We start from the raw sequence: 57135 nt of genomic DNA, 5'->3' as shown, positions 1-57135 counted from the left end.
GGCGAACGCCCGGAGCGAGGGGTGCGGGCGCGGAGCGGTGGCCGGCCGCCGCCAGGGACCACCCGGTTGCCGGGTGGACGCGGGCCGTGCGGAGGATGACATCCATGGAACACACGTCTGGCGCCCCCGTCGTACGGCCCGCGCGCCCCGGGGACCTCCCCCGCCTGGTCGAGCTCATGCGCGAGCACATGGTGTACGAGAAGTCCGAGCCCCGCTCGGCCGGTCTCGCCGACCGGCTCGGCGCGCGGCTGTTCGCCGACGGGTCCCGGCTCCGGGTGCTGCTGGCCGAGACCCCGCGGGGCGAGGTCGCCGGGTACGCCGCCTGCTCGGCCGAGTTCTCCTTCTGGGAGGCCCGCGACTACCTCCACATGGACTGCCTCTACCTGGCCGAGGAGGCCCGCGGCCACGGCCTCGGCGCCGCCCTGATGGACGGGGTGGCCGCGCTCGCCCGCGAGCTGGGCCTCGGCCACGTCGAGTGGCAGACGCCCGACTGGAACGAGGGCGCGATCCGCTTCTACGACCGGCTCGGGGCCACCGCCAAGCCGAAGCTCCGGTACGCCCTGCCGGTGGAGTAGCCCCGCCGGCGGTTCCCTCCCGGCGCCCCTCCCACCGTCCCGTCCCGTTCCGCCGCTCCGTCTACCGGCCCGCCGCCACGAGCCGGTCGTAGGCGGCCAGGACGACCCGGGACTGGTGCTCCACCTGCGTGGCCACCGGGACCCAGCGCGCCTGGAAGCGGTTCGAGAACTCCTCGCACCACCCCGTGACGAGCCGGTCCGCGGCCGGCGCCGTCGGCTGCCCCTGGGCGCGCAACACCCGGAGCAGCATCGCCGCGGCGCGCAGCGACAGCCGTCGGCCGAAGGCGTCGATGCTCCCGATGTACGCCGCGGTCGCCTCGGCGGGAGCCCCCGGGCCCGTCCACTCGGCGGTGATCCGGGGGATCAGCGCGAGCGTCCAGTCCACCGCGCGCAGCAGGGCCGCGGCGGCCGGGTCCGTACCGTCGGCCGCGTCCTCCCGCAGGGCCGCCACCTGCGCGGCGTCGGCGGTGAGCCGGCCGGCCAGGATGCGCAGGGCGGTGCGGGGGTCGGGGTGCGGGGCCGGATCGTCCACCAGGTCCGAGGCCCACATGGGGACTTCGACGATCGCGGTGGTGCCGGCGTGGCGGTGGGCGTGGTACCAGGTGCTGAGCCGGGTGTCCTCGGGGTGGAACGGCCCGTCGGCCGTGGTCCCGGGCTCGGGCATCACGAAGATCCCCGCCCCCGGCGAGGGCCAGCCCGAGGCGTCGGAGGCGCTGGTCTCGACCGGGATGTGCAGTGCGGCGGCCGATTTGCCGAAGGGCTCCGCGAGACCGGGTATGTCCCGGGTCAGTTGCACCCAGGAGCCGCCGAGATCGGTGCCGTGCAGGGAGACCTGGAGGGCGGGCCGGAGCTCGTCGATGAGCCGGGTCAGGGCGAGGGTCTCGGGCGGGAGGCGGTCCGGGGGCAGTAAAGACGGCGCCCACTCGGGCTGTTCCGGGCCGGGCGGCCGGAAGAAGTTCCGGTGGTAGTCGAGCAGGGAGTACGGGCGGGGAGTGCGGTGCAGGGCCGCGCCGTCGGGGTCGGCGCAGAGCAGGAAGTGCCAGGCGGCCGCGGCGGAGGGCTCGCGGATCAGGTGCCGCGCGAGGGCGAGGGCGGTGGCGCCGCCGACGGGCTCGTTGGCGTGGGCACCCGCGACGACGAGCACGTTCGGAGCCTTCGTGGCACCGGTCGCTGCCGTTGCGGCCGCCGTGGCGGAGCCCACGGAGAGCAGCCACAGGGGTTCCCCCGCCCGGGACGCGCCGATCCGGCGGAGCCGGGCCAGGGCAGGGTGTTCGTCGACCAGGGCGCGTGCGGCCAGGGCCAGTTCGCGGGGGGTGGGGTAGCACATGTCACGGATGAGGGTCACAGGTGATCCCATGCCCGCCGGGCGTACGCCCTAGGCCCAGCCGGAGGGCACCGACGGCTCTCACGAAGGTGTGCGCCACTTCACCAGGGCGGGGATATTGAGGGTATTGAGGTGGTTCGATCCCCTTCGTCCCTCGCAGAGGGTGTGTCTTTCCTTGCTCAGAGGGAGCGAGAGGGGCGCCCGGCGGGCCGGGAGCGCTTCCCCATGATCGCCGTCACAGTCGCCGTCTTTAAATTCCATGAGAACATGTGCCGCACACAAGTTCCCCACAGGTAACACCGGGCTTGCGTCCGTGGACCGGTGGGGGCTTCTCTCTCACGTCAGGGTGCCGCCGGTGGTGGCACGGAGGGTTTCACCATGCCCCAGCCTGGGCTCAAGACCAGACTCGCCGCCCTCGACGGGCTCCGCCTGGTCGCCGCGCTGATGGTGGTCCTGTACCACTACGCAGCTTTGAGTCGCCCCTGGGGCCACAACCCGACCACGATATTTCCGACCCTCCATCATTTCGCCCAGTTCGGGTGGCTCGGGGTCGAAATATTCTTCGTGGTCAGCGGCTTCGTCATATGCATGAGCGTCTGGGGGCGCACGCTGGGCGACTTCGCCATATCGCGGGTCTCCCGGCTCTTCCCGGCCTACTGGGTCGCCGTGCCCCTCACCGCGCTGGTCGTGAAGCTGTGGCCGGAGGTGCACTCCATACGCGGCTGGGACGACGTCATCATCAACATGACGATGCTGCAGGCGGGCAACAACACCCGGAACGTCGACGACGTCTACTGGACGCTCTTCGTCGAGCTCAAGTTCTACGTGCTGATGGCGATCGTCGTCCTCTGCGGGGTCACCTACCGCAACATGGTCGTCTTCTGCGGGATCTGGACCGTGGCCGCGGCGCTTGCGCCCTCGCTCGGCACCCCCCTGCTCGCGGCTCTCGCGATGCCCGTGTACGCGCCGTTCTTCATCGCCGGCATCGCCTTCTACCTCATGCGCCGCTACGGGTCGAACCCCATGCTGTGGGGGATCGTCGTGATGCAGTTGCTGCTGTCCCAGCGCTACGTGCACTACCGGATGGAGAGCAATCTGGGCAAGGTCGCGGCCGCCCTGCTGCCGACCTGGCCGGTCCGGCTGATCATCATCGCCGGGTTCGGCATCATCGCCGCGATCGCGCTGGGCGCCTTCGACAAGGTGCAGTGGAAGTGGCTGTCGACCGCCGGGGCGATCACGTACCCGTTGTACCTCATCCACATGTTCGTCGGGATGACCGTGATCCACCACTTCCGCAACCAGGTGCCCGCCGCGGTCCTGCTGGTCTCGGTGACCGTGCTGATGATGGTCACCGCCTGGCTGATCCACCGGCTCGTGGAACGCCCGGTCGGCAAGTGGCTCCGCGACGCGATGCGGCGCGGGGTGGACGACGTGCGCCGCAACACCCCCGCCCGCAAGCAGGCCCGCAACGGACCCGACCTCGAACTCCAGGCCCCGGCCGCCTGGAGATCGCAGGAGCTCGAGGTCCCCACCGCCCGTCCCCGGGGCTAGAACGTCTCCTTCGGATCCGCGACGAGGCCGCGGGGGATCACGGGTGCGGGTCCGCCCGTAGCAGGACGGCCACCGGCGAGGTCCCGCCGAGGAGCTCCGTGAGCCGCACCTCACCTTCGTACGAGCCTTCGTGCGAGCCTTCGTACGGGCCTTCGTGCGCGGCCCCCGCCCCGAGGAGCGGCAGGTGCCGCCAGCGTCCCGGTGGCAGCGGCAGGGCCGTGTCCCGCCAGCCCCCGGCCCCGGCCAGTCCGTGCGACAGGCGGGTGGCCGCCGCCACCAGGCCGGCCGAGCGGGCGAAGGCCACGCAGTGCTCCGCCGCCGGGCCCCGGGCGGGCAGCGGCGCGTAGCCGGCGAACAGCCCGGGGCGGCTCCGGCGCAGCCGCAGCAGGGCGGCGGTGAGGGCGAGCTTCTCCTCGGCCGTCCCCGACGGCGCGGCTCCCGCGTCCAGCCGGGCCAGGGCCTCCCGGGGGAAGCGGGCGGGCCGCCGGTTGTCCGGGTCGACCAGGGCCCGGTACTCCGTCTCCGCGCCCTGGTAGACCTCCGGGACCCCGGGCATGGCCAGGTGCAGCAGCGCCGCGCCGAGCAGGTTGGCGCGGGCGGCCGCCGCCAGGGGCCCGGCCGGCCCGACCGCGGACGCGGGGACGTACTCCGGGACCGTGGCCTCGTACGCGCGGTTCTGCTCGGTCCACGTGGTGTGCAGGGCGGCTTCGCGGACGGCCTTCAGCAGGGTTTGCCCGAGGCGGTCGCGGCGCACCACGGGGCCGCCTCCGGCCCCGAGCCCGAACGCCGTCTGCCAGGCCACCCAGGCGAGCTGGGGATCCTCCCCGGCCGGCGCCGGTACGGCATCGGGGTCCTGCGAGAGCACCGAGATCCGCGCCCGGACGTCCGCGCTGCGCTTCGTGTCGTGCGTGGTCAGCACGGTGCCGGCGCCGGGCCACAGCCTGGCCTGCTCGGCGCAGTAGGCGTGGAACTCCGCGACCGTGACCGCCGGAGCCCCCGGATCCCCGCCGACCTCCGTGGCCGACAGCAGCGGGGCGTACCGGTAGAACGCCCTGTCCTCGAGGGACTTGGCGCGCAGGGCCGCCGAGGTCTGGGAGAAGCGGGCCGCGAAGGCCGGGTCCCGCAGCAGCAGTTCGCGTACGCCGGCCACCGGGCCCGCGCCGGCCCGCGCGGCGGCCCGCTCCAGGGCCTCGGGCGCGAGCTGCGGATCGCCGGGGTAGGGCCGGTAGACGGGATAGGCGATGAGCAACTCGCGCACGGCGGCAGCGAGTTCCTCGCCCGCCAGTCGTTCCAGGGTGGCCAGCTCGGCGGCCAGGTCGCCGGTCAGGACCTCCCGTGCGCCCGCAGCCGCCGTCGTCTCCCAGCGGGGTTGCCCGGTCGCCTCGCGGAACCGGGCGTCGAGCCGTGCGGCCCCGGCCGGGTCGGTCAGCACCCCGTCCACCCGGTACAGCGCGTCGTACCCGGTGGTCCCGGCCACCGGCCAGTCGGGAGCCAGCCGCTCCTCCCGGGCGAGGATCTTCTCGACCACCACCCAGCAGTCCCCGCCGACGGCGTCGCGCAGCCGCCGCAGGTAGCCCCCGGGGTCGGCCAGGCCGTCCACGTGGTCGATCCGCAGCCCCTCGGCGACCCCGTCGCGGACCAGCTCCAGCACCTTGGCGTGGGTGGCGGCGAAGACCTCCGGGTCCTCGACGCGGACCCCGATCAATTCCGAAATGGTGAAGAAGCGCCGGTAGTTGAGCCCGGTGCGGGCCTCCCTCCAGTGAGCCGGCCGGTACCACTGGGCGGCGAGCAGCGCCGCCGGCTCCAGCCCGGCCGTGCCCTCCCGGAGCGGGAACTCCAGCTCCCCGATCCGCAGGGCGGCGCGGTCGCCGGCCCCGTCGACGACCTCGACGGATCCCGGATCCAGCGGCTCCGCGAGCACGGGCAGCAGCAGCTGCCCCCCGCCCGCCTCCCAGTCGATGTCGAACCAGCGCGCGTACGGCGAGCCGGGGCCCTCCCGGGCCACCTCCCACAAGGGCCGGTTGAGGCCGAGCGGCGCCGGCAGCGCCATGTGGTTCGGCACGATGTCGAGCACCAGTGCGAGCCCGTGCGCCCGGGCCTCGGCGGCCAGGGCCCGCAGTCCGTCCTCCCCGCCCAGCTCCACCCGGACCCGGGTGTGGTCGGTGACGTCGTACCCGTGGGCCGAGCCGGGCACCGCCTCCAGGACGGGGGACAGGTGCAGGTGCGATACGCCGAGGGAGGCGAGGTACGGTACGACGGCCCGCGCGTGGCCGAAGGTGAACTCGGGGCGCAGCTGGAGGCGGTAGGTCGACGCCGGGGTGACGGCTGGTGGTCCATCGGTTTCCGGCCGGTTGAACTCGGTACGGGTGCGACCGGTGCGCGGGAGCAGGCTCATGAGAACGTACGTACCCAGGATGCGGGATTCCGTGCCATTACCCAATGCATCCGGGTGACTGCACCGGGTTAACGTTGCTCAGGTGTTTGGAACCGTCAACACCTATCGAAGAGTCATCGCCCTGACCGGGCCCCTACTCCCGCTCATCTCCTTCCTCGCCCGACTGCCCGTCGCGATGTCGCAGTTCGGCAGCGTCCTCCTGGTCGCCGAGACCAGCGGCTCCCTCGCCACCGCGGGCATAGTCGGTGGCACGCTCTCCGCCGGACAGGTGGTCTTCGGACCCGTCCTGGGCCGGCTCGCCGACCGTCACGGGCAGCGTTCCGTCGTCCTGACGGCCGCCGCGGTCAACGCGGTGGCGACCGCCGCCCTGGTGACCGGGGCGCTCGCCGGCCTCGCCACCCTCCCGCTCGCCGCGATCGGCTTCGTCACCGGGGCCTCCGTCCCGCTGATCGGACCGCTCGCCCGTACCCGCTCCGTGGCCCTGGCGCACCGCGCAACGTCCGACGAGAGCGTCGTGGGCGCCATCCACTCCCTCGAAGGCACCCTGGACGAGGTCTCCTTCGTCTTCGGGCCCGCCCTCGTGGGCCTGGCCACCCTCGCGTTGCACCCGGCCGTCGCGCTGGGCGGCGCGGCCGCCCTCGTCGCCGTCTTCGGCACCCTCTACGCACTCCACCCGACCGCCGCCGTCACGGCCGGAGTGCCCGCGGGAGTGCGCCGGGAGAAGGAGCGCTCCCGGGTCCGCCCGCCGCGGGTGGTCTTCGCGGTACGGGGCTCCCTCGCCCTGCAGGGCGCCATGTTCGGTGCCTGCCAGGCCGGAATCGCCGCCCTGACCGCACAGTTGGGCGTCCCCGGCCAGGCCGGCATCGTGTACGCGGCCATGGGCGTCGTCAGCGCCGCCGTCGGGCTCTCGCTCGGCGCGCTGCCCGCCCGCTTCGGACTGCGGCTGCGCTGGCGGGTGGCCACGGCCGCCGCGCTCGTGCTCTCCGTACCGCTGCTCTTCACGGACACCCTGTGGCCGCTGTACGTGGTCGTCACCGTGCTCGGAGCCGCCTACGCCCCGCACCTGATCACCGCCTTCGCGCTCACCGAGCGGGCGGTGGAGCCGGGCCGGCTCGCCGAGTCGATGGCCTTCGCCGCCAGCTCGCTCGTCGCCGGCCAGGCCGCCTCGCTCGCCGTCTCCGGGCGGCTCGCCGAGTGGTACGGGCCCTCCGCCGCCTTCGCGGTGGCCGTGGGCGCGGCCGCCCTGTGCCTGGTCCTGGCCCTCGCCACCAAGGTGCCGGCGGCCCGTACGCACGCGTCGGCGGCCTCCGGCGGGGGCGCCCGTCCGGACGCCCTCCTGGAAGGCGCCGCCTACGCCGGGCGCTGAAGCACCACCAGACACCGTCCTGTCAGTGTCACCCGGTCCCCGGCCGCGTACTGCGGCCCGGTGCCGGGTGCCAGTACCTCCGGCCGAGCCGTGTCCACGACCAGCCGCCACTGCGCTCCGTGCCCGGCCGGGACCGTGAAGTCCTGCGCCTCGGCGCCCGCGTTGAACATCAGCAGGAACGAGTCGTCGGTGATCCGCTCCCCACGGGTGCCGGGCTCCGAGATGGCCTCTCCGTTCAGGAACACCGCCAGCGCCCGCGCGTGCTGGGCCTGCCAGTCACGGGCCCGCATCTCCTCGCCGTGCGGGGTGAACCAGGCGATGTCCGAGAGCTCGTCGTGCGTCCCCTCCACCGGCCGTCCGTGGAAGAACCGGCGCCGCCGGAACACCGGGTGCTCCCGCCGCAGCCACACCATCCGCCGGGTGAACTCCAGGAGCGCGGGCTCCGGTTTGCCCGGTTCGGGCCAGTTCACCCACGCCAGCTCGTTGTCCTGGCAGTAGGCGTTGTTGTTGCCGCCCTGGGTGCGGGCGAACTCGTCGCCGTGGCTGATCATCGGCACGCCCTGCGAAAGCATCAGCGTGGCGATGAAGTTGCGCATCTGGCGCTCGCGCAGTGCCCCGATCTCCGGGTCCTCCGTCGGCCCCTCCACCCCGCAGTTCCAGGAGCGGTTGTGGGTCTCGCCGTCCCGATTGCCCTCGCGGTTGGCCTCGTTGTGCTTCTCGTTGTACGAGACCAGGTCGTTCAGGGTGAAACCGTCGTGGCAGGTCGTGAAGTTGATCGAGGCCAGCGGACGCCGGCCGTCGTCCTGGTAGAGATCGGAGGAGCCCGTCAGCCGCCCCGCGAACTCCGCGAGCGTGCGCGGCTGCCCGCGCCACAGGTCCCGTACGGTGTCCCGGTACTTGCCGTTCCATTCGGTCCACAGCGGAGGGAAGTTGCCCACCTGGTAGCCGCCCTCGCCCAGGTCCCACGGCTCCGCGATCAGCTTGACCTGGCTGACCACCGGATCCTGCTGGACCAGGTCGAAGAACGAGGACAGCCGGTCCACCTCGTGGAACTGGCGGGCCAGCGTGGCCGCCAGGTCGAAGCGGAAGCCGTCCACGTGCATCTCGGTGACCCAGTAGCGCAGCGAGTCCATGATCAGCTGGAGCACGTGCGGGGAGCGCATGAGCAGCGAGTTCCCGGTGCCCGTGGTGTCCATGTAGTGCCGGGGGTCGTCCGCGAGCCGGTAGTACGAGGCGTTGTCCAGCCCCCGGAAGGACAGCGTCGGACCCAGGTGGTTGCCCTCGGCGGTGTGGTTGTAGACCACGTCGAGGATCACCTCGATGCCGGCCTCGTGCAGGGCCCGGACGGCCGACTTGAACTCCAGCACCTGCTGGCCGCGGTCGCCCGAGGCGTAGCCGTTGTGAGGGGCGAAGAAACCGATGGTGTTGTAGCCCCAGTAGTTGCTGAGCCCGTCGTCGACGAGGCGGTGGTCGTTGACGAACTGGTGGACCGGCATCAGCTCCAGCGCCGTCACCCCCAGCTTGGTCAGGTGCCCGATGACCGCCGGGTGCGCGAGGGCCCCGTAGGTGCCGCGCAGCTCCTCGGGGAGGTCCGGGTGACGCATGGTCAGGCCCTTGACGTGGGCCTCGTAGAGCACGGTGTGGTGGTACTCGTGGCGCGGCGGCCGGTCGTTGGCCCAGTCGAAGTACGGGTTGACCACGACCGAACTCATGCTCTTCGGTGCGGAGTCCAGATCGTTGCGGGAGTCGGGGCGGCCGAAGTGGTAGCCGTACACCTCCTCGCCCCAGTCGACGCTCCCCGCGACGGCCCGCGCGTACGGGTCCAGGAGCAGCTTCGCGGCGTTGCACCGCCGGCCGCGCTCGGGCTCGTAGGGGCCGTGCACCCGGAATCCGTAGCGCTGGCCGGGCATGATGCCCGGCAGGTAGGCGTGCCGGACGAACGCGTCGGTCTCGCGCAGTTCGATCGCGGTCTCCGAACCGTCGTCGTGCAGCAGGCACAGCTCGATGCGTCGGGCGGCCTCCGAATAGACCGCGAAATTGGTGCCGGCGCCGTCGTACGTGGCACCGAGCGGATACGCCTGTCCCGGCCAGACCTGCATAGAAAACGACTCTTCCCCTCTGTGTTAGGGCTGATCCGGCGTGGACCACGTCACTGCCAGATCTTCCCCGAAAGAGAGCTTCCACGCGGGGACTTGCGAGGGTCCTACCGGGTGACCCGGAGAGCTGATAAGAGGGTCGCCGGACGATGGGGATGTCGGATGGTCACCAGAGCGGATAATGGGCCAACGGACGGACCGGGTACGGACCGTGGGCCCGCGCCCGGCCGCAGGGCCGCGGATCGGGCTGCAGGGGGCCGTACGCGCGGAGTACCCTTCCGTGATCACTGGAGACGGGCGTCCAGACGCAGGAGGCGGTGCACGGGTGAGCTCGGGAGGTCTGGAGCTGCCCCCTGGTGACAGCGGTCACGAGGGCGGCCCGGCGGACGCCGCGGGCGGTGCGGCCGGCGGGATTCCCGCCGGGGCCGTATCGCTGGCCCCGGCGGAAACCGGTGGGACCGGGAAGGCACAGGCGGGAGCCGGTGCCGAGCTGGACTGGGGCGCGGAGGCGTGGAGCGAGGTCCGGACCCGGGCCCAGCGCGCCGGCCGTGCGTACATCTGGCTGAACCTGATCGAGCAGCGGCTGCGGTCCGTGGTCGGGGCGGTCCTGCGGCCGGTGTACGAGCCCGTGCACGGCGGGGACGACTGGGTGGTGGCGGCCGCGGGCCCCGCCGGCCAGGAGTGGGTGCAGCGCGCGGTCGCCGTGCGTGAGGTCAGCCGCCGCAAGGGCTACCTGCTGGACTCCGCCGACGACAACGTGCTGAGCTTCCTCACCCTGCCGCAGCTGCGCGAGCTGATGGTCCAGCACTGGCCCTGCTTCGAGCCGTACTTCGACGACCGGCGCGAGATCGAGCAGGCGCTGGACGAGCTGGAGGTCACCCGCAACGTCGTCTCGCGCAACCGGGCCCTGTCGCGGGCGGTCCTGGAACAGGCCGAGCGGGCGTCGGCGCGGCTGCTGGAGGTACTGGGCGGCGGCGCGGGCTCGCCGGCCGCGGACCGGCTGCCCATCGACGCCGTCGAGGACCTGGTCGGAGACCGGTACGCGGACGTCATCTCCGTCCACCCGGACCGGGTGCGCCTGCAGCGCCAGCTCCCGGCGGAGGACCTCTTCGGCGGCGCGCGGCGGCTCGACGCCATCGGCATAGGGCTCAACCTGCTGGTCCAGAACTTCTCGGGCCGAAGACTCGTACGCCTCGCCGAGGCCGGCTGCCGGGTACGGCTGCTGTTCCTGAACCCGGCCAGCAGCGCGGTCAAGCGGCGCGAGCGGGAGCTGGGCCTGCGCAAGGGCGAGCTGAGCCGCTCGGTGGAGATGAACATCCTGCACGTGCGGCGGGTCCGGGCGGGACTGCGCGACGCCTCGGGCTTCGAGATCCACGTCTTCGACGAGACCCCGCGCTTCACCGCGTACCTGGTGGAGGGCGAGTCCTCGGGCATCGCGGTGGTCCAGTCGTACCTGCGCCGGGCCCGGGGCATGGAGGCGCCGGTCCTGGTCCTGCGGGGCGGCGGGCGGGCCGCACGGGATGCGGAGCACGGGCTGTTCCCGACGTACCGCGAGGAATTCGAGTCGATCTGGCAGGACTCCCGCCCCGTGTCGTGAGCGGCGCCGGCCGCCCCGGCTCCAGGGCTGTCAGTGGGCCGTGGCAGGCTGAAAGCCGTTGACGTAAAGGGACGGGTACGGGGGGGCACGCGGTGGGGGACTGGGCGGGGGACTGGATGGGGGACTGGCACGGCGGGCCGATGGTGGCCTTCGATCTGGAGACCACGGGGACCGACATCGAGTCCGACCGGATCGTGACGGCGGCCGTCGTGGCCGTCGGCCCGGACGGGCAGGTGGCGCGGGAGCGTACGTGGCTGGTGGACCCGGGCGTACCCATCCCGGAGCAGGCTTCGGCCATCCACGGCATCTCCACGGACCACGCCCGCTCGCGGGGGCTGGCGGCGGCTGCGGCGATCGAGGAGATCACCGGGGCGCTGGTGGAGGCGCTGAGCTCGGGGACCCCGCTGGTGGTGATGAACGCGCGGTACGACCTGACCCTGCTGGACCGCGAGTGCCGCCGCCACGGGATCCGTCCGCTCGGCGAGCGCTGGCCGGGGAAGTCCGCGCCGCCCGTCATCGACCCGCTGGTGCTGGACAAGCACGCGGACCGGTACCGCAAGGGCAGGCGGACCCTCCAGGCCCTCTGCGAGCACTACGGCGTGACCCTGGAGGCGGCGCACGACGCGGGCGCGGACGCGCTGGCGGCGGCCCGCGCCGCGCGGCGGATGGGGGCCGTGCACGCGGCGATAGGGACGGTCGCCCTGGCGGACCTGCACGAGCTCCAGATCCGCGCGGCGGCCGAGCAGGCGGCCTCGCTGCAGAGCTACCTGCGGCGCACCTCCGACCCCGAGGCGATAGTCGAGCGGGCCTGGCCCGTCGTGCCGTACCGGGTCTGACGCACTGACGCACTGACGCACTGACGCGGGACGGGGCTCTACCGCAGCAGCCAGTCGCGGGTCAGCTCCATGACCTCGGCGCGGCTGCGGCCCCCGTGGTCCGCGGCGATGAAATGGTCGCCGATCCGCAGGGAGTAGACGATCATGCAGCGGACCTCGACCTCGTCCTCGTCGGGGCAGAACGCGCCGAACAGCGAACGCAGGTAGTCCATGCGGCGGTTGTCCACGCGCCGCAGCCGCTCCGCGACGGACTCCTCGCGCCGGGCCCAGTCGCGGATCGCGAGCTCGGCCGCCACGCCCTGCGCCGGCCCGTCGGCGACCGAGACGATCGCGAACAGCCGCTTCAGCCTGGCCCTGGCGTCTCCGCCCGCGCCCTCGACCTGTTCGATCACGGTCTCGGCGGCCTCGCGCTCCCAGGTGTCGAGCATTTCGGTGAGCAGCGCGTCGCGGTTGCCGAAGTGCCCGTAGAACCCGCCCTTCGTGACGCCGAGGGCCTGTGCGAGCGATTCGATCCGGACCGCATCGGGGCCCCCGGCGGCCAGCGCCCGCAGGCCCTCTTCGATCCAGCCGCGCCGCGGCGTGCGGGTCGCTCCCACGATGTCCCTCCGTCCTGCACGCGCCCGATCTATACGGTGCCGTATAGATCGGGGTAGCCTTCTTCTATACGGCATCGTATAGATAGGGGCTTGCACATGAGACTCCCCAGAACCGCGCACACCGACCGCCCCTGGCGGATCCACGAGATCGCCGGCGACTTCCACGTCGAGGACGTGTGGGAGCTGCCGACGCCGGGCGGCCCCGACGACCTCGATCGGCTCGTGCGCCAGTTCGCGAGCGGCGGGGGAGACCCGGTCCCCACCGTCCTGGGCCGGGCCCTCTTCGCGATCCGCTGGAAGCTCGGGGCCCTGTTCGGCTGGGACGAGCCCGCCGACGGCGTCGGGGGCCGGGTGGCGACGCTGCGCGACCGGCTGCCGGCGGACCTGCGCGAGGGTCCCCGCGGGCCCGACTGCGGCTCGGTTCCGTTCAGCTCGGTCTACCAGACGCACGACGAGTGGGCGGCGGAGACGGCCAACCGGACCGTGCACGGAGTGATGCACATCAGCTGGGTCCCGGACGGGGCCGGCGGCTACCGCGGCCAGATGGCCGTCCTCGTCAAGCCCAACGGCCTGCTCGGCGCCGTCTACATGGCGGGCATCAAGCCCTTCCGGTACCTGGGGGTGTACCCGGCGCTGATTCGCGGCATCGGCCGCGAATGGCAGGCCGGTTCGGTCTCCGGCGCCGCCTGATCCGGCGCCGCCGCCCCTGGAAGGGGTGCCGGCCTAGAAGGGGTGCCAGCGGACTTCCGGGTCGCCCTCGCGCAGGGAGGCCACACGGCGGCGGAACTCGGCCAGGGCCTTCGGGTTCGCCGGGGCGTGCTGGGAGACCCAGGCGCAGCTGGCCGTCTCGCGGGCGCCGCGCAGGACCGCGCAGCCCTCCCAGTCGCGCACGTCCCAGCCGTAGGCCGCCGTGAACTCCTCGTACGACGCGCCGGGCAGCCCGTAGCGGTCGCGGGAGAGGGCCATCACCACCAGGTCGTGCTCGCGCAGGTCGGCGGAGACCGTCTCCAGGTCGACGAGTACCGGCCCGTCCGGCCCCACGTGGACGTTGCGGGGCAGCGCGTCGCCGTGGATCGGGCCCGGCGCGAGGTGCGGGGTGAGGGCGGCGACCTGGTCGGCGTACCCGTCGCGGCGGGCCCGCAGGTACGCCGCGTCCGCCGGATCGATCGCCGCGCCCGCCAGCCGCAGCCAGCGCTCGACCCCGCCCAGCAGGTCGCGCGGGGGCAGCGCGAAGGGCGGCGCGGGCAGGGCGTGGATCCGGCGCAGCAGTGCGGCGAGGTCCGCCGGGCCGGCCGGGCGGACCGCGTCGGGGAGCCGGTGCCACAACGTCACCGGATGCCCGTCGACCAGCCGGGGCTCCGGTTCGGCCGCGCGGACGGCGGGGACCCCGAGGTCCGCGAGCCAGGCCGCGACCGCGAGTTCCAGCTCGGCGCGGGGCAACAGTGCCGCCTCCCGGCCGACCTTGGCGACGAGGCCGTCGTCGAGAGCGAAGACGGCGTTCTCGCCGAGGGCCAGCAGCCGGGCCTCGGCCGTCCCCGCCCGTGCCAGGCCCGCCGCCGTCAGGGCTTCCCGGGCGCGCGCCTCGTCCATGCCGTCTCCGCTGTCCGTCCGATTCCCCGGTGTCCCGGGCGGCACCGGGGCGTACCCGGGTGCTCATGGCGGGACAAGTTTCGCATCCGGTCCGTCTTTCGAGATTCTCGGCTCCTTTAGGTTGCACGAGACGTCTCGTCTCGTTATGTTCTCCTCATGACCACGACCCCGAAGCCCGCCCACATCGCCATGTTCTCCATCGCCGCCGCAGGCCACGTGAACCCGAGCATCGAAGTGATCCGCGAACTGGTCGCCCGCGGCCACCGCGTCAGCTACGCCATCCCCGCCGCGTACGCCGACAAGATCGCCGAGACCGGCGCCACCCCGGTGGTCTGGAACTCCACCCTCCCCACCGAGGACGACCCCGAGGCGTGGGGCAGCGAACTCATCGACAACATCGAGCCCTTCCTCGCCGACGCCGTCCAGGCACTCCCGCAGCTCGCGGCCGCCTTCGAGGGCGACGAACCGGACCTCGTCCTCCACGACATCACCGCATACCCGGCCATGGTCCTCGCCCACCGCTGGGGCGTCCCCGCCGTCTCCCTCTCCCCGAACCTGGTCGCCTGGACCGGCTACGAGGAGGAGGTCGCCGAGCCGATGTTCGCCGAACTGCGCGCCTCCGAGCGCGGGAAGGCGTACTACGCCCGGTTCCGGGCCTGGCTCGACGAGAACGGCATCGAGGAGGACAGCGACCGGTTCGTCGGCCGCCCCCGCCGCAGCGTCGTCCTCATCCCGCGAGCCCTGCAGCCGCACGCCGATCGGGTCGACGAGGCCGTGTACACGTTCGTCGGCGCCTGCCAGGGCGACCGCAGCGCCACCCAGGGCACCTGGACGCGCCCGGCCACCGCCGCCGGGAAGAAGGTCCTCCTGGTCTCCCTCGGCTCCACCTTCACCAAGCAGCCGGCCTTCTACCGCGCCTGCGCGGAGGCCTTCGCGGACCTGCCCGACTGGCACGTGGTGCTCCAGATCGGCAAGTTCACCGACGAGGCCGAGCTCGGCGAGATCCCCGCCAACGTCGAAGTCCACCGCTGGGTGCCCCAGTTGGACATCCTGCGGCAGGCCGACGCCTTCATCACCCACGCCGGCGCCGGTGGCAGCCAGGAGGGCCTGGCCACCAGCACCCCGATGGTCGCCGTCCCCCAGGCCGTCGACCAGTTCGGCAACGCCGACATGCTGGCCGCCCTCGGCGTCGCCCGGCACGTCCCGATGGCCGGAGCCGACGCCGCGACCCTGCGCGAAGCCGTCCTCGCCCTGGTCGCCGACCCCGAGGTGGCCGCCCGCGCGGACCGGATCCGCCGCGAGATGGCGACCGAGGGCGGCACCCGGCAGGCCGCCGACCTGATCGAGGCCGAACTGCCCGCGTCACGGGCACTGTCAGGGGCGCGCCCTATCGTGCAGGCATGACGAAGACGACCAAGGCGACGAAGACGACGAAGACGACCAAGGCGAAGTACGCGGCGCTGCTCCGGGGCATCAATGTCGGCGGGAACAAGAAGGTCCCCATGGCCGAGCTGCGCCAGATCCTGGACGGCCTCGGCCACGAGGACGCCCAGACGTACCTGCAGAGCGGCAACGCCGTCTTCACCAGTACGACGGACAGGACCCCGGCCGCCCTCGCCCGCGACCTGGAGGACGCCATCGAAGCCCACTTCGGCTTCCGGGTCCCCTGCCTGGTGCTCGACGGCGCCTACCTGCGCGCCGTCGCCGACGCCTGCCCCTTCCCGGCCGCCGACCTCGAAGGCAAGCAGCTCCACGCCACCTTCTGCTCCGAGCAGCCCGCCGAGTCCCGATTCGCCTCGATCGACGCCCCCGCACACCTCCCGGAGGAATACCGCGTGGGCGACCGCGTCATCTACCTCTACGCCCCGAACGGCCTGGGCCGCTCCAAACTCGCCGAGGCCCTCGCGAAGCCGGCCGTGGTCAAGGGCCTGGACGTGACCACCCGCAACTGGAACACGGTCGCCAAGCTGGTGGAGCTCACGCGGGACTGACCCCGGACCGGGGCGCGGCGCGGGCACGGCGCCCTGGGCGGGGAGGGCTCACTGCGCCAGCGCGTCCAGCAGGGCCACCTCGCGCGGGGTCAGGTGGACCGTCGCCGCGTCCAGGTTCTCCGCCAGGTGGTCCGGGGAACCCGTCCCGGGAGTGGGGCAGAGGACGGGAGAGTGTTGGAGGAGCCAGGCCAGGGCGATCTGGCCGGTGGACGCGCCGTGTTCGGTGGCGACCGCCGTCAGCGCGGCGGCGCTCTCGCGGGTCAGGGCGCCGCTGCCCAGCGGGTAGTAGGGGAGGAAGGCGATGCCGCGGGCCTCGCACAGGGCGAGGAGCTCCGCGGAGGAGCGGTCCAGGAGGTTGTACGGGTTCTGGACCGAGGCCACCGGGACCAGCGTCAGAGCCTCCCTGAGCTGGTCCGCCGTCACCGTGTTCAGCCCGATGTGGCGGATCTTGCCCTCGGCCCGGAGCTCGGCCAGCGTGCCCAGTTGCTCCGCCGGCGGGACCGCCGGGTCGAAGCGGTGCAACTGGTAGAGGTCGATACGGTCCAGGCGGAGCCTGCGCAGACTCGCCTCGCACATGGAGCGCAGGTCCTTGGGGCGGCCCGCCGCGTGCCACTGGTCGGGGCCGGTGCGCACCACCCCGCCCTTGGTGGAGACCACCAGCCGCTCCCCGTACGGGTGGAGGGCCTCGGCGACCAGTTCCTCGGCCAGGTGGGGGCCGTAGTTGTCGGCGGTGTCGATCAGGGTGACCCCGCGTGCGACGGCGGTGCGCAGCAGCGCGAGTGACGCGGTGCGGGCGTCGCGCGGGCCCCAGTAGCCGGCGCCGACCAGGCCGCCCGTGCCGAGTCCGAGGCGGCGTACGGGCAGGTCCCCGCCGAGGGCGAACATCTCATCCACGTCAACAGACATGGCCCGACCGTAACCCAGGCCCGCGGATGTGCCAGGCTCGTGGGCATGCGTTACATCATCATCGGCGCCGGAGCGATCGGCGCGACCATCGGGGGACGGCTCGCGGAGTCGGGCAACCAGGTCGTCCTCGTCGCGCGCGGCCCCCACGCTGAGGCCCTGCGGACCAACGGGCTGCGGCTCACCACGGCGGACGGGGAGCGGGTACACCGGCTGCCCGTCGTCACGGGGCCGGCCGAACTGGGTGAACTGCGCCCGGACGACGTGCTGGTGCTGACCGTGAAGACCCAGGACGCACTCGCCGCGCTCGACGCGTGGGCCGACGCGGAGGTCGAGGGCGGCGGTACGGCCGCGCAGCGGCTGCCGGTGCTGTGCGCGCAGAACGGCGTGGAGAGCGAACGCCTCGCCCTACGGCGCTTCGCGCGCACGTACGGGGTCTGCGTATGGCTGCCGGCGACCTTCCTGGAGCCGGGAGTGGTCTCCGCGCTCTGCGCGCCGCTGACCGGGATCCTGCACCTGGGGAAGGCCGCCGGAGGCGCCGACGGGGCCGTCCGGCGGGTCGCGGCCGACCTGGAGAAGGCCGGTTTCGGGGCGCCGGTCGTCGAGGACGTGATGCGGTGGAAGTACGCGAAGCTGCTGGGCAATCTGGGCAACGCGATCCAGGCGACGACCGGCCCCGAGCCGGAGCCCGCGAAGGCGGCGCTGCTGCTGCGGGCCGTACGCGAGGCGAAGACCGCCTTCGCGGCGGCGGGGATCGACTGGGCCTCGGACGCCGAGCAGTCGGCGGCGCGCGACGGCAAGGTGGAGGCGCCGGCCGGAGTGGTGCGCGGCGGGTCGTCCTGGCAGAGCCTGGCGCGGGGGACGGGGTCGGTGGAGGCGGACTACCTCAACGGGGAGATCGTGCTGCTGGGGCGGCTGCACGGGGTGGCCACGCCGGTCAACGACACGCTGCGCCGCGCGGCGAACATCTTCGCGCGGGAGGGCTTGCCGCCCGGTGCGATGTCCGTCGGGGACCTGACGGCCCTGGCCGACGAGGCCGCCGCCCGGGCGTGAGCCGCCGCGCGGGGCGGAGTCCCCTACCCGCCCTTCGCCCGTTCCCCGGGCTCCGCCCGGACCCGGTCCTCGAACGCCGGACGGGCTGAAGGATGAACGCGCAGCCGGTGGGTCAGGCCGCCAGGGCCGGGATGCGGGACGCAGCCCGCAGGGCGCCGTCGAACCTGCGGAGCAGCAGGCGGGCCAGTTCCGGGGAGGGGCCGAGCACGGCGGAGACCACGTCGGCGCCCGCGGCTTCGGCGCCCGCCGCGATGCGGTCGGGGAGCCGGCCGGGGGCGATGACGTAGGGGGCCACCGCGATCCGGCGGACGCCCTCGGCGCGCAGCGCCCGTACGGCGTCCTCCGTCCGGGGGAGAGCAGCGGAGGCGAACGCAGGCCGCACGGCGCACCAACCGGTGTGCCGCCACTCCCGCGCGATTTCAGCGATCACTGCGATCGCCTCCGGGTCCGAGGAACCGGCGGACGCGAGCACCACACCGGTGGTGGCGCGGTCCGCCGGGGTGAGGCCGGCTTCCCACAGCCGGCGCTCCAGGGTCGCCAGCAGCAGCGGCGACGGGCCGAGCACATCCGCGATCCGGACCGAGAGGTCCGGCAGGTGGGACGTGGCGCCGGCGAGCACCGCCGGGATGTCGGACTTCGCGTGGAACGCCCGCGTCAGCAGGAGCGGGAGCGCCACGACCTCGCGTACGCCCGACAGGTAGAGCGAGGCCACCGCCTGGTCGACGGTCGGGGCGTCGAAGTCCAGGAAGGCGGTCTCCACACGCAGCCCCGGCCGCAGCGCCCGTACCCGCCGGGTGAGGGCGTGCACGGTCGCCGCGTGCCGCGGGTCACGGCTGCCGTGGGCTATGACCAGCAGGGCCGGGGAGTGCGTGGAGTGGTGCGCCGGCACGGTGATCAGCTCTTGACCAGCAGGCCGCGGGTGCGCAGCACCCACCGCTCGACCGGGCTGAAGATCAGCAGGTCGATCGCGATGCCGACGACCAGGATCAGGATGATCGCGAGGAACACTCCCGGCAGGTCGATGTTGTTGCGGCCGTTCTCGAGGAGCTGGCCCAGGCCCAGGCCCAGGTCCGGGGAGCTGGCGATGATCTCGGCGGCCATCAGGGAGCGCCAGGAGAAGGCCCAGCCCTGCTTGAGGCCGGCCAGGTAGCCGGGCAGCGCGGCCGGCATGACCACGTGCCGGGCGCCGCGCAGGCCGGTGGCGCCCAGGGTGCGGCCGGCCCGCAGGAACAGCGGCGGGATCTGGTCGATGCCGGAGACGAGGCCGTTGGCGATCGACGGGACGGCGCCGAGCAGGATGACCGTGTACATCATCGCGTCGTTGAGACCGAACCAGAGCACGGCCGGCGGCACCCAGGCGACCGAGGGCAGCGACTGCAGACCCTGCAGGATCGGGCCGATCGCGGCACGGACGAACTTCACCCGGGCGACGAGCAGACCGAGCGGGGTGCCGATGGCCAGGGCCAGCAGGAAGCCGAGCAGACCGCGCGAGACGCTGGTCCAGATGACCTCGAGCAGGGTGCCCTTCATCCACATGTCGGACAGGCTGTCCCAGACGGAGGACAGGGCAGGGAGCTTGGTCTCGTCGGTGATCTTCGCTGCGACCAGGATCTGCCAGACGAGGAGGACCAGGCCCACGGCGATGACCGGCGGCAGGACCTTCTTGACGAGGACTTCGCGGACCGGGGTGCGGTGGGTCTGGACGGCGTCGAGCGCGTCGAGACCCGCCTCCAGTCCGGCGAGGTCTTCGGCCTTGGCCTTGGACTGGGCCCCGGCAGTGGTGTCAGTGCTGGCCATGGCGGCGGATCTCCCCACGCAGGTGTTCAGTGATCTCAAGGGACAGTTCCGCGACGTCCGCGTCCTCGATGCGACGCGGCTGCGGGATGCCCACGGTCCACTCCTTCGCGATCCGGCCGGGGCGCGAGGACAGCAGGACCACACGCTGCGCGAGGCGTACGGCCTCGCGGACGTTGTGCGTGACGAACAGGACGGACAGGTTCGTCTCTTCCCAGATGCGGGTGAGTTCGCCGTGCAGCACGTCGCGGGTGATGGCGTCGAGCGCCGCGAACGGCTCGTCCATCAGCAGCAGCTGGCTGTCCTGGGCGAGCGCGCGGGCCAGGGCCACGCGCTGGCGCATGCCGCCGGACAGCTCGTGGACCCGCTTGCCGTACGAGCCGCCGAGCCGGACCAGCTCCAGCAGCCGCTCGGCCTCCGGCTTGCGGTCGGCCTTGGCCACCCCGCGCAGGCGCAGGGCGAGTTCGATGTTCTTGCCCGCGGTCAGCCACGGGAACAGGGCGTGCTCCTGGAACATGAGCGACGGACGGCCGCCGGGGGTCTCGATGGAACCCGCGGTCGGCTTGTCCAGACCCGCGACCAGGTTGAGCAGGGTGGACTTTCCACACCCCGAGGCACCCAGGATGGTGACGAACTCGCCGGGAGCGACATCGAGGCTGATGTCGTCCAGGACGAGCTGCGATCCAGCCGGGCCGGAGAAAGACTTCGAGACGTGCTCGATGCGTGCGGCGTGCGTGTGCTCCGCTACGGCGCCTTCGGCAGCCTTGGCAAGCATGGTGGCCATGGTCGTCACCTCCTGGGTTGCTGGATTACGGGTTACTTGGTGGCGCCGAGGCCGGCGTCGGAGACCTCGGGCTTGCCGGCGGTCTTGAGGACCTTGTTCAGCAGGGTGAGGTCGTAGATGCCGTTGAGGTCGGGCTGCTGGATGAGCTTGGCCTTGACGGCCCATTCGGACTGGGTCTTCAGCGTCGCTGCGAGGGGGTCGTCGGTGATGAGGATGCTGGGCCATGCCGGGTCGATGACCTTGGCGTCGAGGGGCTTGCCGCTTTCGGCGGCGAGCTTCGCGTTCGCGGAGGCCTTGGCCTTGTCGGGGTTGGCGTTGATCCACTCGTTGGTCTTGACGGTGCCCTTGAGGACGGCCTCGACGACGTCGGGGTGCTCCTTGAGGAACTTCTGGGACACGATGATGTTCGTGATCACGAACTTCTTGTCGGGCCAGAGGGCGGTTTCGTCGAGGAGGACGGCGGCGCCGTCGGAGACGAGCTTGGAGGCCGTGGGTTCGGGTACCCAGGCGCCGTCGATGGAGCCCTGCTTGAAGGCGTCGGGGGTGACCTTGTTGTCGGTGCGGACGACGGAGACGTCGCCCTTGCCGGACTCGGGGTCGACCTTCCAGCCCTTTTCGGCGATCCAGTTGAGGAAGGCGACGTCCTGGGTGTTCCCCTTCTGGGGGGTGGCGATCTTCTTGCCCTTGAGGTCGTCCAGGGTCTTGATCTTGGCGGGGTTGACGACCAGTTTGACGCCGCCGGAGGCGGAGCCGGAGATGATCCGCAGGTTGGATCCCTTGGACTTGACGTAGGCGTTGATCGACGGGGAGGGGCCGATGAAGCCGATGTCGAGAGAGCCGCCGTTGAGGGCTTCGATCTCGGAGGGGCCGGCGTTGAAGGACTGCGGCTTGATCGTGGTGGCGCCGAGTTCCTTGGCGATCAGGCCTTCCTGGAGACCGACCAGCGCGGTGGCGTGGGTCAGGTTCGGGAAGTAGCCGATGCGGACCTCGGAGGCCGACAGCTTCGTGCCGGCGTCGGCGGCGGTGTTCGCCTTCGGAGCGTCGTCCTTCTCGGCCTCGGAGCCGTAGCCGCACGAGGCGAGGGCGCCTACCAGGAGCGGCAGGGCGGCAGCGGCGGCGATGCCGCGGCGCAGGCCGTGACGGGAAAGTGCGGAGCGCGGGGTACCGGTGGCAGGCACGGGAGGACTTCCTCTCGAAGCGCCGTGAGGTTACGACGCAGGTCTTCGTCTGTGGAGCGGGGGCAGGTACGGCTCGTGGGGGGCGTGGGCGCGCATGCGGTGCGCGTACGTCATCACGCACATCGCCCCACACCTCCCTGGCCGCTGCCGAGGGAGCCGCTGCCTACGCGGCCGCCCTCTTTCGCGAAGGTGGAGTAGATATCGGCACGCATGATCAGAAGTCCCACCCTTCCTCGTCGGCCTGAACGGTGGTCGCGGCCTTGGAGGCGAAGGATTCGCCGACCATGCCGGCCGCCAGGGTCGTGCCGTCCGCCGGGTCGATCAGCAGGAAGGATCCGGTGCGGCGCGAGTCGGCGTACGCGTCGAGCGCGAGCGGCTCGGCGGTACGGACGACGACGCGGCCGATGTCGTTGGCCACGAGCTGCCCGGGGTTCGGGTGCTGGGACAGGTCGTCCAGGGTCAGCCGCGAGGGGATCTCCTTGACGATCGCCTTCACCGTGCGCGTGGTGTGCTTGATCAGCACCCGGGCGCCCACGGCGAGGGGCTGGTCCGCCACGTGGCAGACCGTCGCCACGACGTCCTGCGTGGTGGCGGGCGAGCTCGACGACGGCGCGATCAGGTCGCCGCGCGAGATGTCGATGTCGTCCCTCAGACGCAGGGTCACCGACTGCGGTGCCCACGCGATGTCGACGCTCTCGCCGAGCGCGTCGATGCCCTCGATGACCGAGGTGCGGCCCGACGGCAGGACGGTGACGGCCTCGCCGACGCGCAGCACGCCGGAGGCGATCTGGCCGGCGTAGCCCCGGTAGTCGGGGTGCTCGGCGGTCTGCGGACGGATCACGTACTGCACCGGGAAACGCGCCGGGCAGGCGGTGAGGTCGTGGCTGACCGGGACGGTCTCCAGGTGCTCCAGCACCGTGGGGCCGCCGTACCAGTCCATGTGCGCGGAGGGCTCCACCACGTTGTCGCCGGCCAGGGCCGAGATCGGGATCGCGGTGATCTCCGGGACGCCCAGGCCCGTGGCGTACGCGGTGAACTCCTCGGCGATCTTCGCGAAGACGGACTCCTCGTAGCCGACGAGGTCCATCTTGTTGACGGCCAGGACCACGTGGGGGACCCGCAGCAGGGCGGCGACCGCGGCGTGCCGGCGGGTCTGCTCGATCACGCCGTTGCGGGCGTCGACCAGCACGACGGCGAGGTCGGCGGTGGAGGCGCCGGTGACCATGTTGCGGGTGTACTGCACGTGCCCGGGGGTGTCGGCGAGGATGAACCGGCGGCGGGCGGTGGCGAAGTAGCGGTAGGCCACGTCGATGGTGATGCCCTGCTCCCGCTCGGCCCGCAGGCCGTCGGTCAGCAGCGCGAGGTCCGGGGCGTCCTGCCCACGGTCGGCGGAAACCCGCTCCACGGCCTCCAGCTGGTCGGTGAGGACCGACTTGGAGTCGTGCAGGAGACGGCCGACCAGGGTGGACTTGCCGTCGTCGACGGAACCCGCGGTCGCGAAGCGCAGCAGCGTGGTCGCCGCGAGGTCGTCGAGCCCGGCGACCTGATCGGTGGTGGAGGTCATGGTTAGAAGTACCCTTCGCGCTTGCGGTCTTCCATCGCGGCCTCGGACAGCTTGTCGTCGGCGCGGGTCGCGCCCCGCTCGGTGAGCCGGGAGGCGGCGATTTCGGTGATCACGGCGTCGAGCGTGGTGGCGTCGGAGTCGACGGCACCGGTGCAGGACATGTCACCGACGGTGCGGTAGCGGATCAGGCGGGTCTCGGTGGTCTCGCCGTCCTTGGCGCCGCCCCATTCGCCGGCCGTCAGCCACATGCCGTTGCGCTGGAAGACCTCGCGCTCGTGGGCGAAGTAGATCTCCGGCAGTTCGATCTTCTCGCGGGCGATGTACTGCCACACGTCCAGCTCGGTCCAGTTGGACAGCGGGAAGACGCGCACGTGCTCGCCCGGCGCGTGGCGGCCGTTGTAGAGCTGCCACAGCTCGGGGCGCTGGCGGCGCGGGTCCCACTGGGAGAACTCGTCGCGCAGGGAGAAGACGCGCTCCTTGGCGCGGGCCTTCTCCTCGTCGCGGCGGCCGCCGCCGAAGACGGCGTCGAACTTGCGGCTCTGGATCGCCTCGGTCAGCGGGACGGTCTGCAGCGGGTTGCGGACGCCGTCGGGGCGCTCGCGGAGCTTGCCGGCGTCGATGTACTCCTGGACGGAGGCCACGTGCAGGCGCAGGCCGTGCTTGGCGACCGCACGGTCGCGGTAGTCCAGGACCTCGGGGAAGTTGTGCCCGGTGTCCACGTGGAGCAGGGTGAACGGCACCGGCGCCGGCGCGAACGCCTTCAGCGCCAGGTGCAGCATGACGATCGAGTCCTTGCCGCCGGAGAAGAGCACCACCGGCTTCTCGAACTCGCCCGCCACCTCACGGAAGATGTGCACGGCCTCCGATTCGAGGGCGTCGAGGTGCGACAGCGCGTAGGGCGCGTCCGTCCCTTCGTGGACGTGTGCGACGGTGGCGGTCATGCCAGACCCCTCTCGGTGAGCAGCGCGTGCAGGGCCGAAGCCGACTCCTGTACGGACTGCGTGTGCGACTCGATACGGAGGTCCGGGGACTCCGGGGCCTCGTACGGGTCGTCGACCCCGGTCAGACCGGAGATCTCGCCCGCCGCCTGCTTGGCGTACAGGCCCTTCACGTCACGCTCGGAGCAGACCTCGACCGGGGTGGCCACGTGGACCTCCAGGTACGAGGTGCCCTCGGCGGCGTGCCGCTTGCGGACGGCCTCACGGCTGTCCGCGAACGGCGCGATCACCGGGACGAGCGCCTTGACGCCGTTGGACGCCAGGAGTTCGGCGACGAAGCCGATCCGCTGCACGTTGGTGTGCCGGTCCTCGCGGCTGAAGCCGAGACCGGCGGAGAGGAACTCGCGGATCTCGTCGCCGTCGAGGACCTCCACACGGTGGCCCTCGGTGCGCAGCCGCTCGGCCAGCGCATAGGCGATGGTGGTCTTGCCCGCGCTCGGCAGCCCGGTCAGCCACACGGTGGCGCCCTGGTCGCTCACGCTCATCTGGTTCGTCTCCGTCGGTTCTGTACGTGCGTCGGTCTCGCTGGTTGCCCTGCTGGTGGTCGTCATCAGCCGTGCAGTCCGCACTCGGTCTTGCCGCGCCCGGCCCAGCGGCCGGCGCGGGCGTCCTCGCCCGCCGCCACCCGGCGGGTGCAGGGGGCACAGCCTACGGAGGCGTAACCGTCCATCAGCAGCGGGTTGGTGAGCACACCGTGCTCCAGGACGTACGCGTCCACGTCGTCCTGGGTCCAGCGGGCGATCGGCGAGACCTTGACCTTCTGCCGCTTCTCGTCCCAGCCGACGACCGGGGTGTTCGCCCGGGTCGGGGACTCGTCGCGGCGCAGGCCCGTCGCCCACGCGTCGTACGCGGTCAGGCCCTCTTCGAGCGGCTTGACCTTGCGCAGTGCGCAGCACAGGTCGGGGTCGCGGTCGTGCAGTCTGGGGCCGTACTCGGCGTCCTGCTCGGCGACGCTCTGGCGCGGGGTGAGCGTGATGACGTGGACGTCCATCACGGCCTCGACCGCGTCACGGGTGCCGATGGTCTCCTCGAAGTGGTAGCCCGTGTCGAGGAAGACCACGTCCACGCCGGGGAAGGCGCGGGAGGCGAGGTGGGCGACGACCGCGTCCTCCATGGAGGAGGTCACGGCGAACTTCCTGCCGAAGGTCTCGGCCGCCCAGGTGAGGATCTCCAGCGGACTGGCGTCCTCGAGGTCCCGGCCCGCCTGCTCGGCCAGCGCCTTGAGGTCGGCGGTCTTGAACTCGCCCGCCTTGAGATCTGCGTCCTGAATCGTGGTCATATCTCGTCCCCTCCAGCGTCATTGGACTGAACACCCCGGGCCAGCAGCCCGAGGTACTTCAGCTGGAAGGCTCGATTGCAGGCCCTGCATTCCCAGGCGCCGTGACCTGTTTCGTTCGGGAACAGGTCCTCGTCGCCGCAGTACGGGCAGTAGAACGGTGCGGCGCGCTCGCTCACGACAGATCCTCGTCCTTGGCGCGGGTGACCCAGGAGGCGAAGCGCTCGCCGTCCTCGCGCTGCTTCTCGAAGCGCGAGACGACCCGCTCGACGTAGTCCGGCAGACCGGCCGAGGTGACCTTGAGGCCGCGGACCTTGCGGCCGAACCCGGCCTCCAGTCCGAGTGCGCCGCCCAGGTGGACCTGGTAGCCCTCGACCTGGTTGCCCTCGTCGTCCAGGACCAGCTGGCCCTTGAGACCGATGTCCGCCACCTGGATGCGGGCGCAGGCGTTCGGGCAGCCGTTGATGTTGATGGTGAGCGGCTCGGCGAACTCCGGCAGGCGGCGCTCCAGTTCGTCGATCAGCGAGGCGCCGCGCGCCTTCGTCTCGACGATGGCCAGCTTGCAGAACTCGATGCCGGTGCAGGCCATCGTGCCGCGTCGGAACGGGGACGGGTTGACCCGCAGGTCCAGCGCCTCCAGGGCCGCGACGACCGAGTCGACCTGGCCCGCCTCGATGTCGAGCACGATCATTTTCTGCTCGGCGGTGGTGCGCAGCCGGCCGGAACCGTGCTGCTCGGCGACGGCGGCGATCTTCGTCAGGGTGGCGCCGTCGACACGGCCCACGCGGGGCGCGAAGCCGACGTAGAACTTGCCGTCCTGCTGCTGGTGCACGCCGACGTGGTCGCGCCACTGGCCGCTGGGCTGCTCGGGCGCGGGGCCGTCGGTCAGCTTGCGCTTCAAGTACTCGTCCTCCAGGACCTGGCGGAACTTGGCCGGGCCCCAGTCGGCGACGAGGAACTTCAGGCGGGCGCGGGTGCGCAGCCGGCGGTAGCCGTAGTCGCGGAAGATCGAGATGACGCCCTCGTAGACGTCCGGGACCTCGTCGAGCGAGACCCAGGTGCCCAGGCGCACGCCCAGCTTCGGGTTGGTGGAGAGGCCGCCGCCGACCCAGACGTCGAAGCCGGGGCCGTGCTCGGGGTGGTTCACGCCCACGAAGGCGATGTCGTTGATCTCGTGCGCCACGTCGAGCAGCGGCGAGCCGGAGATCGCGGACTTGAACTTGCGGGGCAGGTTCGAGAAGGCGGGGTTGCCCACGATGCGGGCGTAGATCTCATCGATGGCGGGGGTGCCGTCGATGATCTCGTCCAGCGCGATGCCGGCGACGGGCGAGCCCAGGATCACGCGGGGGGTGTCACCGCAGGCCTCGGTGGTCGAGAGGCCGACGGCCTCCAGACGGCGCCAGATCTCCGGGACGTCCTCGATGCGGATCCAGTGGTACTGCACGTTCTGCCGGTCCGTGAGGTCGGCGGTGCCGCGGGCGAACTCCTCGGAGATCTCGCCGATGACGCGCAGCTGCTCAGTGGTCAGCCGGCCGCCGTCGATGCGGACGCGCAGCATGAAGTACTTGTCGTCCAGCTCCTCCGGCTCCAGGATTGCGGTCTTGCCGCCGTCGATCCCGGGCTTGCGCTGGGTGTAGAGGCCCCACCAGCGCATACGGCCGCGCAGGTCGTTGGGGTCGATCGAGTCGAAGCCCGCCTTGGAGTAGATGTTCTCGATGCGCGCCCGCACATTGAGACCGTCGTCGTCCTTCTTGAACTGCTCGTTGCCGTTGAGGGGCGTGTGGTGTCCGACGGCCCACTGGCCCTCACCGCGGTGACGGCCGGTCTTGCGGCGCGCGGCGGCGGCGGGTGCGGCGGCTGCGGTCGTATCGGGGGTGGCGGCCATGGCGGTACGTCCTTCTTCGGCGGCTCGAGGCAGGGGCAGGGGGAGCGGCGGCGTGACCCCTGGCGCGCGTGGAGCGGATGTGGCTGTTTCGTCGCCCTTTTGGGGCGACGACCGGCCTACAGGGGACTGCGGTGTGGGCTGACGGCGGGCGGTGTGTTCGCGTCCGCGGCGACGTCGGTGCGGGGCGCTGTCGCGGCGGTGCTGTGCGTCAGCGCGCCGGACAGATGGCGCTGGACATGCGGCCGAGGTCGACGTGCCGCCGACTCACCAAGGCAATTCCAGCTCCGTTCATGGGGGGAAGCGTGGCATGTGGCGATTGGAGGAGTCCACTACTGTCCACTATCCGGACGAACTCGTCTCGCATCGCAAGATCCCCGTGACGGGAGTCACCTCAGGAGCCCCTTTGGGGGGCGGCAGCCACAGGCCCGTGTGCGGCGCGGCTTCCCGGGGCGGAGCCCGCGGAAGGGGGGAAGGGCAGGTAGGGGGCGGCCCGGCAGGGCCGGCCCCCGCTGCGGCTACGCGCCGGGCCAGGGGCCGGGGGTCGGAGCGGACTCCTTCTCCTCCGTCTCCTCCTTGAAGACCTTGAAGCCCCGCCGGAGGTAGTTCGCCATGGCGGTTGGGCCGTCGTCGCTGCACGTGTGCAGCCAGACGCGCCGCGTCGGGGCCAGGTCCGGCCACCGCTCGGCCAGGGACCAGGCCCGCTCGATGCCCACGGTCAGCAGGTGACCGCCGATGCGCCGCCCCCGGAAGGCGGGGAGGAGGCCGAAGTACATGATCTCCACCACACCGTCGGGCTGCGGATCGAGTTCCACGTACCCCGCCGGGGTGCCCCGGTCGTACGCCACCCACGTCTCCACGCCCGGACGGTCCAGCTGCTCCACCCACTGCGCGCGGGTCAGCGCCAGCCGGTCCGTCCAGTGGATGTCGCCGCCCACCGAGGCGTAGAGGAACCGGCTGAACTCCGGAGAGGGGACCTCCGACCGGACGATCCGGATCTCCGGACCCGGGACGGCCGCCGGGACGAGGTCGGTCGGTGCGTTCATTTCCAGGGACCAGGTGGTCAGTGTGCTCGTACTCATGGACGTCAGGGAATCACGCCGGTCCGCGCCGGGCCCAGCCGGGCGCTGATGACCGCCGGCGCCGTGGAGTGCGGCAGCAGCGCGGCCGGGTTCTCGGGGCGGATCAGCTCCACCTCCACGTCGTGCGCGAAGCGGTACGGGCGGTGGGCGAGTACGCCGCCGAGGTTGCGCCGCACCCGGGAGATCTCCGCGCGGACCGTCACCGTGCGCGTGGGGTCCCCGAACAGCTCCTGCGAGAGTTCCGCCGCCGTGCGCCCCTTGGGGGACTCCGCCAGCAGGAACAGCAGCTCCGCGTGGCGCGGGCTCAGCTCCTGCGACCAGCTCCCCGCCGCCCCGTACACGGTGGTCCGCCAGGCCCCCGGGCGGCTGAGGTCGAGGACGACGCGGGCGGCCGCCCCGGCGCCCGTACGGGCCTCCGTGACGTTCACCAGCCAGCCGCCCGGCAGGGGCTCCACCAGGCAGTCGCCGAGCTGCGGCACCCACACCCGACCGGGTCCGAAGGACTTGGGCAACGGGATCCGGTCGACCGGCGCGAGCCCCGTGACGGCCGCCGTCCACCCGTTGCCGTCCACGGCCAGTGCCCGCCCCGCCACCCGGGCCAGCAGCGGGGCCGCCACCGACCGCAGCCGTTCCAGCGACTCCAGGTGCCGTACGCGCAGCTCCCGCTCCGCGAGCCGGGCCACCGAGCTCACCCACGCCAGGGTCGCCGGGTGCATGGTGGCCAGCGGCCCGCTGACGTCGAGGACCCCGAGCAGCGAGCCGTCGCGCGGGTCCCGTACGGGGGCTCCGGCGCAGGTCCAGTCGTGGTGGCTGGACACGAAGTGCTCCGCCGAGAACACCTGCACCGGTCTGCGGGCCACCAGGGCGGTGCCGACCCCGTTGGTGCCGACCACCGACTCGTCCCAGTGGGCGCCCACCCCGAAGCCGAGCCGGTCCGCGTTGCGCAGGATCGAGGAGTGGCCCTCCCGCCACAGCAGCCGCCCGTCCGCGTCGGCGACGACCATGATGTGCAGGGCCTCGTCCAGCGAGGGCAGCAGCCCTTCGCGCAGGACGGGCAGCAGGTCCCGGAGCGGAGAGGTCTGGCGCCGCTCCTCGGTCTCGGCGACCGACAGCATCCGCGACCGGCTGTCGCGGTCCGGGTGGACCCCGCCCGCCATCATCCGGCGCCATGACTCGGCGATCTCCGGGCGCGGCGCGGCCGGCGGCCGGTCCCCGGCCAGCGCGGCCGCCCGTACCCCCTTGAGCAGACGCGCGGCCTCCCGCGCGTCCATGGCCGAGATGCGTGCCGCATCGACCGCGCTGCCTGTGGTGTGGGCCACCTGAACCTCCCCGTGCGGAACAGACGTACGACGGCTTCCGCCCGGTGGGCCGTCCGGTGCGCGCCCCGTCACGGGGTGGACCGGCACGGCCCCGAGGGCGGTGCCGAGTCAAAGGTTGCAACGTCTTGCAACTCTGGCCAAGTCCCGGTCGGCCGATCGAAACTGTACGGACGTCGCCGAGCGACGTGACAGCTCCTTCCTCGGGGCTTCTCGGATCAGGGGTGGTGCCGAGTCGGCGCGGCGCCATCCCTGTTCGAGGTCAACGGGCCCGGATGTCGGCCGGGCGGTTCTGTTCGGAAGGTTGGGGCCTTCCGTCAGGCGGCGAGCGGAGGGTTGGGGCCCTCTCTCAGCCCGCGATCCGGGCCCGTTCCACCACGGATCCCAGATCCAGCGTGTGCGGCAGCGTGCCGAAGGCCGCGCCCCAGTCCCCGCCCAGGCGCGAGGCGCAGAAGGCGTCCGCGACCTCCGGCGGTGCCCAGCGCACCAGCAGGGATCCCTGCAACACCAAGGCCATCCGCTCCACGACCCGCCGGGCCCGCGCCTCGATGCCCTCCAGGTCCGCGAGCTCGGTCAGCAGGTTCTTGATGGCCGAATCCAGCCGGTGGTCGGCGCCGCGGGCCAGGCCGACCTCCTGGAGGAAGGCGTTCAGCGCCTGCGGCTCGCGCTGCAGGGCGCGCAGTACGTCGAGGGCCTGGACGTTGCCCGAGCCCTCCCAGATGGAGTTCAGCGGGGACTCGCGCAGCAGCCGGGGCATCCCGGACTCCTCGACGTAGCCGTTTCCGCCCAGACACTCCAGTGCCTCCGCCACCATCGGCGTACAGCGCTTGGTCACCCAGTACTTCGCGGCGGGCACCGCGATGCGCAGGAAGGCCCGCTCCTGCTCGTTGCCCGAACTCTGGACGGCGTCGTACGCGGCCGCGAGGCGGAGCGTGAGGGTGGTGGCCGCCTCCGACTCCAGGGCGAGGTCGGCGAGCACGTTGCGCATCAGGGGCTGGTCGATGAGCGGTGCTCCGAAAGCAGAGCGGTGCTCCGCATGGTGAGCGGCCTGCGTCAGGGCGCTGCGCATCAGCGAGGCCGAACCGATGACGCAGTCCAGCCGGGTCGCCGCGACCATCTCGATGATGGTCCGCACCCCCCGGCCCTCCTCGCCCACCCGCCGCGCCCACGTCCCGTCGAACTCCACCTCGCTCGACGCGTTCGACCGGTTGCCCAGCTTGTCCTTCAGCCGCTGGATCGCGAAGACGTTGCGCGTCCCGTCCGGCAGCACGCGCGGCACCAGGAAACAGGTCAGCCCGCCCGGTGCCTGCGCCAGGACCAGGAACCCGTCGCACATCGGGGCCGAACAGAACCACTTGTGCCCCGTCAGCAGGTACTCGCCCGAGGCGTCCAGCGGGACGGCCGCCGTCGTGTTCGCCCGGACGTCGCTGCCGCCCTGCTTCTCCGTCATGCCCATCCCGAAGAGCACTCCGGCCTTCTGCCCGGCCGGCCGCAGGCCCTCCTCGTACACGTGCGAGGTCAGCCGCGGCTCCCACACGGCCGCCAGCTCCGGATCGGTCCGCAGCGCCGGTACCGCCGCGTGCGTCATCGAGACCGGGCAGCCGTGCCCCGCCTCCGCCTGGGACCACACGAAGAAACCGGCCGCCCGCCGCAGGTGGCCCGCCGGCCGCCCCCACGCGTCGGTCAGCCCGGCGCCCACGGCCTGCCCGAGCAGCCGGTGCCAGGAGGGATGGAACTCCACCTCGTCGATCCGGTTGCCGTACCGGTCGTGCGTCCGCAGCTTCGGCGGGTTCTCGTTCGCCTGCGCCCCCCAGTCCTGCGCCTGCCGGGACCCCGCAGCGCGCCCGAGGCCGGTGAGCTCTTCCCTTACCTCCGCGGCGAGTTCGGGCGCGGCGTCCGCGAGGTGCCGCTCGACCCCCTCGCTCAGGGCCCGGTCGCTGCCGTAGACGTCGTGGCCCACGAGGGGCGGTGCCTGATTGGTGACTGTGTGGGTGGTGGCTGCCATGCCGATACCGTAAGGACGTGCAGCACGCGAAAGAAACACCTGAGCGGATTCCGGGACGCCTCCACCGGGCCCGCGCCCTCTACCGCAACGTCTCCAAGCGCAAGATGGCGTGGCTGCTGCTCAAAGACACCGTGAACTCGTGCATCGAGTACCGGATCCTCGGACTCGCCGCCGAGGCGGCCTTCTTCACCCTGCTCTCGCTGCCCCCGCTCTTCCTGGGCCTGCTGGGCCTCCTCGGCTACGTGGACGGCTGGTCGGGCGGTACGACCGTCGCCAGCATCGAGGAGAACATCCTGCGGGCGGTCGGCACCGTGCTCTCCGACCGGGGCGTCAACGACATCGCCAAACCGATGCTCGACGACGTCACCGGCCGGGGCCGGCCCGACCTCATCTCCCTCGGTTTCGCCTTCGCCCTCTGGTCGGGCTCGCGCGCCGTCAACGTCTTCATCGACACCATCACCGTCATGTACGGGCTCGACGGACATCGCGGCATCGTCAAGACCAGGCTGCTCGCCTTCGTCCTCTACATCGCCGCCCTGCTGATCGGCGCCATCGTGCTGCCGCTGATGGTGGTCGGCCCCGACGCGGTGGTGCGGCTGGTGCCCTGGAGCACCGAGGTGATCGCGGTCCTGTACTGGCCCGTCGTCACCCTGCTCTCCATCGCCTTCCTGACCACGCTCTACCACGTCTCCGTCCCGGTCCGCTCGCCCTGGATCGAGGACGTGCCCGGCGCGCTGGTCGCCCTCGCCATGTGGGTGCTCGGCTCCTTCCTGCTGCGGATCTACCTCACCAACACGGTGGAGGGCCCGACCATCTACGGATCGCTGGCCGCCCCCGTGGCGATCCTGCTGTGGATCGGCATCTCGGCCTTCGCCGTCCTGGTCGGGGCCGCCGTCAACGCCGCGATCGACCGGGTCTGGCCCTCGGTGGCCACCGCGGCCGCCCGCGAGGCGAACGAGCGGGTCCGCGAGGCGGAGGCGGCCCAGCTCGTGGCCCGGGCCGCCGCCTGGCGGGCCCTGGCCGAGGGGGAGTCGGAGGACGACGAGGGCGACGAGGACGGGGGCATGCCCTCGGAGTTCCCGGAGCGCTGGTCGAAGTTCCTGCCCCCCGAGGACTACAGCTCCCGCCTGCGCAAGCACTGACCGCGGCCGGCCCCCGGCACGGCGCTTCGATACGCCGACCGGGCCCATGACCCCCGCGAGGGGCGCACCCTGGCGGGGGCCTACGCGGCGGGGCCGGGGGGCGTGGCCGCTTCGGCCGGTGCGAAGAGGGAGACCCCGGAGCCGTCCGGGTCAAGGACGACGGCATAGCGCTGCCCCCAGAAGGCGTCCCAGGGCTTCAGGTGGCCCGTGTTCCCGGCCTCCGTCAGCTCCGCGTACAGCGAGTCCACCTCGGCGGGGGAGTCGCACAGAAAGGCGAGTCCCACCCGGCCGTCGCTCGTGGGGCGGGTCCAGGACGGGTCGAAGGAGCGGATGACCTCCTCCGTGTCCCAGCCGATCCGCTGCCCGCCCGGCAGCACGGCCTCGACGTGCGGCTGGGAGTCCGCCTCGGCGGGTACGTCGATGCCGAGGCGGCGGTAGAAGGCGAGCGATGCGGCCATGTCGGAGACGATGAGGCCGATCATGTCGAGTCGGGGAGTCATGAACTCACCCTAGGCGCGCCCGGCCGGGCCCGTCTTGAACACATCGGACACCGGCGGGCCGGAGAGTGGCCCGCCGGTCCGGTCCCGTCACTCGGGGGCCTCCTCCTGGGGCAGGTGCCGGTAGACCGTGGCCCGGGAGACGCCGAGGGCGGCGGCGATCGCGGTGGCCCCGCTGCCCGCCGCGTGCATCCGGCGGGCGGCCTCGATCATGGCCGGGCTCATGGCGGCGGGCCGACCGCGCCGTCCCCCCGGCACGGGCCGCGACGGCACCTGCGGCCCGTGCTGCCCGTCGAGCAGGCGCCGTACGCCGTCCAGGACGGCCTCGCGCAGCACGGGGACGGGAGCGTCGGCGAAGAGCACCACCGGGTCGGAGAGCATCGCGACGGCCTGGGCGGCCCGCACCCGTTCCGCGAATGCGGGATGCGGCCCCGCGACCAGGAAGTTGGCGCGGAGCATGGCGTCGCGCAGGCGGGCGAAGGCCGGGTCGGATGTGGCCAGGGCGGCGTCCTGGAGGTTGAGGCGCAGCAGGTGGCGGTGGTCCAGCCAGACGTCGAGAACCCCCTCGATGGCGGCCCACCGGGCCCGGTCCGAGGTGCCGGAGGTGGCGGCGGTGCCGGGCCCGTCGGGCGCGGCGGAACCGCCGGATGCCGCGGCGCGGGCCAGGGCGGCCGCCAGATCGCGGAGCATCGGTTCGACGAGGGCGCCGAGGATGTCGGCCTTCCCGGGGAAGTGGTAGAGCACCGCCGGCTTGGAGACGCCCACCTGTTCGGCGATCTCCCGCAGCGAGGTCTCGTGGAAGCCGCGGACGGCGAACAACTCCATGGAGACCCGCAGGATCCGCCGCCGGGTGTCGGGAGCCGTCTCGGTCGTCGACGTGTTCCGCGACGCGGCGGGGGCGGTGCAAGGCGTCTCGTAAACCGTCTCAGAATATGCGGTTCCGCTGGTCTCCATCAGAACAGCTTAGTGTCCGTCGCTGACTTGACTGCAGATTTCTCCGGTCCGGCCTGACCGGCGGTAAGTTCGAAATCAAGTTTCAGGACAGTCCGTAAAAGAAGTGGCGCACGCCTGAGGCTGCTTGTTACGGTGGGGCCGTTCCCGCCGACCGGTGCGGAACGGCTCGTCAGTACGTATGCAGACCCGGAGGTGAGTTCATTGATGACTGTCATGGCGCAGGGCGTTGCCCGCACTCAGAAGACCATCAATGTCACTTCTGTGGTCTCCGGCTGACCTCTCACCTCTTTCGCGCCCGTAGCGGCGCACCGCCGGGGCCACCCTGTGAAGGGTTTCCCTTGTCTCTCCCCGCTTTCTCCTCTTCCCTCTCTTCCTCTTCCTCCGCTTCGTCTTCCGAGCAGGCCTCCGGGTGTGCGCACGCCCTGGCCCCCTACGGCTGGGACGAGGCGTGGGCGGCCGAGTTCGCCCCGTACACGGATCAGGGCCTGCTGCCCGGCCGGGTCGTACGGGTCGACCGCGGCCAGTGCGATGTCATGACGGCGCACGGCATCGTCCGCGCCGACACCGCCTTCGTCACCCCGCACGACCCGCTCCGGGTCATCTGCACCGGCGACTGGGCGGTGCTGGAGGCGCACGGCAATCCGCGCTACGTGAAGACGTACCTGCCGCGCCGGACCGCCTTCGTACGGTCCACCTCCTCCCAGCGGTCCGAGGGGCAGATCCTCGCCGCGAACGTCGACCACGCGATCATCGCGGTGTCGCTGGCCGTCGAACTGGACCTCGGCCGCATCGAGCGGTTCCTCGCGCTCGCCTGGGAATCGGGGGCGCAGCCGCTCGTCGTCCTGACCAAGGCGGACCTCGTCCCGGACCCGGTCACCCTCGGGCACCTCGTCGAGGACGTCGAGACGGCGGCGCCCGGTGTCCAGGTCCTCACCGTGTCCTCGAGGACCGGGGAGGGCACGGACGTGCTCGCCGCGGTGGTCGGAGGCGGGACGAGCGTGCTCCTCGGGATCTCCGGCGCGGGCAAGTCCACGCTGGCCAACACGCTGCTCGGGGAGGAAGTGATGGACGTCCAGGCGGCGCGTGACGTCGACGGCAAGGGCCGCCACACCACCACCACGCGCAACCTGCTCGCGCTGCCGGGCGGCGGCGTGCTGATCGACACCCCCGGACTGCGGGGCGTCGGCCTCTTCGACGCGGAGGCGGGCGTCGGGCAGGTCTTCTCGGAGATCGAGGAGTACGCGCAGCGGTGCCGCTTCCACGACTGCGCGCACGAGGCGGAGCCGGGGTGCGGGGTGCTGGCCGCGCTGGCCTCCGGCGAGCTGGCCGAGCGGCGGCTGGACAGCTACCGCAAGCTGCTGCGGGAGAACCAGCGGATCGTCGCCAAGACGGACGCGAGGCTCCGCTCGGAGATCAATCGCGCCTGGAGGCTCCGCTCGGCGGAGGGCCGCGCGAACTACGCCGCGAAGCGCAGGGGCCGAGCCTGACCGCGGCCCGCCCCGGGTCCGGGCCCCCGCCCGGACCCGGCTGCGGGGGGTGTCGCTGCGGGGTCAGGTGTCCAGGCCCCACGACAGGACGCGGTCCGGGTGGATGCGGATGACCTCCGGGCTGAAGTGGGGGCCCAGGGAGTGCGGGCCGACCTCCAGCGTGGCGTGGCCGCGGATCTCGACGCCGCGCACCTTCCAGGGCCGGACACTGGCGAGGTCGTCGACGACCAGGGACAGTCGGGGGTTCGCGGTGAGGTTGCGCCACTTCTTCGTCGTACCCATCGCCAGCCCGCCCACCAGGACCGTGCCGTCGTCCTGCGGGAAGAACCCGACCGGGTTCGCCTGTGGCTGCCCGGCCGGGTCCACCGTCGCGAGCCGGCCCAGGTGCTGCGCACGCAGGTATGCCAGTTCGGCCCCGCTGAAACCATTGGAACCCGACTCCGTCATGGGACCGACGATCCCAGCCGGGGCCGCGCGGCGCATCGGGCCGAGGACCTACCCGGGGCCTACGCCGTGAGCCCCGTCCGGAGCCCTAGGTCCCGGGATCCGGGATCCGGGATCCGGGAGGGCAGGAGGCGGGCCGCGCCGGCGGCTACGCCCACAGCAGCGTCCCCACCCACGCCCCCACCACGAGCAGGCACGCGAACAGCTCCACCAGCACGCTCGTCCCCACCGCCCGCATCACCGCCCGCATGGACGCCCACGCCTCCCCGTGGGTGCCCAGGCGGCGTCGCTCGCAGAGGTAGATGCCGCCCACGAAGCCGGGGACCGTACCCACCACCGGGAGCAGCACGAAGCCCAGTACCGCCCCCGCACCCGCGTACACCACCATCCGGCGGGTGACGCCGACCCCCCGGAGCCGCCGCGGGGGCAGCAGCCACTTCACCACCTGCACCACCAGCAGCAGCGCCGTCGCGCCCGCCAGCAGGCCCCAGGCCACCGACGACCGTTCGTGAAGCGCCCACCACAGGAGTCCCGCCCAGACGAGGAGGGCGCCGGGGGCGCCGGGGACCAGTACCCCGAGCAATCCGAGCACCAGCACCAGGCCCACCAGCAGCAACTGGGGCAGCTGCGGCAGATCCATCTGCTCAGCCTGCCCGGCCCGGGGCTATCGGGCCACCCAGCCCCGTTCGTACGCGTGCCAGCCGAGCTGGAGCCGGGTCGTGACCCCCGACAGCTCCATCAGGCCCTTGACCCGCCGCTGGACCGTCCGCAGGCCCAGCTCCAGGTGCTTCGCCACGCTCGCGTCCGTCATCCCCGCCAGAAGGAGGGTGAGGATCTCCAGGTCCGTGGCGTCGGGGCCGCCGTCCGATTCCTCCGGCGCCCCGGTGGAGCCCAGCCGCAGCGGGAGCGACTCCCGCCAGACCGCCTCGAAGAGGCCCATCAGGGACTCCAGCAGCCCCGACGCGTGCACGACCAGCGCCGCCGGCTCCGCGCCGCGCGCCGTCAGCGGGACCATCGCGAGCGACCGGTCCGCGATGACGAGTTTGGTCGGCACCTGGCCCGTCACCCGGATGTGCTCGCCGCGCGCCAGCGCCGTGGACGCCTCGCGGATCCCGCTCGGCAGGGTGAGCACCTCCCGTTCGATGACCACCCGGTAGGAGACCCCCCGTACGGCCGCCCGGTCCTCCGCCTCGTTGTCCGTCCCCTTCACCACCTGCGGCCGGCCGCTGACCAGCGCGAGCACCTCCTCCACGGCGCCGAGCTGGAGCTGGTGGAAGCGGTGGGCCACCGCGCTGGCGCCCGTCACCACCTCCACCAGGTCGTGCACGGCGGGCTCGGTGGCCTCCGCCCGGTACTCCTCCGCCAGCAGCGCCGCCGCCAGTTCCGCCTGCTCCAGCTCGTGCCGCTGCTGGGTGAGCAGGGCGCCCAGGGCCACCCCGGGCGGGGCCGCCACCCACCGGCCGGGCCGGGCCGAGGACTGGGCGGCGAGCCCGTGGCGCTCCAGGTGGCGCAGGGTCCGCTCGGTCTGCTGCACCGGCAGCGTCAGACGGTGCGCGAGGTCGGGTATCTCCGCCGCCCCCAGCGCGACCAGCGCGCGGTAAGCGGACTCCTGTCCTTCGTCGAGACCTATCGCACTCAGCAACCCGTCCACCCAACCCTCTCAGTGCCGTTCCTGGCGGGAAGCGGCCACGGCGCAAACCCGCCGCGGACATCATCGCCGCACCCCCCGCCCCTCTGCCAAGGTGGCGCCACCGCAGCACCAACATCCGCTGGCCAGAAGCCATTTACGCGGCGATATCGCCGTGCAATGCAGTAGTTGGCCGGAATTCACCTGGGGAGAGCGATGCGCCCGATATCGCGTACGGCACTGGGAGCGGCCATCGCGGCCGCCCTGGCCGTCACGGCCGTGGGCCCGTCCACGGCACAGCCGAGCGACGGAGCGTCCGGAGCGGGGACCGGCACCGAGAAGAGGCCCCTCACGGGGAGCGCGGCGGCAGCGCAGCAGCCCACCGCGCCCGTCACGGTCACGCTGGTCACCGGTGACCGGATCCTCGTGTCCACCGACGCGGCCGGCCGCACCGCCGCCACCGCGGCGCCCCGCCAGGACGGCTCGCAGCCGATCGTGCAGACCCGGCAGGCGGGCAAGGACCTCTACGTCTACCCCGAGAGCGCGGTCAAGGCGCTCGCCGCGGGCAAGGCCGACGAGGAACTCTTCAACGTCACCGGCCTGATCCGGCAGGGCTACGACGACGCGCACGCCAAGAAGCTCCCGCTGATCGCCGTCTACGAGGGCTCCGCGGGCCTGGCCCGCAGCGCCCCGCCCGTACCGCGCGGCGCCGAGCGGTCGCTGGTCCTCGGCTCCATCGGCGGCGTCGCGCTCGCCGCCGACAAGGACAAGGCCGCCGACTTCTGGGCCGACGTCACCGGCGCGCACGTCGACCCCCGCGCGCGGTCGACCGCCTCCGCCCCGCTGAAGAAGCTGTGGCTGGACGGCAAGGTCCAGGCGAATCTGGAGCGGTCCACGCAGCAGGTCGGCGCCACCGCCGCCTGGGCCGCCGGATTCGACGGCACGGGCACCAAGGTCGCGGTCCTCGACACCGGCACCGACCTCGAACACCCCGACCTCAAGGGCCGGGTGACCGAGGCGAAGAACTTCACCGACTCGGACACCGCCGAGGACCGCCAGGGCCACGGCACCCACACCATCTCCACCGTCGGCGGCTCCGGCACCGAGAGCGGCGGGGCGAAGAAGGGCGTCGCCCCCGGCGCACAACTGCTCAGCGGCAAGGTCCTCAACGACTACGGCTACGGCCTGGACTCCTGGATCATCGCCGGCATGCAGTGGGCCGTGGACAGCAAGGCCGACGTGGTCTCCATGAGCCTCGGCGACTCCTCACGGCTCGACTGCGACGACCCGATGGCCGCCGCCACCGAGGCCCTGGCCCAGAGCGGCAGCACCCTGTTCGTCATCGCCGCCGGCAACTCCGGCCCCGGCAACAACACGGTCTCCTCGCCCGGTTGCGCGCCCAGCGTGCTGACGGTGGGCGCCGTGGACCGCGACGACGCGACGGCCTCCTTCTCCAGCCGCGGCCCGGCGGGCCTGAACCACACCCTCAAGCCCGAGATCGCCGCCCCCGGCGTCGGGATCTCCGCCGCCGCCGCGGGCGGCCGCGGGGTGTACGCGTACCAGTCCATGTCCGGCACCTCGATGGCCACCCCGCACGTCGCGGGCGCCGCCGCCATCGTCAAGCAGCGCCACCCCGACTGGACCCCGCAGCAGATCAAGGCCGCCCTGGTCGGCTCCGCGAACACCGCGGTCCCCGGCGACGTACGGGAGACCGGCGGCGGGCGGCTCGACGTCAAGGCCGCCGTCGACACCACCGTCACCGGCGCCCCCGCGCTGCAGGGCGGTACCTTCAACTGGCCCCAGGACCGCAGCGACCGCACCGCCGTCGAGGTCCCGTACACCAACACGGGGACCAGGCCCGTCACGCTGAACCTCTCCGTCGAGAAGGTCACCGGCAACGACGGCTCCGCCGTCCGCGGCCAGCTCGCCCGTCTGGACGAGCGCACCGTGACCGTCCCGGCCGGCGCCACCGTCAAGGTGCCGCTCGCCCTGGACCCCGCCGCGAGGCTGGAGCGCTCCCAGTACGGGGACGTCACCGGCCGCGTCGTCGCCACGGCCAAGGGCGTGCACGTCTCCACCCCCTTCTCCCTCTACGTGGAGCCGGAGACGGTCACGTTGCGCGTCAAGCTCCTCGACCGCGCGGGCCAGCCGGCCGCCGGCCCGTCCTCCCTGGACGTGATCGGCACCGACGACGCCACCGGTGAGCGCCGCTTCAACGAGGGCGCCGCCGACCAGGTCTACCGGGTCCGCCCGGGCTCGTACTTCCTCTCCGCCTTCGTCGGTACCCCCGACGCCGGCGAGAACCCGCAGATGTACGACTCGCTGACCTACCTCGGCCGTCCGCAGACGGAGATCAAGAAGGACACGGTGATCGTGCTGGACGCCCGCAAGGCGGCCAAGCTGAGCATCGCCACCGACAAGCCCACCGAGGCGCGCGCCACCACCCTCGCCTTCTCCCGCTCCTGGGGCGCGGAGTGGCTGCACGCGGGTACCGCCATGGGCGGCCGCACCATCCGCGGCTACTACGCCTCGGTCGACGCAGCGGCCCGGGAGGGCGACTTCGAGTTCGGCAGCTACTGGCGGGCGGCCGCGCCGCTGGTCTCCGAACTGAAGGCCTCCGGCGGCCCGGTGCTGCACCCGATCACCGCCTCCACCGGCAGTGACAACCTCGACGGCACCGGCAGCGCCCCGCTCGTCGACGCGGGCTCGGGCACTCCCGAGGAGCTCGCCGCCGTCGCCGCCAAGGGTGCGATCGTCCTGGTCGAGACGGCGGACGAGGGCTCGGCGTACGAGATCGCGGGCAATGCGAAGGCGGCCGGAGCCAAGGCCGCACTCCTCTACCGCGACGCCCCCGGCCGCTGGCAGGCCTTCACCGGCTACGCGGGCGGCTCCCTCCCGGTGCTGACCGTCGAATCGGCCGAGGGCCAGGCCCTGCTGGCCAAGCTCGGCAAGGGCGCGGTCACGCTGAACTGGAAGGGCAGCGCGAAGAGCCCGTACGTCTACAACCTGGCCCAGATCGAGAAGGGCCGGGTCCACGGGGACCGCACCTACCGGGTGCGCGACCGTGACCTGGGCACCGTCGAATCTGCCTACCAGTCGATGGGCGTCGCCGCGGACTTCGTCGACGTGGCCGGGGCCTACCGCCCGCTCGGCAACGCCGTGTACTTCGGCTCCATCGACACCGTCGCGGTACCGGGCAAGCGCACCGAGTACTACTCCGCCGGGGACACCGCCTGGGACCACCTGGTCTCCAGCAGCTTCCCGTGGGGCGAGTTCATGACGGACCAGCACCGCACGTACAAGGCGGGCTCCCGGCGCGCCGAGAGCTGGTACGACGGGGTCATCGGCCCGGTGGCACCGCGCGACACCGCGGGCAAGGAACTGTTGGCCGCCGAGCGGCAGGGCAACCTGATCGGCTTCGCCTCCGCCCTGTGGGGCGACAGCGGGCACTCCGCGCAGCAGGGTTCCTTCGGTGACCTCGGCAACGTCTCGCTCAAGCGCGACGGCGAGTCGCTGGGCGACACCGGCTACCCGTTCGGGGTCTTCGAGGTCCCGGCCGGCGAAGCCACGTACGAGATGACCCAGGTGCTGGAGAAGTTCGGCCAGCCGGCCCGGACCTGGCAGCGCTCCTCGGGGATCCTGACCACCTGGACCTTCCGCTCGAAGCTGGACGCGACGCAGTACTCGCAGGCGCTGCCGATCCTCTTCCCGCGGATCTCCGCCCCGCTGGACGGCATGAAGACCCTGGCCGCGGCCGACGGCCAGCAGATCGGCCTCGGGGTCGCCGGGCACGCGGGCTACGCGCCGGGCGCGCTCAAGTCGGCCAAGCTGTCCTACTCGTACGACGAGGGCGGCAGCTGGACCGAGGCGAAGGTCGGCGAGCGCGGCGGGCGGTGGACCGCGACCGTGGACCACGCCGGGGCCGCGGGCAAGCAGGTCATGCTCAAGGTCGAGCTGACCGACGTGAAGGGCGCCACCGTCACCCAGATGGTCGCGCGGGCGTACGACATCCGCTGAGTCGTACGGCACAGAGCAGGGGGGTCCATCGGACGGCGGTCCGATGGGCCCCCTTTTTCCTGCGTTCGCCGGATTTCGGCTGCACCGGAGCCCGACAATGAGGGCCATGAGTCAGCGGGACGCGGGCGCGGATGACTGGTGGCAGAAGCTCTACGAAGACCCCGACGCGGGACCGGAACCCGACCCCCGGGACACCCTGGAACACCGCTTCCGTTCGGCAGCGGTCCTGGTGGCGCCGACCCCGGTACCCCACCCCCGGAGAGACCCGGGCCCCCTGACGGCCCCCACCCCGCCCCCGGCGGAGGCGACCCCGCCGGAGGCCGGCGCCGAGGCGGAGGCGGGGCCGCCCGTGTCGGACGGCGCGCCGGTGGGGGAGATGGGGCCGCCCGTGTCGGACGCCGCGCCGGTGCCAGAGCTCGTACTGCCCGTGCAGGGTTGCGCGCCGGTGGCGGAGGTCGAGCCGCCCGCTCCGGTTTCCGGGCCGGCGGCGGGGCCTCGTGCGCCGGATCCCGGGGTGCTGCCCGAGGTGGATGCGGAGCCGCCCGGGGCGGTTTCCGACGGGGTGGCGGAGCCGGAGGCAGGCCGGCCGGAGCCGGAGGCCCGGACGGGGGACGGGTACGGCGGCTCCGTGCTGCCGCCGCCACAGGACCCCCGGGCGGGCGGCCAGACCTGGTACGCGCTCGGGAGCGTCGCCGTCCCGCCCGCGCTGCCCGCCGAGGAGCCGGGGGAACCGTCCGACTGGAGCTGGGGCCTACGGGACGAGGTGCCCACAGCGGCTGCGCCCCCCGAGCCGGACCCGGCAGGGGCCGGGAGCGGGCCCGCCGGCACGTACGGCGGAGCCGGGCATCCGGTCCCGGCGGAGCCGGCCGCGTCGGGCCCGGCGCGGGGTGTGGCTTCCGACGGCGGTCCGTGGACGGCTCCGGGCACTGGCCCGACTCAGGGCGGCGCTCCTGGCGCCGCTTCCGGCTTTGGCCCGGCCTCCGGGTCAGGGTCCGCTTCCGGGTCCGCTACCGGCTCTGGCCCGGCATCCGGCTCCGGGCGGGGTTCTGGTCCGGCGCACGGCTCCGGCCCCGGCCCTGATTCCGCTCCGGGGTTCGGCCCCGGCCCCGATGGGGGGTACGAGCCCGGCTCCGGCGCCGGCTCAGATCCCAGGTACGGCCCTTCCTCCGGCCCGGCCTCGGGGTCCGGCTCCGGCCCCGGTCCCGGTCCCGACTTCGGTCCCGTGTCCGCGGACGGTTCCGGCTCGGGTTCCGGCCTTGGGGCCGGTGCAGGGTCTGGCCTCGGCGCCGGGGCCGAGGCCGGCGTCGGCCTGGGCTCAGGCTCCGGATCCGCTTCCGCTACCGGCTTCGCCCTGGGGTCGCATCCCGGGTCCGGGGTGGGCTGGGGGGCTGCTCCCGTGTCCGCGGACGGTTCCGGCCCCGGTTCCGGGGACTCGTTCGGAGGGTCGGAGGGCGGGGCCGGGGCGGAAGCCCGCCCCGGCACCGGGCAGGCGGCCGGGCCGGACGGGGGGAGTGGGGCTCCGCCCGGGGAGGGGGACGGTGACCCGGGGGCCGGGGTTCTCGGGGTGCCGCGGCCCGTCGTCGCGCATCTGGGGGACCGGCCGCCCACCTACGCCGCGGAGCCCATCGCGTTGCCCGCCGCCGATCCGGCCGGCCTCGCCGCGCTGACGCCCGACACCGTGCTGGAGGGCGCCCAGTACGGCGGCTACACGTTGCGCGCCGCCTCCGTGCGCGGGGACTCCGCCCGGTTCCGGGGCGAGGGGCGGCGGGACTTCCTGCTCACCGCCCGCTTCGGCACCGGTCCCGACGCGCTGGTCCTGGTCGTGCTCGCCGGCGGGGACCGGGCCGCGCCCGGGGCCGCCGAGGCCGCCGCCGAGGTGTGCCGCTCCGTCGCGGGAGCCGTCGGGCGGAGCCAGGAGCGGCTGTCGCAGGACATCCGGGACGGCCGCCGCGAAGCCCTGCGCTCGGGGCTCCAGCGGCTGACCGACCGCGGCTACGGGCAATTGCGTGCCCGCGCCGCCGAGCTGGGGCTCCCGGAGGACGGCTACACGGCCGGGCTGCGCGGACTGCTGCTGCCGGTCGACCCCGGCTGCCGCACCCGGGTCTGCTTCGGCGCGGGCGCGGGCGGCCTGTTCCGGCTCCGGGACGGACGGTGGCAGGACCTGGAGGAGCCCGCCCCGGCACCCGCGCAGGCGCCCGCACCCGAGGCCGCCGGGTTCCGCTTCCGCTTCAGGGCCTCCGTGGCCCGCCCGGGGGACACCCTGCTCCTGTGCTCCGGCGGCCTCGCGGACCCCATGCGCGAGGAGGAGCCGCTTTCCGTCGAGCTCGCCGCCCGCTGGGCCGACGCACCCCCGCCGGGCCTCGCCGCCTTCCTCGCGGACACCCAGCTGCGCCTCAAGGGCTACGCCGACGACCGGACGGCCGCCGCGGTCTGGGAGGCGTAATCCGGCGGATCATGCGTGGATGGGAGGCGCACGCGGCAGAGCCGAACCGGAAAGGGCGCCCCCTCCATGGCCAAGCAGAACGTGGCGGAGCAGTTCATCGACATTCTCGTGCGCGCGGGTGTGCGCCGGATGTACGGAGTCGTCGGGGACAGCCTCAACCCCGTCGTCGACGCGATCCGCCGCACCGGCGGCATCGAGTGGATCCAGGTGCGCCACGAGGAGACCGCCGCCTTCGCGGCCGGCGCCGAGGCCCAGATCACCGGCACCCTCGCCGCCTGTGCGGGCTCCTGCGGCCCCGGCAACCTCCACCTCATCAACGGGCTCTACGACGCCCACCGCTCCATGGCCCCGGTCCTCGCGCTGGCCTCCCACATCCCCTCCTCCGAGATCGGCCTCGGCTACTTCCAGGAGACCCATCCCGACCGGCTGTTCACCGAGTGCAGCCACTACAGCGAGCTGATCTCCAACCCGCGCCAGATGCCCCGGGTCCTGCAGAGCGCCGTCCAGCACGCCATCGGGCGCGGCGGGGTCAGCGTGGTGTCCCTGCCCGGGGACATCGCCTCCCAGCCCGCACCGGAGCAGGGCATCGAGAACGCGCTCGTGACCGCGCGGCCGACCGTACGGCCCGGCGACGGAGAGATCGACAAGCTGGTCCGGCTCATCGACGAGGCCGACCGGGTCACCCTCTTCTGCGGCAGCGGCACCGCCGGCGCGCACGCCGAGGTCATGGAGTTCGCCGGCCGGGTCAAGGCCCCCATCGGGCACGCCCTGCGCGGCAAGGAGTGGATCCAGTACGACAATCCGTACGACGTCGGCATGAGCGGGCTGCTCGGCTACGGCGCGGCCTACGAGGCCACCCACGAGTGCGATCTGCTGATCCTGCTCGGCACGGACTTCCCGTACAACGCCTTCCTCCCCGACGACGTCAAGATCGTCCAGGTGGACATCCGGCCCGAGCACCTCGGCCGCCGCTCCAAGCTGGACCTCGCGGTCTGGGGTGACGTACGGGAGACCCTGCGCGCGCTGAACACCCGGGTGAAGGCCAAGACGGACCGCCGGTTCCTCGACCGGATGCTGAAGAAGCACGCGGACGCGCTGGAGGGAGTGGTGAAGGCGTACACGCGCAAGGTGGAGAAGCGCACGCCCATCCACCCCGAGTACGTGGCCGCGGTCCTCGACGAACTCGCCGACGAGGACGCCGTCTTCACTGTGGACACGGGCATGTGCAACGTATGGGCGGCGCGCTATCTTTCCCCGAACGGAAAGCGCCGCATCATCGGCTCCTTCAGCCACGGCTCCATGGCCAACGCCCTGCCGCAGGCCATCGGCGCACAGTTCACCGATCGCGGACGTCAAGTGGTGTCGATGTCGGGCGACGGTGGCTTCTCCATGCTGATGGGAGATTTCCTCACCCTGGTGCAGTACGACCTCCCCGTCAAAGTGGTCCTCTTCAACAACTCATCGCTCGGCATGGTCGAGTTGGAGATGCTGGTTTCCGGCCTTCCTTCGTACGGAACTACGAATAGGAACCCCGACTTCGCGGCGATCGCCCGCGCGGCGGGTGCGTACGGGGTCCGGGTGGAGAAGCCCAAGCAGCTCACAGCGGCTTTGAGGGATGCTTTCAAGCACAAGGGACCCGCCTTGGTGGACGTGGTCACGGACCCCAACGCGCTGTCCATTCCGCCGAAGATCAGCGCTGAAATGGTGACCGGATTCGCACTTTCGGCCAGCAAGATCGTGCTGGACGGAGGGGTGGGCCGGATGATCCAGATGGCGCGATCTAACCTCCGTAACGTGCCGCGCCCTTGAGCCCGGATGCGTGCGGATTCCCCCGGGGGGCATGCATCCCGTAGGCCTGTTCGACCGGCAGGCCCTTGATGAGCGGGGACATGCGGGAGGTACATCGCCGTGCGGGTGGGGGCGAAGACCGGAAAGCTGTGGCGCAGAGGGCGGCCGGTGCCGCGCGAACCGTCGGCCGAGGACGGGACGGCCGTGGACGCGTCGGGGATCACCCGGAGCGTGCGGCGGGCCGATCTCAAGGCGGTGGGAGAAGTCCGCCGGGATTTACGGGAGTTGATGCGTCACCGGTGCCGGGCGGAGGCGGCCGAGGTGGCCGAGCTGCTGATCACCGAGCTCGTCACCAACGCCCTCGTCCACACCGATCAGGGAGCCGAGGTCTCCGCGACGCTCGCCGCCGACCGCCTGCGCGTGGAGGTCCGCGACTTCGCCGCCCGCAGACCCAGGCCGCACGTACCGTCCGCCGACGACGGTACGCACGGCAGGGGGCTGGTGCTCGTGCAGTCGCTCGCCGACGCCTGGGGCGTGGACGCGCTCGGGCTGTCGCTGGGCGGCGGCAAAGTGGTCTGGTTCGAGCTCGACGGAGCGAAGGAGGCAGGGCCCGCCTGAGTGACCGGGCGGACCCCGCGCGGCGGGTCCTGGACGGGGACGTGCCCGTCACCTCAGCCGAACTGCTGCTCCAGGTCCTTCAGTTTGCGTTCCAGCGAGTCGAGTCGGGGGAGCGTCTGCGTATCGTCCTCGGCGGTGAGGTCCACCGTCCGGGGGCCGAAGGCAAGGTCAGTGGATTCGGTTCCGCTCACGGCCTGCAGGGAGGGCCGGCGCCGTAGGGGCAGCTGTCCGGTTTCCGCTATGGCCGGCTCCGCGCCGACCGGCGCGGAGCCCGCTCCGGGGGCCAGCCCCGGCACCTCGACCTGACGGGCGCGGGCCACGCGCCCGAACGCCCGGTTCTGCCGGCCGAGCGCCTTGATGTGCGCCCGGTCCAGGCGGTGCTGTTCCCGCCTGCGGTGCCGGTCCTGCTCCTTCTCCTTCTTGTCCTCGCGCACCTCGTCCACGGCCTCGTCGAGCGTGCGGACCCCCTCCAGCAGCATCAGCGACCACGCGCCGAAGGTCTCCCGGGGTGCCCGCAGCCAGCGGACCATCCGGATCTGCGGCAACGGCCTTGGAATCAGGCCTTGTTCGCGCAGTGCCGCCCGGCGGGTCTGCTTCAGCGCGCGGTCGAAGAGCACGGCCGCCGACAGCGACATGCCGGAGAAGAACTGCGGAGCCCCGTCGTGGCCGAGGCCGCGCGGGGCGTGCACCCAGTTGAACCAGGCGGCGGCTCCCGCGAACAGCCAGACCAGCATGCGCGAACCGAGGGCCGCGTCGCCGTGGCTGGCCTCGCGGACGGCGAGCACCGAACAGAACATGGCGGCGCCGTCGAGACCGAAGGGAACCAGGTACTCCCAGCCCCCGGACAGGTTGAGGTTCTGCCGGCCGAAGCCGACCAGCCCGTGGAAGGAGAGCGCCGCGGCGACCGCCGCGCAGCAGAACAGCAGGACGTACGAGGCGGTCCCGTAGATGGCTTCCTTGCGCCGCCGCCGCTCCTCGCTGCGCTCCCAGCTGTCCTCGGCCACCCCGGCCTTCTCGCCTTCGCGCTTGCCCCGGGCCAGTACCGCCACTGCCGCAAGTACGCCCAGGATCAGCAGGCTGCCGGGCAGCAGCCAGTCCAGCGATATGTCGGTCAGTCTCATGCGGTTGTCCCTTGCCTCGCGTATGCGGCTGTTCGGCTTGTGGCCGGTGCGGCTTTCCGGGCGCCATAGTGGCGCAGCCGGTGAGCCGTACACGCGGGTTTCGGGGCAAGTGGACGCCAATGGGGGGCGGAGCACGCCGGATAGGGTGTTGCGAATCGAACTCCCGCTCGTGCGGGATGAGTTGAGTTCGATTTCCGTCAGTCGGACGGGTGGGTTGAGGAGGCGGAGGCGGCGCCGCGCAAACTCGGTGGCGGTCGTACGCCCGGGCGGCCTCAGGTGTCCGTCAGAGGGCCGGCCGGGCCGGACGGCTCGGCCGGGTGGCCTCAGGCTGCGGTCAGGCGTGCGATGCGGTCCTCGTCGCACGTGCGGGGGCAGGTGACGCAGGTGTCGTCCGGGCGGATCGTGTAGAAGAAGCAGCAGCTCGCCCGGTCACGGGTGGGGAGCTCCCGGCCGTCCGGGGCTTCGAGCGTGCGGAAGCCCGCGCCACCGGTGTACGGGGCGGTCGAGCCGGGGAAGAGCCGGTCCAGCTCGCGCACGGCCCGCTGCTCCTCGGCCGCGCCGAGCAGGTTGCCCACGTACCAGAGGCTCTCGACCACGTCGTCGGTCACCATGCCCCACAGGGCGCGCCGCCCGCGCCGCATCCGCGGGCCGAAGCCCTCCATGACCGGTTCGAGGTGCTGGGCCGCCGCGGCCCGTACCTCGGCGCGCAGCGCGTCCTCGTCGGGCACGACCCGGGCCCCGGGGAGCGCTGCCGCCGGGTCGTCCGGCAGGCAGGCGAAGGAGTGGACGCGTACGGCCATACGGCCGTGCGTCCGGTGGAAGGACACGGCCTCCGGGGGCAGCAGCGGCACGCGCCGGTCCAGGAACCACGGGACGGTGATCAGCAGGCAGGCCATCCAGGCGTACCGGTGCAGCCCGAACCCCGCCACCACGTCCGCCCGGCCCGGGCGCCCGTAGTCGCGGAGGATCTGCGCCTCGTCCCACGCGAGGAACGCCTCCAGGGCCTCGCCGCCCGCGGCGAGCTCGTCCGCACCGACCCACCCCACACCGCGAGGGGAGGGTTCGTGCGGGGCGAGCTCGGTGACGCGCAGTCCGCCGTAGGCCTCGGTCAGCCGCGCGTAGGCGTCCGCCACCGGAGAGCCGGCCGGGGAGGGGGTACGGACGGGACGTACGGAGCGGACGCTGCCCTCGGTGGGCGCGACGGCCGTGACGGTCATGGCGAACCACCGAATCGCTCGATCGTTAACAGGTAAGCCTTACCTTACCTGATCTCTGTCGGGTGTGGGAAGGAGGGCTATTCTTCGGGGGCAGGTCGAAACCCGTGGGAGGACCGAGTGCGCGATACGGCCCGAGCCCGGGTACCGGAACAGCAGGACCGCAAAGTGGTGCGCCACTCCGTGCGCGGGCAGATCCTCGACGCCCTGCGGGCTGCGCTGCTCGCGGGCGAGCTGACACCGGGGGAGATCTACTCGGGACCGGCCCTGGGGGAGCGCTTCGGGGTCTCCGCGACGCCCGTGCGCGAGGCGATGCAGCAGCTGGCGCTGGAGGGGGTCGTCGAATGCCTCCCGAACCGGGGGTTCCGGGTCCTGACCCGGACCCCGGGAGAGCTGGCGGAACTGGCCGAGGTCCGTGCGCTGCTCGAAGTCCCGGTGATGCTGCGGCTGGCCCGTACGGTGTCGGCGGGGGCGTGGGCCGCGGTGGCGCCCTTGGCCGCGGAGGCGGAGGCGGCGGCCGCCGCGGGTGATGCGGCGCGCTACGCCGATGCGGACCGGGCGTTTCACCGTGGGGTGCTCGCGCTGGCGGGCAACGGCCAGCTCCTCGTGGTGGCGGAGGACCTCCACCGGCGCTCCCAGTGGCCCCTGCCGGGCCCCCGGCGCATCCGCCGGGCGGACCTCGTCGCGGATGCGGCGGAGCACGTGGCGGTCCTGGCGGCCCTCTCCACGGGCAACCTCCCGGAGGCGGAGTCCCTGATCCGCGCCCACTTCACGTCCGCCTGACGGACCCCGCGCCTCGAACGCCGGCGGGGCTGGGGTGTGGCGGTGCTCGCGGGGCTGCGGGTGGGTCGGGGCCGACACCCCACCCCGCCCCCGCCCCGGCCGCGACCGGCTCCACCGCCACGCCAATTCAGCCGTCCGGCGTGTGAGGACCGGGGTCCGGGCCGGCCCGAGCACGGTGGTAGGGCGGGTAGGGGACTGCGCCCCGCAGGGCCCCCCGCCCGCCGACCCCACGCCGGGGCGGCGGTGGCGAGCACTCCGACCGGGTCCCCGCCGGTCGGAGTCCGGCGCAGCGACGCGAAGCCCGCGCAGCGGTGCGTTGAGAAGGTGTGCGGCGCGTCAAGAGGGGGTGGGGACGGGGCGGAGTTGGTCCGCCAGCCAGGTGGGGATGCCGCCCAGGAGGTGGAAGAGGCGGCGGGCCTCCGCACGGAGCCGGGCGGCCTCCGGTTCCGGTTCGGCTTCGGCCAGGGCCGCCAGCGCCGGGGCCGTGCCGATCAGGAACCCCAGGTCCTCCCGGATGCGGAGGGACTCCGCGAAGCCCTTGCGGGCCTCGGCGACCTCCCCGTCCCGCAGGGCCAGCGCCGCCAGGTGCCGCCAGGTGAAGGAGAGGAGCAGGGTGTCGCCGTGGGCGAGCGCGCCCGCGTGGGCCCGCCGGTACGCCGGCAGGGCCGACGAGGGCGCGTCCGCCAGGTGCTCGGCGACCAGGCCCCGCCGGAAGTCCAGCAGCGGCCGGGTCCGGGACCCCGGGGACAGGAGCGCCGCGGCCCGGCCGAGCGCGGAGCGGGCCTCGTCGGCTCGGTCGCGCACGCCCAGTACGGTCGCCGCGTAGGCGAGGTGACCGCGTTCGCACGCGGCCGCGCCCCGGTCGTCGTCGTCCTGGGAGACCGCTTCGGCCACCCGCAGGGCGTCCTCCGCCTCGGCCCAGCCCTGCCCGGTGAACAGGCAGCGTTCGACCAGCAGTCCGGTCCGCTGCACGGCGGCTCCGGCATCGTGCAGGTGCGGTGTCAGCAGGGCCGCCGCGTCGGTCCAACAGCCGCGCGAGCGCAGCCGCCATATCGCCCGCTGGAGGGGGTCGTCTCCCCCGATAGTTCCGGCACTGGACATGGCGGTATCCGCCACATTGCCCTCCCCAAAGCAACCAAGCAGCACGTCGTTGAGCCCTGGGGCGAAATGAGAGCACGGATCGGCGGGTTCGGCCAAGGGGTCGGGTGAACTCTTTCACAAAGTCCGGACGGATCATCAGTCACCCCCGACCGGCCCCCACTCGGGCCCCGACCGGCCCCCCGGCCGGTCAGGCGGTGGATCTTCTCAGCTCATCCGCAGTGCCAGGAAGAAGTCGAGCTTGTCCTCCAGCCGGGAAAGATCCCTCGCCGTCAACTGCTCGATTCGCCCGACCCGGTACCTCAGCGTGTTGACGTGGAGGTGCAGCCGCGTCGCGCAGCGGGTCCACGAGCCGTCGCAGTCCAGGAAGGCTTCGAGCGTGGGGATGAGCTCCGCGCGGTGGCGGCGGTCGTAGTCCCGCAGCGGGTCCAGCAGTCGGGCCGTGAAGGCGCGGCGGACGTCGTCCGGGACGAACGGGAGCAGCAGGACGTGCGAGGCCAGCTCGTGGTGGCCGGCCGCGCAGACCCGGCCCGGGCGGGCCGCGGCGACCCGGCGGGCGTGCCGGGCCTCTTCCAGGGCCCCGCGGAGCCCCTCGGCGGAGGACACGGCCGCGCTGACGCCCAGGGTGAGCCGGCCGTCGTCGGCGAGGCCGGCCGCCAGGGGGTCCCGTACGGCCGCGAGCAGCGTTTCCGCGTGCAGGGCGGTGTCGGGGCCCTTCTCCTCGCCGGGCTCCCCGGCGGGCGCGGGCAGCGGTACGAGGGCGATGGCCTCGTCCCCGGCGTGCGCGACGGCGATGCGGTCCGAGGGCTCCGGCCCGGAGACCGACGGGTCGACGAGGATCTCCTCCAGCAGCGACTGGGCGACGGGGCCGCCGGCGATGTCGCCGCCGTCCCAGTCCACCCGGGCCACGACGACCTGCCAGTGCGGGGCGGCGCCCAGGCCGGGCAGGAGGACCGGCGCGGCCACCCGCAGGCGGGCGGCGATCTCGGCGGGCGGAGCGCCCGTCTGGACCAGTTCCAGGACTTCCTGGGCGAGGCGGCGGCGCACGGTGCGGGCCGCGTCGCGGCGGTCCCGCTCCACCGCGATGAGCTGGGTGACGCCCTGGAGCAGGTCGAGCCGCTCGGCCGGCCAGTCACCGGCGTCGGCCTCCACGGCCAGCAGCCAGTCGGAGAGCACGCTCTCGCGGATGTCCCGGGCCGCCGGACCTGCGGCGCCGCGGCCGTGTCCCCTGATCGGGAAGAGGGAGTAGGTAATACCCTGGAGGGAGATCCGGTGCGGACCCCTGCGGCCCGTCCGGACCGCCGCGAGGTGCTCGCTCGCCAGTGCCGCGCAGATGCCCGGCGCCAGCGGCTCTCCCGCTCCGGCGATCTGCCGGCCGGTGGGCGAGAGCACCCAGGCCCGGAGATCGAGGTCCGTGGTGAGCAGATCGAGCACCACATCGGGTCCACCACCGGCCGGACCGGAGGTCATGAGCCGCCGGTGGCGGTCCACGACGGCCGCGAGGTCCCCGGCACGCTCTCCCGACACCTGCCGCACCACGTACTCGGTGATGGTGGCGAATGCAACGTCTTCGTTTACAGCGAACAACGGCAGACGGTTGCGCAGACACGCCGAGACGAGGTCGTCGGGAATATCACCCAGCTCGGCCTCGCCGGCTGCGAGCCCGGCCACGCCGGCGCTCGCGAGGATTCGTACGAACGGCTCGGAGTCGGCTGAATTTCGTCTCCATGCCAGGCCAGTGAGGACCAGTTCCCCACCGGACAGGTATCGGCTGGGATCCCTCAGGTCGGTCGTCATGACCCCGCGGACCGTCCGGTCGAGTTCTTCCTCGCCGCCCAGCAGCCGCAGCCCCAGCGCCTCGGTTTCCAGCAGTGCGCGCAGCCGCATGATGTCGCCGCCGATCTGTCTCGAATGTTGCCGTTGGAAATCGGGCAGGTCGTCGCATCCTGCCTTTCATACGAATCTACAAGACGAGGGAGGTCCCCAGCCAACTCCTTCATGGTTTCGGTGACTGCACCCGAGGGACGGACGGCCGGTGTACTGAGTCCACACCGCGTTAACAGCACGTGAACGACCAGTCGAGGGCCCAACGGCCTCCTGGCTTGAAGTGAACGACCCGATTAAGAAGAAGAGAGCCGCACATGGACTTCCTTCGCCCCGCCAGCTGGGAGGAGGCGCTCGCCGCTAAGGCCGAGTTCCCCACAGCTGTGCCGATTGCGGGTGGCACCGATGTGATGGTCGAGATCAACTTCGACCACCGTCGGCCGGAGTACCTCCTGGACCTGAACCGCATCGGTCTCCTGCGGGAGTGGGAGGTCGGCGAGGACGTGGTACGTCTGGGCGCCTCCGTCCCGTACACGCAGATCATGGAGAACCTCCGCACGGAGCTTCCGGGACTCGCGCTCGCCTCGCACACGGTCGCGTCCCCGCAGATCCGTAACCGCGGCGGTGTCGGCGGCAACCTCGGTTGCGCCTCGCCGGCCGGCGACTCCCACCCCGCGCTCCTCGCGGCGGGCGCCGAGGTCGAGGTGGAGTCCGTACGCGGATCCCGCCTCATCCCGATCGACGAGTTCTACACCGGCGTCAAGCGCAACGCGCTGGCCGCCGACGAGCTCATCAAGACCGTCCACGTCAAGAAGGCGGACGGCCCCCAGCAGTACTCCAAGGTCGGCTCCCGCAACGCGATGGTCATCGCCGTCTGCGCGTTCGGCCTGGCGCTGCACCCCGAGACCCGCACGGTCCGTACCGGTATCGGTTCGGCCGCGCCGACCCCGATCCGGGCGAAGGCCGCCGAGGAGTTCCTCAACGCCGCGCTCGAAGAGGGTGGCTTCTGGGAGTCCGGCAAGGTCATCACCCCGTCGATCGCCAAGCAGTTCGGTGACCTCGCCTCCGGCGCGGCCAACCCGATCGACGACGTCCGCGGCACGGCGAAGTACCGCCGCCACGCGGTCGGCATCATGGCTCGCCGCCAGCTCGTCTGGACGTGGGAGCAGTACCGCGGTTCGAACAACGGCCGCTCGCTTGAAGGGGCTGCGTAATCATGCGCGTCAATTTCACTGTCAACGGCCGTCAGCAGGAAGCCGACGACGTCTGGGAGGGCGAGTCCCTCCTCTACGTCCTGCGCGAGCGCCTGGGCCTGCCCGGTTCGAAGAACGCCTGTGAGCAGGGCGAGTGCGGTTCCTGCACCGTCCGTCTCGACGGCGTGCCGGTCTGTTCCTGTCTGGTCGCGGCCGGTCAGGTCGAGGGCCGCGACGTCGTGACCGTCGAGGGCCTGGCGGAGTTCGCCAAGCAGCGCGACGAGCACGGCCACGGCGGTGCCTGCGGCACCGGCGGCGGCTGCGGCAGCAAGGGCGGCGTCACCCTGGACGCGGCCAAGCAGTGGCAGGCCAAGCCGGGCGACTCGCAGACCGGCGAGGGCGTCGAGCTCTCCACCATCCAGCAGGCGTTCATCGACGCCGGCGCCGTCCAGTGCGGTTTCTGCACCCCGGGCCTCCTGGTCCAGGCCGACGCGCTGCTGGAGGAGAACTCCTCCCCGTCCGACCAGGACATCCGCGAGGCCCTGTCCGGCAACCTCTGCCGCTGCACGGGCTACGAGAAGATCCTCGACGCGGTCCGCCTGGCGGCCGCCCGTCAGTCTGAGGCGGTCTGACCATGGCTCAGAACACGCGTACGGTCCCGGCGGGCACGCCGACCAACGTCACGCAGAACCACACCAAGGGCGGAATCGGCGAATCGATTCTGCGCCCGGACGGCACCCTCAAGGTGACCGGTGAGTTCGCGTACTCCTCGGACATGTGGCACGAGGACATGCTGTGGGGCCAGACGCTCCGCAGCACCGTCGCCCACGCCGAGATCGTCTCGATCGACATCTCCGAGGCCCTGGCGATGCCGGGCGTCTACTCGGTGCTGACGTACGACGACCTGCCGGCCGAGATGAAGAACTACGGCCTCGAGATCCAGGACACCCCGGTTCTCGCCAACGGCCGGGTCCGTCACCACGGTGAGCCGGTCGCCCTCGTGGCCGCCGACCACCCGGAGACCGCCCGCCGCGCGGCCGCCAAGATCAAGATCGACTACCGTGAGCTGCCGCTCGTCACGGACGAGGCCTCCGCCCTCGCCCCCGACGCGCCGCTGATCCACGAGGGCCGCGACGACCACCACATCGGTCACGTCCCGCACCCGAACATCGTGCACCGCCAGCCGATCATCCGCGGCAACGTGGAAGAGGCCCGCAAGCGCGCCGACGTCATCGTCGAGGGCGAGTACACCTTCGGCATGCAGGACCAGGCCTTCCTCGGCCCGGAGTCCGGTCTGGCCGTACCGTCCGAGGACGGCGGTGTCGAGCTGTACGTCGCCACCCAGTGGCTGCACTCGGACCTCCAGCAGATCGCCCCGGTCCTGGGCCTGCCGCCGGAGAAGGTGCGCATGACGCTCTCGGGCGTCGGCGGCGCGTTCGGCGGCCGCGAAGACATCTCGATGCAGATCCACGCCTGCCTCCTGGCCCTGGCCACGAACAAGCCGGTCAAGATCGTCTACAACCGCTTCGAGTCCTTCTTCGGCCACGTGCACCGTCACCCGGCGAAGCTGTACTACGAGCACGGCGCCACCAAGGACGGCAAGCTCACGCACATGAAGTGCAAGATCGTCCTGGACGGCGGCGCGTACGCGTCCGCTTCCCCGGCGGTCGTGGGCAACGCCTCCTCCCTCTCGGTCGGTCCGTACGTCCTGGAGGACGTGGACATCGAGGCGATCGCGCTCTACACGAACAACCCGCCCTGTGGCGCGATGCGCGGCTTCGGCGCCGTCCAGGCCTGCTTCGCCTACGAGGCCCAGATGGACAAGCTCGCGGCGAAGCTGGGCATGGACCCGGTCGAGTTCCGCCAGCTCAACGCCATGGAGCAGGGCACGATCATGCCCACCGGCCAGGTCGTGGACGCTCCGGCGCCCGTCGCCGAGCTGCTGCGCCGGGTCAAGGCCCGCCCGCTGCCGCCGGAGCGCCAGTGGGAGTCGGCCGGCGAGGGTGCGGACGTCCGCGCGCTGCCCGGTGGCCTCTCCAACACCACCCACGGTGAAGGCGTCGTCCGCGGCGTCGGCTACGCGGTCGGCATCAAGAACGTCGGCTTCTCCGAGGGCTTCGACGACTACTCGACCGCCCGTGTGACCCTCGAGGTCATCAACGGCGAGGCCGTCGCGATGGTCCACACGGCCATGGCGGAGGTCGGTCAGGGCGGTATCACCGTCCACACCCAGATCGCCCGTACGGAGCTGGGTGTCTCGCAGGTCACCATCCACCCGGCCGACACCCAGGTCGGCTCCGCCGGTTCCACGTCCGCCTCGCGGCAGACGTACATGACCGGTGGCGCGGTGAAGAACACCTGTGAGGCCGTCCGCGAGGCGGTCCTGGAGATCGGCCGGCGCAAGAACGGCTCGTACCACCCCGCGTGGGCGACCGCCGAGCTGCTCCTCGAAGGCGGCAAGGTCGTCACCGATGGCGGAGAGGTCCTCGCGGACATCGCCGACATCCTCGAGGGCGAAGACCCGATCGACATCGAGCTCGAGTTCCGCCACGCCCCGACCGAGGCCTTCGACCTGGTCACCGGCCAGGGCAACGGCCACGTCCAGTACACCTTCGCCGCGCACCGCGCGGTCGTCGAGGTGGACACCGAGCTCGGCCTCGTCAAGGTCGTCGAGCTGGCGACCGCCCAGGACGTCGGCAAGGCGCTGAACATGCTCTCCGTGGTCGGCCAGATCCAGGGTGGTACCACCCAGGGCCTGGGCGTCGCGATCATGGAAGAGATCATCGTGGACCCGAAGACCGCGAAGGTGCGCAACCCCTCCTTCACGGACTACCTGATCCCGACCATCCTCGACACCCCGACCATCCCGGTCGACGTCCTGGAGCTCGCCGACCCGAAGGCCCCGTACGGCCTGCGCGGCATGGGCGAGGCCCCGACCCTCTCGTCCACCCCGGCCGTCATCGCGGCGATCCGGGCGGCGACCGGTCTGGAGATCAACAAGACGCCGATCCGTCCGGAAGCCCTCACCGGCACCCTCTAGGACGGCGTGGTGGGGGGGGGGGGGCGCGGCGGGGCCCCGCCCCCGCCCCCCGCGGGCCGCCGCGGGGGGCGAGCGGCGGCGAAGCACGCCCAC

Annotated in this window: 48 protein-coding genes; 19 read left to right on the top strand and 29 right to left on the bottom strand. The window is 72.5% G+C overall.

Annotated elements, in window-relative coordinates; all coding sequences use genetic code 11:
* The first annotated feature begins 104 nt into the window (after window positions 1-104).
* Entirely contained in the window at window positions 105-575 is a 471-nt protein-coding gene (locus ABZY57_RS09805; RefSeq protein WP_356509959.1) for a GNAT family N-acetyltransferase, read from the top strand.
* A 61-nt stretch (window positions 576-636) separates the two neighbouring features.
* On the opposite strand, the gene ABZY57_RS09800 is transcribed toward ABZY57_RS09805, so the two are convergent.
* Window positions 637-1920, bottom strand: a complete 1284-nt coding sequence (locus ABZY57_RS09800) for a M14 family zinc carboxypeptidase (protein WP_356509957.1) — start codon at window positions 1918-1920, stop codon at window positions 637-639.
* A gap of 357 nt (window positions 1921-2277) precedes the next feature.
* Between ABZY57_RS09800 and ABZY57_RS09795 the strand changes: the two genes are divergently transcribed.
* Window positions 2278-3450: an acyltransferase gene (locus tag ABZY57_RS09795; protein WP_356509955.1), complete on the top strand. Its 1173-nt coding sequence runs from the start codon at window positions 2278-2280 to the stop codon at window positions 3448-3450.
* Window positions 3451-3487: 37 nt separating this feature from the next.
* Here the strand turns inward: ABZY57_RS09795 and treY are convergent, their stop codons facing one another.
* The gene (treY, locus tag ABZY57_RS09790; protein WP_356509953.1) at window positions 3488-5845 is read right to left on the bottom strand and encodes a malto-oligosyltrehalose synthase; all 2358 of its coding nucleotides are present in this window, start codon (window positions 5843-5845) and stop codon (window positions 3488-3490) included.
* An 82-nt stretch (window positions 5846-5927) separates the two neighbouring features.
* Between treY and ABZY57_RS09785 the strand changes: the two genes are divergently transcribed.
* Window positions 5928-7211: an MFS transporter gene (locus tag ABZY57_RS09785; protein WP_356509951.1), complete on the top strand. Its 1284-nt coding sequence runs from the start codon at window positions 5928-5930 to the stop codon at window positions 7209-7211.
* Here ABZY57_RS09785 and glgX read toward each other — a convergent pair.
* Window positions 7196-9310: a glycogen debranching protein GlgX gene (gene glgX, locus ABZY57_RS09780; protein ID WP_356509949.1), complete on the bottom strand. Its 2115-nt coding sequence runs from the start codon at window positions 9308-9310 to the stop codon at window positions 7196-7198. The genes ABZY57_RS09785 and glgX overlap by 16 nt on opposite strands.
* 322 nt (window positions 9311-9632) lie before the next feature.
* Here glgX and ABZY57_RS09775 point away from each other — a divergent pair, with 322 nt between their 5' ends.
* Together ABZY57_RS09775 and ABZY57_RS09770 are read left to right on the top strand one after the other, a co-directional pair.
* The gene (locus tag ABZY57_RS09775) at window positions 9633-10904 is read left to right on the top strand and encodes an SAV2148 family HEPN domain-containing protein (protein WP_356509947.1); all 1272 of its coding nucleotides are present in this window, start codon (window positions 9633-9635) and stop codon (window positions 10902-10904) included.
* Window positions 10905-11020: 116 nt separating this feature from the next.
* Complete coding sequence (locus ABZY57_RS09770) at window positions 11021-11740, top strand: exonuclease domain-containing protein (protein ID WP_356509988.1); 720 nt, start codon at window positions 11021-11023, stop codon at window positions 11738-11740.
* A gap of 38 nt (window positions 11741-11778) precedes the next feature.
* Here the strand turns inward: ABZY57_RS09770 and ABZY57_RS09765 are convergent, their stop codons facing one another.
* Window positions 11779-12336 carry a TetR/AcrR family transcriptional regulator gene (locus ABZY57_RS09765; RefSeq protein ID WP_356509945.1) on the bottom strand — a complete coding sequence of 186 codons (558 nt, stop codon included), beginning with the start codon at window positions 12334-12336 and terminating at the stop codon, window positions 11779-11781.
* 96 nt (window positions 12337-12432) lie between these two features.
* On the opposite strand from ABZY57_RS09765, the gene ABZY57_RS09760 reads away from it, so the two are divergent.
* A complete protein-coding gene (locus ABZY57_RS09760) occupies window positions 12433-13026 on the top strand; it encodes a DUF2867 domain-containing protein (RefSeq protein ID WP_356509943.1) in 594 nt (197 codons plus the stop codon).
* Between the two features lie 33 nt (window positions 13027-13059).
* Here ABZY57_RS09760 and ABZY57_RS09755 read toward each other — a convergent pair whose 3' ends face one another.
* Window positions 13060-13926, bottom strand: coding sequence for an aminoglycoside phosphotransferase family protein (locus ABZY57_RS09755; protein WP_356509941.1), 867 nt, complete (start codon window positions 13924-13926; stop codon window positions 13060-13062).
* Window positions 13927-14082: 156 nt separating this feature from the next.
* Here ABZY57_RS09755 and mgt point away from each other — a divergent pair, with 156 nt between their 5' ends.
* Complete coding sequence (gene mgt / locus ABZY57_RS09750; RefSeq protein WP_356509939.1) at window positions 14083-15330, top strand: macrolide-inactivating glycosyltransferase; 1248 nt, start codon at window positions 14083-14085, stop codon at window positions 15328-15330.
* On the top strand, window positions 15327-15917 hold the full coding sequence (locus tag ABZY57_RS09745) for a DUF1697 domain-containing protein (protein WP_356509937.1): 591 nt from the start codon (window positions 15327-15329) through the stop codon (window positions 15915-15917). The genes mgt and ABZY57_RS09745 overlap by 4 nt, the downstream gene beginning before the upstream one ends.
* Window positions 15918-15965: 48 nt before the next feature.
* Here ABZY57_RS09745 and ABZY57_RS09740 read toward each other — a convergent pair whose 3' ends face one another.
* Window positions 15966-16823 (bottom strand): aldo/keto reductase, encoded by an 858-nt coding sequence (locus ABZY57_RS09740; protein ID WP_356509935.1) that lies wholly within the window; start codon window positions 16821-16823, stop codon window positions 15966-15968.
* A 45-nt stretch (window positions 16824-16868) separates the two neighbouring features.
* Between ABZY57_RS09740 and ABZY57_RS09735 the strand changes: the two genes are divergently transcribed.
* A complete protein-coding gene (locus tag ABZY57_RS09735) occupies window positions 16869-17873 on the top strand; it encodes a 2-dehydropantoate 2-reductase N-terminal domain-containing protein (protein ID WP_356509933.1) in 1005 nt (334 codons plus the stop codon).
* A gap of 112 nt (window positions 17874-17985) precedes the next feature.
* On the opposite strand, the gene ABZY57_RS09730 is transcribed toward ABZY57_RS09735, so the two are convergent.
* From ABZY57_RS09730 to ABZY57_RS09665, 14 genes are all read right to left on the bottom strand, one after another.
* Complete coding sequence (locus ABZY57_RS09730) at window positions 17986-18762, bottom strand: sirohydrochlorin chelatase (protein WP_356509931.1); 777 nt, start codon at window positions 18760-18762, stop codon at window positions 17986-17988.
* Between the two features lie 5 nt (window positions 18763-18767).
* Window positions 18768-19670 carry an ABC transporter permease gene (locus ABZY57_RS09725; RefSeq protein ID WP_356509930.1) on the bottom strand — a complete coding sequence of 301 codons (903 nt, stop codon included), beginning with the start codon at window positions 19668-19670 and terminating at the stop codon, window positions 18768-18770.
* Window positions 19657-20451 (bottom strand): ABC transporter ATP-binding protein, encoded by a 795-nt coding sequence (locus ABZY57_RS09720; RefSeq protein ID WP_356509928.1) that lies wholly within the window; start codon window positions 20449-20451, stop codon window positions 19657-19659. Before ABZY57_RS09720 ends, ABZY57_RS09725 begins: the two co-directional genes overlap by 14 nt.
* 32 nt (window positions 20452-20483) lie before the next feature.
* A complete protein-coding gene (locus ABZY57_RS09715) occupies window positions 20484-21629 on the bottom strand; it encodes an aliphatic sulfonate ABC transporter substrate-binding protein (protein WP_356509926.1) in 1146 nt (381 codons plus the stop codon).
* Window positions 21630-21843: 214 nt separating this feature from the next.
* Window positions 21844-23193 carry a GTP-binding protein gene (locus ABZY57_RS09710; protein ID WP_356509924.1) on the bottom strand — a complete coding sequence of 450 codons (1350 nt, stop codon included), beginning with the start codon at window positions 23191-23193 and terminating at the stop codon, window positions 21844-21846.
* Between the two features lie 2 nt (window positions 23194-23195).
* Complete coding sequence (gene cysD / locus ABZY57_RS09705) at window positions 23196-24134, bottom strand: sulfate adenylyltransferase subunit CysD (RefSeq protein WP_356509922.1); 939 nt, start codon at window positions 24132-24134, stop codon at window positions 23196-23198.
* Window positions 24131-24742 carry an adenylyl-sulfate kinase gene (cysC, locus tag ABZY57_RS09700; RefSeq protein ID WP_356509920.1) on the bottom strand — a complete coding sequence of 204 codons (612 nt, stop codon included), beginning with the start codon at window positions 24740-24742 and terminating at the stop codon, window positions 24131-24133. Before cysC ends, cysD begins: the two co-directional genes overlap by 4 nt.
* Window positions 24742-25470, bottom strand: coding sequence for a phosphoadenylyl-sulfate reductase (locus ABZY57_RS09695; protein ID WP_356509918.1), 729 nt, complete (start codon window positions 25468-25470; stop codon window positions 24742-24744). Before ABZY57_RS09695 ends, cysC begins: the two co-directional genes overlap by 1 nt.
* Entirely contained in the window at window positions 25467-25646 is a 180-nt protein-coding gene (locus ABZY57_RS09690) for a DpnI domain-containing protein (RefSeq protein WP_214956597.1), read from the bottom strand. The genes ABZY57_RS09695 and ABZY57_RS09690 overlap by 4 nt, the downstream gene beginning before the upstream one ends.
* Window positions 25643-27352 carry a nitrite/sulfite reductase gene (locus ABZY57_RS09685; RefSeq protein WP_356509916.1) on the bottom strand — a complete coding sequence of 570 codons (1710 nt, stop codon included), beginning with the start codon at window positions 27350-27352 and terminating at the stop codon, window positions 25643-25645. Before ABZY57_RS09685 ends, ABZY57_RS09690 begins: the two co-directional genes overlap by 4 nt.
* 208 nt (window positions 27353-27560) lie before the next feature.
* The gene (locus ABZY57_RS09680; RefSeq protein ID WP_312847410.1) at window positions 27561-27644 is read right to left on the bottom strand and encodes a putative leader peptide; all 84 of its coding nucleotides are present in this window, start codon (window positions 27642-27644) and stop codon (window positions 27561-27563) included.
* Window positions 27645-27867: 223 nt separating this feature from the next.
* Window positions 27868-28431, bottom strand: coding sequence for a GNAT family N-acetyltransferase (locus tag ABZY57_RS09675; protein WP_356509914.1), 564 nt, complete (start codon window positions 28429-28431; stop codon window positions 27868-27870).
* 5 nt (window positions 28432-28436) lie between these two features.
* Window positions 28437-29702: a GAF domain-containing protein gene (locus ABZY57_RS09670; RefSeq protein ID WP_356509985.1), complete on the bottom strand. Its 1266-nt coding sequence runs from the start codon at window positions 29700-29702 to the stop codon at window positions 28437-28439.
* Window positions 29703-30096: 394 nt separating this feature from the next.
* The gene (locus tag ABZY57_RS09665; RefSeq protein ID WP_356509912.1) at window positions 30097-31752 is read right to left on the bottom strand and encodes an acyl-CoA dehydrogenase family protein; all 1656 of its coding nucleotides are present in this window, start codon (window positions 31750-31752) and stop codon (window positions 30097-30099) included.
* Window positions 31753-31769: 17 nt separating this feature from the next.
* Here ABZY57_RS09665 and ABZY57_RS09660 point away from each other — a divergent pair, with 17 nt between their 5' ends.
* Window positions 31770-32894: a YihY/virulence factor BrkB family protein gene (locus ABZY57_RS09660; RefSeq protein ID WP_356509910.1), complete on the top strand. Its 1125-nt coding sequence runs from the start codon at window positions 31770-31772 to the stop codon at window positions 32892-32894.
* A gap of 80 nt (window positions 32895-32974) precedes the next feature.
* On the opposite strand, the gene ABZY57_RS09655 is transcribed toward ABZY57_RS09660, so the two are convergent.
* Together ABZY57_RS09655 and ABZY57_RS09650 are read right to left on the bottom strand one after the other, a co-directional pair.
* Entirely contained in the window at window positions 32975-33394 is a 420-nt protein-coding gene (locus ABZY57_RS09655) for a VOC family protein (RefSeq protein ID WP_356509908.1), read from the bottom strand.
* 87 nt (window positions 33395-33481) lie between these two features.
* Window positions 33482-34216: a TetR family transcriptional regulator gene (locus ABZY57_RS09650; RefSeq protein ID WP_356509906.1), complete on the bottom strand. Its 735-nt coding sequence runs from the start codon at window positions 34214-34216 to the stop codon at window positions 33482-33484.
* Between the two features lie 467 nt (window positions 34217-34683).
* Between ABZY57_RS09650 and rsgA the strand changes: the two genes are divergently transcribed.
* Window positions 34684-35832: a ribosome small subunit-dependent GTPase A gene (gene rsgA, locus ABZY57_RS09645; RefSeq protein ID WP_356509904.1), complete on the top strand. Its 1149-nt coding sequence runs from the start codon at window positions 34684-34686 to the stop codon at window positions 35830-35832.
* A gap of 63 nt (window positions 35833-35895) precedes the next feature.
* Here the strand turns inward: rsgA and ABZY57_RS09640 are convergent, their stop codons facing one another.
* The 3 genes from ABZY57_RS09640 to ABZY57_RS09630 form a co-directional block, all read right to left on the bottom strand.
* Window positions 35896-36279, bottom strand: coding sequence for a PPOX class F420-dependent oxidoreductase (locus ABZY57_RS09640; RefSeq protein ID WP_356509902.1), 384 nt, complete (start codon window positions 36277-36279; stop codon window positions 35896-35898).
* Window positions 36280-36424: 145 nt separating this feature from the next.
* On the bottom strand, window positions 36425-36916 hold the full coding sequence (locus ABZY57_RS09635; protein WP_356509900.1) for a DUF456 domain-containing protein: 492 nt from the start codon (window positions 36914-36916) through the stop codon (window positions 36425-36427).
* Between the two features lie 24 nt (window positions 36917-36940).
* The gene (locus ABZY57_RS09630; RefSeq protein ID WP_356509898.1) at window positions 36941-37918 is read right to left on the bottom strand and encodes a helix-turn-helix domain-containing protein; all 978 of its coding nucleotides are present in this window, start codon (window positions 37916-37918) and stop codon (window positions 36941-36943) included.
* Window positions 37919-38119: 201 nt separating this feature from the next.
* On the opposite strand from ABZY57_RS09630, the gene ABZY57_RS09625 reads away from it, so the two are divergent.
* From ABZY57_RS09625 to ABZY57_RS09610, 4 genes are all read left to right on the top strand, one after another.
* A complete protein-coding gene (locus ABZY57_RS09625) occupies window positions 38120-41920 on the top strand; it encodes a S8 family serine peptidase (RefSeq protein ID WP_356509896.1) in 3801 nt (1266 codons plus the stop codon).
* 1564 nt (window positions 41921-43484) lie between these two features.
* Window positions 43485-44363: a protein phosphatase 2C domain-containing protein gene (locus ABZY57_RS09620; RefSeq protein WP_356509894.1), complete on the top strand. Its 879-nt coding sequence runs from the start codon at window positions 43485-43487 to the stop codon at window positions 44361-44363.
* A 66-nt stretch (window positions 44364-44429) separates the two neighbouring features.
* Window positions 44430-46172: a pyruvate dehydrogenase gene (locus tag ABZY57_RS09615; protein WP_356509892.1), complete on the top strand. Its 1743-nt coding sequence runs from the start codon at window positions 44430-44432 to the stop codon at window positions 46170-46172.
* 210 nt (window positions 46173-46382) lie between these two features.
* Window positions 46383-46769: an ATP-binding protein gene (locus ABZY57_RS09610; RefSeq protein ID WP_356509983.1), complete on the top strand. Its 387-nt coding sequence runs from the start codon at window positions 46383-46385 to the stop codon at window positions 46767-46769.
* A 53-nt stretch (window positions 46770-46822) separates the two neighbouring features.
* Here the strand turns inward: ABZY57_RS09610 and ABZY57_RS09605 are convergent, their stop codons facing one another.
* Together ABZY57_RS09605 and ABZY57_RS09600 are read right to left on the bottom strand one after the other, a co-directional pair.
* On the bottom strand, window positions 46823-47890 hold the full coding sequence (locus ABZY57_RS09605) for a DUF2637 domain-containing protein (RefSeq protein WP_356509890.1): 1068 nt from the start codon (window positions 47888-47890) through the stop codon (window positions 46823-46825).
* Window positions 47891-48213: 323 nt separating this feature from the next.
* Window positions 48214-49107 carry a (2Fe-2S)-binding protein gene (locus tag ABZY57_RS09600; protein WP_356509888.1) on the bottom strand — a complete coding sequence of 298 codons (894 nt, stop codon included), beginning with the start codon at window positions 49105-49107 and terminating at the stop codon, window positions 48214-48216.
* Between the two features lie 117 nt (window positions 49108-49224).
* Here ABZY57_RS09600 and ABZY57_RS09595 point away from each other — a divergent pair, with 117 nt between their 5' ends.
* Window positions 49225-49887 (top strand): GntR family transcriptional regulator, encoded by a 663-nt coding sequence (locus tag ABZY57_RS09595; RefSeq protein WP_356509886.1) that lies wholly within the window; start codon window positions 49225-49227, stop codon window positions 49885-49887.
* Window positions 49888-50223: 336 nt separating this feature from the next.
* Here ABZY57_RS09595 and ABZY57_RS09590 read toward each other — a convergent pair whose 3' ends face one another.
* Both ABZY57_RS09590 and ABZY57_RS09585 read right to left on the bottom strand, forming a co-directional pair.
* Window positions 50224-51003 (bottom strand): hypothetical protein, encoded by a 780-nt coding sequence (locus ABZY57_RS09590; RefSeq protein ID WP_356509884.1) that lies wholly within the window; start codon window positions 51001-51003, stop codon window positions 50224-50226.
* A 189-nt stretch (window positions 51004-51192) separates the two neighbouring features.
* Entirely contained in the window at window positions 51193-52872 is a 1680-nt protein-coding gene (locus ABZY57_RS09585) for a PucR family transcriptional regulator ligand-binding domain-containing protein (protein WP_356509882.1), read from the bottom strand.
* Between the two features lie 254 nt (window positions 52873-53126).
* Here ABZY57_RS09585 and ABZY57_RS09580 point away from each other — a divergent pair, with 254 nt between their 5' ends.
* Genes ABZY57_RS09580 through ABZY57_RS09570 form a run of 3 tightly spaced genes read left to right on the top strand, consistent with a single transcriptional unit; the run spans window position 53127 to window position 57042 of the window.
* On the top strand, window positions 53127-54023 hold the full coding sequence (locus ABZY57_RS09580; RefSeq protein WP_250744166.1) for a xanthine dehydrogenase family protein subunit M: 897 nt from the start codon (window positions 53127-53129) through the stop codon (window positions 54021-54023).
* A 2-nt stretch (window positions 54024-54025) separates the two neighbouring features.
* The gene (locus ABZY57_RS09575) at window positions 54026-54634 is read left to right on the top strand and encodes a (2Fe-2S)-binding protein (RefSeq protein ID WP_254384639.1); all 609 of its coding nucleotides are present in this window, start codon (window positions 54026-54028) and stop codon (window positions 54632-54634) included.
* A 2-nt stretch (window positions 54635-54636) separates the two neighbouring features.
* A complete protein-coding gene (locus ABZY57_RS09570; RefSeq protein ID WP_356509879.1) occupies window positions 54637-57042 on the top strand; it encodes a molybdopterin cofactor-binding domain-containing protein in 2406 nt (801 codons plus the stop codon).
* The last annotated feature ends 93 nt before the right edge of the window (window positions 57043-57135 follow it).

Source organism: Streptomyces sp. NPDC006450, assembly GCF_040612195.1.
In the GTDB taxonomy this organism is placed as follows: domain Bacteria; phylum Actinomycetota; class Actinomycetes; order Streptomycetales; family Streptomycetaceae; genus Streptomyces.
Note: the sequence above shows the minus strand (reverse complement) of the source record. Positions and strands in the feature narration are given on the sequence as shown.

Coding starts and splice junctions, on each gene's coding strand:
- ABZY57_RS09805 (WP_356509959.1), top strand. CDS start 105: ATGGAACACACGTCTGGCGCCCCCGTCGTACGGCCCGCGCGCCCCGGG.
- ABZY57_RS09795 (WP_356509955.1), top strand. CDS start 2,278: ATGCCCCAGCCTGGGCTCAAGACCAGACTCGCCGCCCTCGACGGGCTC.
- treY (WP_356509953.1), bottom strand. CDS start 5,845: ATGAGCCTGCTCCCGCGCACCGGTCGCACCCGTACCGAGTTCAACCGG.
- glgX (WP_356509949.1), bottom strand. CDS start 9,310: ATGCAGGTCTGGCCGGGACAGGCGTATCCGCTCGGTGCCACGTACGAC.
- ABZY57_RS09770 (WP_356509988.1), top strand. CDS start 11,021: ATGGGGGACTGGCACGGCGGGCCGATGGTGGCCTTCGATCTGGAGACC.
- ABZY57_RS09760 (WP_356509943.1), top strand. CDS start 12,433: ATGAGACTCCCCAGAACCGCGCACACCGACCGCCCCTGGCGGATCCAC.
- ABZY57_RS09755 (WP_356509941.1), bottom strand. CDS start 13,926: ATGGACGAGGCGCGCGCCCGGGAAGCCCTGACGGCGGCGGGCCTGGCA.
- mgt (WP_356509939.1), top strand. CDS start 14,083: ATGACCACGACCCCGAAGCCCGCCCACATCGCCATGTTCTCCATCGCC.
- ABZY57_RS09745 (WP_356509937.1), top strand. CDS start 15,327: ATGACGAAGACGACCAAGGCGACGAAGACGACGAAGACGACCAAGGCG.
- ABZY57_RS09740 (WP_356509935.1), bottom strand. CDS start 16,823: ATGTCTGTTGACGTGGATGAGATGTTCGCCCTCGGCGGGGACCTGCCC.
- ABZY57_RS09735 (WP_356509933.1), top strand. CDS start 16,869: ATGCGTTACATCATCATCGGCGCCGGAGCGATCGGCGCGACCATCGGG.
- ABZY57_RS09725 (WP_356509930.1), bottom strand. CDS start 19,670: ATGGCCAGCACTGACACCACTGCCGGGGCCCAGTCCAAGGCCAAGGCC.
- ABZY57_RS09720 (WP_356509928.1), bottom strand. CDS start 20,451: ATGGCCACCATGCTTGCCAAGGCTGCCGAAGGCGCCGTAGCGGAGCAC.
- ABZY57_RS09710 (WP_356509924.1), bottom strand. CDS start 23,193: ATGACCTCCACCACCGATCAGGTCGCCGGGCTCGACGACCTCGCGGCG.
- cysD (WP_356509922.1), bottom strand. CDS start 24,134: ATGACCGCCACCGTCGCACACGTCCACGAAGGGACGGACGCGCCCTAC.
- cysC (WP_356509920.1), bottom strand. CDS start 24,742: ATGACGACCACCAGCAGGGCAACCAGCGAGACCGACGCACGTACAGAA.
- ABZY57_RS09695 (WP_356509918.1), bottom strand. CDS start 25,470: ATGACCACGATTCAGGACGCAGATCTCAAGGCGGGCGAGTTCAAGACC.
- ABZY57_RS09685 (WP_356509916.1), bottom strand. CDS start 27,352: ATGGCCGCCACCCCCGATACGACCGCAGCCGCCGCACCCGCCGCCGCC.
- ABZY57_RS09680 (WP_312847410.1), bottom strand. CDS start 27,644: ATGAACGGAGCTGGAATTGCCTTGGTGAGTCGGCGGCACGTCGACCTC.
- ABZY57_RS09675 (WP_356509914.1), bottom strand. CDS start 28,431: ATGAGTACGAGCACACTGACCACCTGGTCCCTGGAAATGAACGCACCG.
- ABZY57_RS09670 (WP_356509985.1), bottom strand. CDS start 29,702: ATGGACGCGCGGGAGGCCGCGCGTCTGCTCAAGGGGGTACGGGCGGCC.
- ABZY57_RS09665 (WP_356509912.1), bottom strand. CDS start 31,752: ATGGCAGCCACCACCCACACAGTCACCAATCAGGCACCGCCCCTCGTG.
- ABZY57_RS09655 (WP_356509908.1), bottom strand. CDS start 33,394: ATGACTCCCCGACTCGACATGATCGGCCTCATCGTCTCCGACATGGCC.
- ABZY57_RS09650 (WP_356509906.1), bottom strand. CDS start 34,216: ATGGAGTTGTTCGCCGTCCGCGGCTTCCACGAGACCTCGCTGCGGGAG.
- ABZY57_RS09640 (WP_356509902.1), bottom strand. CDS start 36,279: ATGACGGAGTCGGGTTCCAATGGTTTCAGCGGGGCCGAACTGGCATAC.
- ABZY57_RS09635 (WP_356509900.1), bottom strand. CDS start 36,916: ATGGATCTGCCGCAGCTGCCCCAGTTGCTGCTGGTGGGCCTGGTGCTG.
- ABZY57_RS09625 (WP_356509896.1), top strand. CDS start 38,120: ATGCGCCCGATATCGCGTACGGCACTGGGAGCGGCCATCGCGGCCGCC.
- ABZY57_RS09615 (WP_356509892.1), top strand. CDS start 44,430: ATGGCCAAGCAGAACGTGGCGGAGCAGTTCATCGACATTCTCGTGCGC.
- ABZY57_RS09605 (WP_356509890.1), bottom strand. CDS start 47,890: ATGAGACTGACCGACATATCGCTGGACTGGCTGCTGCCCGGCAGCCTG.
- ABZY57_RS09600 (WP_356509888.1), bottom strand. CDS start 49,107: ATGACCGTCACGGCCGTCGCGCCCACCGAGGGCAGCGTCCGCTCCGTA.
- ABZY57_RS09585 (WP_356509882.1), bottom strand. CDS start 52,872: ATGCGGCTGCGCGCACTGCTGGAAACCGAGGCGCTGGGGCTGCGGCTG.
- ABZY57_RS09580 (WP_250744166.1), top strand. CDS start 53,127: ATGGACTTCCTTCGCCCCGCCAGCTGGGAGGAGGCGCTCGCCGCTAAG.
- ABZY57_RS09575 (WP_254384639.1), top strand. CDS start 54,026: ATGCGCGTCAATTTCACTGTCAACGGCCGTCAGCAGGAAGCCGACGAC.
- ABZY57_RS09570 (WP_356509879.1), top strand. CDS start 54,637: ATGGCTCAGAACACGCGTACGGTCCCGGCGGGCACGCCGACCAACGTC.